The sequence below is a fragment of the uncultured Roseobacter sp. genome (assembly GCF_947488185.1).
Lineage (GTDB): Bacteria > Pseudomonadota > Alphaproteobacteria > Rhodobacterales > Rhodobacteraceae > Roseobacter.
This window is the reverse complement of the sequence record NZ_CANKYM010000007.1, coordinates 1-57671: the sequence shown is the minus strand read 5'-3', so window position 1 is coordinate 57671 and position 57671 is coordinate 1. Positions and strand designations below refer to the sequence as shown.

The 57671-nt window shown below is 56.7% G+C and carries 57 protein-coding genes (1 of these 57 running past the window's edge); 12 read left to right on the top strand and 45 right to left on the bottom strand.

Annotated elements, in window-relative coordinates; all coding sequences use genetic code 11:
* From Q1A52_RS21315 to Q1A52_RS21295, 5 genes are all read left to right on the top strand, one after another.
* Positions 1-1026: the 3' portion of a type IV secretory system conjugative DNA transfer family protein gene (locus tag Q1A52_RS21315; protein WP_300019785.1), read on the top strand. It extends 891 nt beyond the left edge of the window; the window shows 1026 of its 1917 coding nt (coding positions 892-1917); its start codon lies beyond the left edge, outside the window; its stop codon occupies positions 1024-1026.
* 172 nt (positions 1027-1198) lie between these two features.
* Entirely contained in the window at positions 1199-2953 is a 1755-nt protein-coding gene (locus tag Q1A52_RS21310; RefSeq protein ID WP_300019784.1) for an ATP-dependent endonuclease, read from the top strand.
* Positions 2946-4400: a UvrD-helicase domain-containing protein gene (locus Q1A52_RS21305; protein WP_300019783.1), complete on the top strand. Its 1455-nt coding sequence runs from the start codon at positions 2946-2948 to the stop codon at positions 4398-4400. The genes Q1A52_RS21310 and Q1A52_RS21305 overlap by 8 nt, the downstream gene beginning before the upstream one ends.
* A gap of 181 nt (positions 4401-4581) precedes the next feature.
* A complete protein-coding gene (locus Q1A52_RS21300) occupies positions 4582-6132 on the top strand; it encodes a hypothetical protein (RefSeq protein WP_300019782.1) in 1551 nt (516 codons plus the stop codon).
* Between the two features lie 180 nt (positions 6133-6312).
* Positions 6313-7053, top strand: coding sequence for a hypothetical protein (locus tag Q1A52_RS21295; RefSeq protein WP_300019781.1), 741 nt, complete (start codon positions 6313-6315; stop codon positions 7051-7053).
* Between the two features lie 356 nt (positions 7054-7409).
* On the opposite strand, the gene Q1A52_RS22900 is transcribed toward Q1A52_RS21295, so the two are convergent.
* The 17 genes from Q1A52_RS22900 to Q1A52_RS21210 form a co-directional block, all read right to left on the bottom strand.
* Positions 7410-8093: a DUF4157 domain-containing protein gene (locus Q1A52_RS22900; RefSeq protein ID WP_367278083.1), complete on the bottom strand. Its 684-nt coding sequence runs from the start codon at positions 8091-8093 to the stop codon at positions 7410-7412.
* Between the two features lie 777 nt (positions 8094-8870).
* A complete protein-coding gene (locus tag Q1A52_RS21285; protein WP_300019779.1) occupies positions 8871-9890 on the bottom strand; it encodes an IS110 family transposase in 1020 nt (339 codons plus the stop codon).
* 359 nt (positions 9891-10249) lie between these two features.
* Positions 10250-11443, bottom strand: coding sequence for a pentapeptide repeat-containing protein (locus Q1A52_RS21280; RefSeq protein ID WP_300019778.1), 1194 nt, complete (start codon positions 11441-11443; stop codon positions 10250-10252).
* A 232-nt stretch (positions 11444-11675) separates the two neighbouring features.
* Positions 11676-12662: an ATPase, T2SS/T4P/T4SS family gene (locus Q1A52_RS21275; RefSeq protein WP_300019777.1), complete on the bottom strand. Its 987-nt coding sequence runs from the start codon at positions 12660-12662 to the stop codon at positions 11676-11678.
* A complete protein-coding gene (locus tag Q1A52_RS21270; protein ID WP_300019776.1) occupies positions 12659-14080 on the bottom strand; it encodes a TrbI/VirB10 family protein in 1422 nt (473 codons plus the stop codon). Before Q1A52_RS21270 ends, Q1A52_RS21275 begins: the two co-directional genes overlap by 4 nt.
* Positions 14081-14083: 3 nt before the next feature.
* Positions 14084-14815, bottom strand: coding sequence for a TrbG/VirB9 family P-type conjugative transfer protein (locus tag Q1A52_RS21265; protein ID WP_300019775.1), 732 nt, complete (start codon positions 14813-14815; stop codon positions 14084-14086).
* A gap of 3 nt (positions 14816-14818) precedes the next feature.
* On the bottom strand, positions 14819-15484 hold the full coding sequence (locus tag Q1A52_RS21260) for a virB8 family protein (protein WP_300019774.1): 666 nt from the start codon (positions 15482-15484) through the stop codon (positions 14819-14821).
* Entirely contained in the window at positions 15481-16494 is a 1014-nt protein-coding gene (locus tag Q1A52_RS21255) for a type IV secretion system protein (RefSeq protein ID WP_227364354.1), read from the bottom strand. The genes Q1A52_RS21260 and Q1A52_RS21255 overlap by 4 nt, the downstream gene beginning before the upstream one ends.
* Entirely contained in the window at positions 16495-16842 is a 348-nt protein-coding gene (locus Q1A52_RS21250; protein WP_300019773.1) for a hypothetical protein, read from the bottom strand. It lies immediately after the preceding gene.
* A gap of 44 nt (positions 16843-16886) precedes the next feature.
* A complete protein-coding gene (locus tag Q1A52_RS21245; RefSeq protein WP_300019772.1) occupies positions 16887-17660 on the bottom strand; it encodes a type IV secretion system protein in 774 nt (257 codons plus the stop codon).
* Entirely contained in the window at positions 17657-18763 is a 1107-nt protein-coding gene (locus tag Q1A52_RS21240; protein WP_300019771.1) for a lytic transglycosylase domain-containing protein, read from the bottom strand. The genes Q1A52_RS21245 and Q1A52_RS21240 overlap by 4 nt, the downstream gene beginning before the upstream one ends.
* A complete protein-coding gene (locus Q1A52_RS21235) occupies positions 18760-18945 on the bottom strand; it encodes a hypothetical protein (protein WP_300019770.1) in 186 nt (61 codons plus the stop codon). Before Q1A52_RS21235 ends, Q1A52_RS21240 begins: the two co-directional genes overlap by 4 nt.
* Complete coding sequence (locus Q1A52_RS21230; RefSeq protein WP_300019769.1) at positions 18936-21317, bottom strand: type IV secretion system protein B4; 2382 nt, start codon at positions 21315-21317, stop codon at positions 18936-18938. The genes Q1A52_RS21235 and Q1A52_RS21230 overlap by 10 nt, the downstream gene beginning before the upstream one ends.
* Complete coding sequence (locus Q1A52_RS21225) at positions 21307-21585, bottom strand: VirB3 family type IV secretion system protein (RefSeq protein WP_013959852.1); 279 nt, start codon at positions 21583-21585, stop codon at positions 21307-21309. Before Q1A52_RS21225 ends, Q1A52_RS21230 begins: the two co-directional genes overlap by 11 nt.
* A complete protein-coding gene (locus tag Q1A52_RS21220; RefSeq protein WP_013959853.1) occupies positions 21585-21866 on the bottom strand; it encodes a TrbC/VirB2 family protein in 282 nt (93 codons plus the stop codon). Before Q1A52_RS21220 ends, Q1A52_RS21225 begins: the two co-directional genes overlap by 1 nt.
* A gap of 21 nt (positions 21867-21887) precedes the next feature.
* Positions 21888-22508, bottom strand: a complete 621-nt coding sequence (locus Q1A52_RS21215) for a lytic transglycosylase domain-containing protein (RefSeq protein ID WP_300019768.1) — start codon at positions 22506-22508, stop codon at positions 21888-21890.
* Positions 22453-22809 (bottom strand): hypothetical protein, encoded by a 357-nt coding sequence (locus Q1A52_RS21210; RefSeq protein ID WP_318527446.1) that lies wholly within the window; start codon positions 22807-22809, stop codon positions 22453-22455. The genes Q1A52_RS21215 and Q1A52_RS21210 overlap by 56 nt, the downstream gene beginning before the upstream one ends.
* Positions 22810-22937: 128 nt before the next feature.
* Here Q1A52_RS21210 and Q1A52_RS21205 point away from each other — a divergent pair, with 128 nt between their 5' ends.
* The gene (locus tag Q1A52_RS21205) at positions 22938-23516 is read left to right on the top strand and encodes a hypothetical protein (protein WP_300019767.1); all 579 of its coding nucleotides are present in this window, start codon (positions 22938-22940) and stop codon (positions 23514-23516) included.
* A 15-nt stretch (positions 23517-23531) separates the two neighbouring features.
* On the opposite strand, the gene Q1A52_RS21200 is transcribed toward Q1A52_RS21205, so the two are convergent.
* Both Q1A52_RS21200 and Q1A52_RS21195 read right to left on the bottom strand, forming a co-directional pair.
* Positions 23532-24110 (bottom strand): putative toxin-antitoxin system toxin component, PIN family, encoded by a 579-nt coding sequence (locus Q1A52_RS21200; RefSeq protein ID WP_300019766.1) that lies wholly within the window; start codon positions 24108-24110, stop codon positions 23532-23534.
* Positions 24107-24571: a helix-turn-helix domain-containing protein gene (locus tag Q1A52_RS21195; protein WP_300019765.1), complete on the bottom strand. Its 465-nt coding sequence runs from the start codon at positions 24569-24571 to the stop codon at positions 24107-24109. The genes Q1A52_RS21200 and Q1A52_RS21195 overlap by 4 nt, the downstream gene beginning before the upstream one ends.
* Before the next feature lie 158 nt (positions 24572-24729).
* Between Q1A52_RS21195 and Q1A52_RS21190 the strand changes: the two genes are divergently transcribed.
* Positions 24730-24978: a hypothetical protein gene (locus Q1A52_RS21190; RefSeq protein ID WP_044025800.1), complete on the top strand. Its 249-nt coding sequence runs from the start codon at positions 24730-24732 to the stop codon at positions 24976-24978.
* 1 nt (position 24979) lies between these two features.
* Here Q1A52_RS21190 and Q1A52_RS21185 read toward each other — a convergent pair whose 3' ends face one another.
* Both Q1A52_RS21185 and Q1A52_RS21180 read right to left on the bottom strand, forming a co-directional pair.
* Positions 24980-25177: a hypothetical protein gene (locus tag Q1A52_RS21185; protein WP_148264524.1), complete on the bottom strand. Its 198-nt coding sequence runs from the start codon at positions 25175-25177 to the stop codon at positions 24980-24982.
* Between the two features lie 33 nt (positions 25178-25210).
* Entirely contained in the window at positions 25211-25423 is a 213-nt protein-coding gene (locus Q1A52_RS21180) for a helix-turn-helix domain-containing protein (RefSeq protein WP_044025801.1), read from the bottom strand.
* Between the two features lie 312 nt (positions 25424-25735).
* Between Q1A52_RS21180 and Q1A52_RS21175 the strand changes: the two genes are divergently transcribed.
* Positions 25736-26377, top strand: coding sequence for a hypothetical protein (locus Q1A52_RS21175; protein WP_300019764.1), 642 nt, complete (start codon positions 25736-25738; stop codon positions 26375-26377).
* On the opposite strand, the gene Q1A52_RS21170 is transcribed toward Q1A52_RS21175, so the two are convergent.
* The 4 genes from Q1A52_RS21170 to Q1A52_RS21155 all read right to left on the bottom strand — a co-directional run bounded on the left by Q1A52_RS21170 (position 26374) and on the right by Q1A52_RS21155 (position 32968).
* Positions 26374-26889, bottom strand: coding sequence for a disulfide bond formation protein B (locus Q1A52_RS21170; RefSeq protein ID WP_300019763.1), 516 nt, complete (start codon positions 26887-26889; stop codon positions 26374-26376). The two genes, Q1A52_RS21175 and Q1A52_RS21170, sit on opposite strands and share 4 nt — an antisense overlap.
* Before the next feature lie 101 nt (positions 26890-26990).
* The gene (locus Q1A52_RS21165; protein WP_227364362.1) at positions 26991-27332 is read right to left on the bottom strand and encodes a copper-binding protein; all 342 of its coding nucleotides are present in this window, start codon (positions 27330-27332) and stop codon (positions 26991-26993) included.
* 33 nt (positions 27333-27365) lie between these two features.
* Positions 27366-30548, bottom strand: a complete 3183-nt coding sequence (locus tag Q1A52_RS21160) for an efflux RND transporter permease subunit (RefSeq protein ID WP_300019762.1) — start codon at positions 30546-30548, stop codon at positions 27366-27368.
* A complete protein-coding gene (locus Q1A52_RS21155) occupies positions 30545-32968 on the bottom strand; it encodes an efflux RND transporter periplasmic adaptor subunit (RefSeq protein ID WP_300019761.1) in 2424 nt (807 codons plus the stop codon). Before Q1A52_RS21155 ends, Q1A52_RS21160 begins: the two co-directional genes overlap by 4 nt.
* A 182-nt stretch (positions 32969-33150) precedes the next feature.
* Here Q1A52_RS21155 and Q1A52_RS21150 point away from each other — a divergent pair, with 182 nt between their 5' ends.
* From Q1A52_RS21150 to Q1A52_RS21135, 4 genes are all read left to right on the top strand, one after another.
* On the top strand, positions 33151-33489 hold the full coding sequence (locus tag Q1A52_RS21150) for a hypothetical protein (protein ID WP_300019760.1): 339 nt from the start codon (positions 33151-33153) through the stop codon (positions 33487-33489).
* 84 nt (positions 33490-33573) lie between these two features.
* Positions 33574-34356: a DsbA family protein gene (locus Q1A52_RS21145; RefSeq protein WP_300019759.1), complete on the top strand. Its 783-nt coding sequence runs from the start codon at positions 33574-33576 to the stop codon at positions 34354-34356.
* A gap of 59 nt (positions 34357-34415) precedes the next feature.
* Complete coding sequence (locus tag Q1A52_RS21140; RefSeq protein ID WP_300019758.1) at positions 34416-34871, top strand: rhodanese-like domain-containing protein; 456 nt, start codon at positions 34416-34418, stop codon at positions 34869-34871.
* A gap of 16 nt (positions 34872-34887) precedes the next feature.
* On the top strand, positions 34888-37002 hold the full coding sequence (locus tag Q1A52_RS21135) for a protein-disulfide reductase DsbD (RefSeq protein WP_300019757.1): 2115 nt from the start codon (positions 34888-34890) through the stop codon (positions 37000-37002).
* A 110-nt stretch (positions 37003-37112) separates the two neighbouring features.
* On the opposite strand, the gene Q1A52_RS21130 is transcribed toward Q1A52_RS21135, so the two are convergent.
* The 20 genes from Q1A52_RS21130 to Q1A52_RS21035 all read right to left on the bottom strand — a co-directional run.
* Positions 37113-38438: an APC family permease gene (locus Q1A52_RS21130; protein ID WP_300019756.1), complete on the bottom strand. Its 1326-nt coding sequence runs from the start codon at positions 38436-38438 to the stop codon at positions 37113-37115.
* A gap of 198 nt (positions 38439-38636) precedes the next feature.
* Positions 38637-39302 carry an isoprenylcysteine carboxylmethyltransferase family protein gene (locus Q1A52_RS21125; protein ID WP_367278082.1) on the bottom strand — a complete coding sequence of 222 codons (666 nt, stop codon included), beginning with the start codon at positions 39300-39302 and terminating at the stop codon, positions 38637-38639.
* Complete coding sequence (locus Q1A52_RS21120) at positions 39302-39565, bottom strand: DUF2933 domain-containing protein (RefSeq protein WP_013959890.1); 264 nt, start codon at positions 39563-39565, stop codon at positions 39302-39304. Before Q1A52_RS21120 ends, Q1A52_RS21125 begins: the two co-directional genes overlap by 1 nt.
* Before the next feature lie 16 nt (positions 39566-39581).
* On the bottom strand, positions 39582-41966 hold the full coding sequence (locus tag Q1A52_RS21115; protein WP_300019754.1) for a copper-translocating P-type ATPase: 2385 nt from the start codon (positions 41964-41966) through the stop codon (positions 39582-39584).
* Between the two features lie 292 nt (positions 41967-42258).
* Entirely contained in the window at positions 42259-42624 is a 366-nt protein-coding gene (locus Q1A52_RS21110; RefSeq protein WP_013959892.1) for a DUF5676 family membrane protein, read from the bottom strand.
* 84 nt (positions 42625-42708) lie between these two features.
* Positions 42709-43260, bottom strand: coding sequence for an EF-hand domain-containing protein (locus tag Q1A52_RS21105; protein WP_245538197.1), 552 nt, complete (start codon positions 43258-43260; stop codon positions 42709-42711).
* Positions 43261-43866: 606 nt separating this feature from the next.
* Complete coding sequence (locus tag Q1A52_RS21100; RefSeq protein ID WP_300019753.1) at positions 43867-44562, bottom strand: CBS domain-containing protein; 696 nt, start codon at positions 44560-44562, stop codon at positions 43867-43869.
* 112 nt (positions 44563-44674) lie between these two features.
* A complete protein-coding gene (locus Q1A52_RS21095; protein WP_013959896.1) occupies positions 44675-44854 on the bottom strand; it encodes a hypothetical protein in 180 nt (59 codons plus the stop codon).
* A 6-nt stretch (positions 44855-44860) separates the two neighbouring features.
* Complete coding sequence (locus tag Q1A52_RS21090) at positions 44861-46624, bottom strand: DUF3141 domain-containing protein (protein ID WP_300019752.1); 1764 nt, start codon at positions 46622-46624, stop codon at positions 44861-44863.
* On the bottom strand, positions 46617-46820 hold the full coding sequence (locus tag Q1A52_RS21085) for a hypothetical protein (RefSeq protein ID WP_300019751.1): 204 nt from the start codon (positions 46818-46820) through the stop codon (positions 46617-46619). Before Q1A52_RS21085 ends, Q1A52_RS21090 begins: the two co-directional genes overlap by 8 nt.
* A 221-nt stretch (positions 46821-47041) precedes the next feature.
* Positions 47042-47668: a sigma-70 family RNA polymerase sigma factor gene (locus Q1A52_RS21080; protein WP_300019750.1), complete on the bottom strand. Its 627-nt coding sequence runs from the start codon at positions 47666-47668 to the stop codon at positions 47042-47044.
* A 226-nt stretch (positions 47669-47894) separates the two neighbouring features.
* Entirely contained in the window at positions 47895-48791 is an 897-nt protein-coding gene (locus Q1A52_RS21075; RefSeq protein ID WP_300019749.1) for a DMT family transporter, read from the bottom strand.
* A 304-nt stretch (positions 48792-49095) separates the two neighbouring features.
* Positions 49096-50334: an ABC transporter transmembrane domain-containing protein gene (locus Q1A52_RS21070; RefSeq protein WP_300019748.1), complete on the bottom strand. Its 1239-nt coding sequence runs from the start codon at positions 50332-50334 to the stop codon at positions 49096-49098.
* Between the two features lie 17 nt (positions 50335-50351).
* Positions 50352-50996 (bottom strand): plastocyanin/azurin family copper-binding protein, encoded by a 645-nt coding sequence (locus Q1A52_RS21065; RefSeq protein ID WP_300019747.1) that lies wholly within the window; start codon positions 50994-50996, stop codon positions 50352-50354.
* On the bottom strand, positions 50993-51706 hold the full coding sequence (locus Q1A52_RS21060; protein ID WP_013959903.1) for a copper-binding protein: 714 nt from the start codon (positions 51704-51706) through the stop codon (positions 50993-50995). Before Q1A52_RS21060 ends, Q1A52_RS21065 begins: the two co-directional genes overlap by 4 nt.
* A gap of 44 nt (positions 51707-51750) precedes the next feature.
* Positions 51751-53109, bottom strand: a complete 1359-nt coding sequence (locus tag Q1A52_RS21055; RefSeq protein ID WP_300019746.1) for a copper oxidase — start codon at positions 53107-53109, stop codon at positions 51751-51753.
* Between the two features lie 13 nt (positions 53110-53122).
* Complete coding sequence (locus Q1A52_RS21050) at positions 53123-54583, bottom strand: TolC family protein (RefSeq protein WP_300019745.1); 1461 nt, start codon at positions 54581-54583, stop codon at positions 53123-53125.
* Between the two features lie 813 nt (positions 54584-55396).
* Positions 55397-56158, bottom strand: coding sequence for a glutaredoxin (locus Q1A52_RS21045; protein ID WP_300019744.1), 762 nt, complete (start codon positions 56156-56158; stop codon positions 55397-55399).
* Positions 56159-56174: 16 nt separating this feature from the next.
* Positions 56175-57110, bottom strand: coding sequence for a DUF305 domain-containing protein (locus tag Q1A52_RS21040; protein ID WP_300019743.1), 936 nt, complete (start codon positions 57108-57110; stop codon positions 56175-56177).
* Positions 57111-57169: 59 nt separating this feature from the next.
* Positions 57170-57671, bottom strand: a 502-nt coding sequence (locus Q1A52_RS21035; RefSeq protein ID WP_300019742.1) for a potassium channel family protein, incomplete at its 5' end; no start/stop codon positions are given.

The window sequence follows — 57671 nt, the reverse complement described above, 5'->3', positions numbered from 1 at the left end:
AACGCGGCCAGCGCGTCATCGCGGCTGCTGACGTCCAACATACAGGCTTTGATGACGGCCGGTCTGAAGCAGTGGGACAACCCGGCGGTTCGGACGGCAACCGATGCAAGCGACTTCGAGTTCGCGAACTTCAGGAAAAAACCGCATGCGCTCTACATCGTGGTGTCGGAAGATCACATCGCGACGCTGGCACCGCTCCTGCGGCTCATGTTCGCGGATCTCATTGCCAGTTTGCGGCAGAACGAGCCGGGTCCCGACGAGCCCTGGCCGGTCATGATGATGATCGACGAGTTCCAGCAAATGGGCGCGATGCCTTATCTCGAGCGGGCGATCCATTCGCTCGCCGCCTATGGCGGGCGTGTCGCGATGATTGCGCAGTCACTGGCCTCGCTCGATCGCATCTACGGACCCGAAGGGCGCGAAAGCCTTGAGAACGGGGCGGGGCTCAAGCTCTACATAACCCCCCGCGACCAGCGTACTGTGCGCGAGGTCTCGGCGGCCGTCGGCAGTACCACGCGGGAGGCGGTGACCCGCATGTATGGTCGCAACAAGGGCATTTTGGGCGCGACCTCAACGACTTCACGTCTGGAGGAACGTCCACTCCTCTCCGAGACCGAGGCGCGCACCATGGATCCTGATGAGGTGATCATCCTAGCCTCACCGCAGCACCCGATCCGCGCACAGCGCATCAAATACTTCGAGGATTCCTTTTTCATCAATCAGGCGGATCGCCAGGCGGGACGCGACTTCCCCTATCCCCCACGTGTTGATGGCGTAGGGCCCTGGTTCGAAGAACCGAAACCCGCTCCTCCGACATCGCATCCTGCCTCTGTCGAATCCACTGCAACAAGCGAGCGTGCACGCCGACGGCAATCGCGATCCATGCAGACGCAAATGAATGAAACCACTGCAGGAGAGCTGCGTCCGGAAATCTTGGATCGGGAGGACCCGGTCCCAGAAAAGTGGGAGCAAGTCTTCCGCGAGCAAGGTGACTTCATCGACGCGCTGCTTGGGGATGGGCAATAGGGCGGAAACCGGTCATTCGCTGCAACTGCAGAGCAATTTTACCAACGGCATAGAAGCGGACGTTTGCTACCCGAGATCGCCTGCATCAGTAGCTTGCAGATTGCGATGGTGCTAGCTTTTCTCTCATGCCACGACCTACAATATTCGCACTGTTTATCAGGGCTCTATCATTATGCGACTTGCACACATTTCAATTTCAGATTTTCGAGGCATCAAATCACTTGAATGGTCGCCGTCACCAAATGTGAATTGTCTGATTGGTCCGGGTGACTCCTGCAAGACAACGGTCTTGGACGCCATCGAGATCGGCCTAAACCCACGCTTTGGCTACACCGGAAGTGATCCTGATCTATTTGGTTGCGATCCAACAAGCAAACCTGAGATTTGCTTGACGCTTGTTGATCTTCCGGAGGAGTTAATCGTGGATCACAAATACGGGCTTTTTTTGCGCGGTTGGAGTGAGGCAGACAAAAAAATTAACGATGAAAAAGCAGAAGGAGATCTTGCGGCGTTGACAGTGAAAGCGTTGCTTGATCCCGAATCCCTTGAATGGAGATGGGAGGTTTTCAACGAACGTCTTGAAGGTGAGCCGCCGCGTTTTGGCTTCAAGGACGCGAAGTTGATCGCACCTAACCGGCTTGGGGAATACGCGGACCGCCATTTGACATGGGGTAGAAACTCCGTGCTCGCCAGGCTTGAGAAAGGGCCGAACGCGTCTGAGTTGCTGGCCAGTTCAGTAAGGCAGGCAAAGGCATCATTCGCTGCCGGAGATCGTAGTTCGTTCGATGATGTTGTTAAGCTGACAGAGAAGGTTAGTGCGGATTTTCTGGTTCCCAAGACCCAAGGTTACGAAGCCCAATTGGATATCCATTCAGGTATGCTGGCTTCAGGCGCAGTTTCTCTGCATGACGGCAGCATGCCGCTGAGGACCCTCGGTAGCGGATCGTCGCGCCTCATGGTGGCTGGTGTCCAAAATTCAGGCCCAACTCAAAATATCACTCTCGTGGATGAGCTCGAACTCGGGCTGGAACCTCATCGCATAATGCGCTTGTTGCGTCATCTGCGCTCTGGATTTCCACAGGAAGGCGAAGCGCCGCCTATCGTGCACCAAACATTCCTGACAACCCATTCACCAGTTGTTGTTTGCGAATTGGATGTTGCAGAACTGTTTTGCGTTCGTAGCAACTCAGGCAGTGTTACCGTCAAGTGCACGCGGCCGACGGAGGGAAAAGCGGATACGGCACAACGGCACGTTCGGTCTAATCCCCATGCGTTCCTAGCTCCACGCTTGTTGATTGGTGAGGGGAGAACTGAGGTCGGATTTTGGCGCGGCCTTGACGACCATTGGTGCGCCGGTGACAAGGAGTCCTTCGCTTACCAAGGTGTCGTTGCGATTGACGGTGGCGGGAACGACAATGCCGTAAAGCTTTGTCTGCACATGCAAAGGCTTGGCTACCGCTGCTTCATTTTGCTTGACTCGGATGTTGAGGTTTCAGCAGCGACCAAACAGGAGATCAAGCACGCTGGGGGCCAAGTCGCTGAATGGTTGGATGACTGTGATATCGAACGCAGGGTCTTTCTCGACGTTCCATGGGCAACTGTACAGGCGATAGTTGATTATGCGCTCGAAGTCGTCGGCGAAGGTAGGGTTCTGAAAAACCTTTGCTTGGCTGCCCCGGAGGGGCCAGGCATTGATCGTCCGGCCTTAGACATACTCGCTGACTCAGAAGCAAATCGCAATTGGTTGGCGGCAGCCGCCACTCTCAAAGTCGAAACAAAACCAGGCGTCAAGGAAGACCGATCATGGTTCAAAGACATGACGCGCGGCGAGCAAATGGGAAAGATTGTCTTCGGTTGTCTCAATGACATTCCGGAGACCCCACTTGCCAAAACGATAAATGAAGTGAGGCAGTGGGTTGATGCCTGAGCTTTCCCAAGAGGAAGTCACGGCCATCATTCGTGCGACCAAAGCTGGCAGCGTGATCGCGGCTGCCGGATGTGGGAAAACTGAGCAAATCGTGCGGACTGTGAAAGCTATTAGCGGTGATCCGGAGATTTCGAAACGTTGCCTCATTCTTACCCATACATTTGCAGGCGTGGACGTATTGCGTAAGCGGTTACGCAAGCTAAGTGTTCCCGCGTCTTCTTATAGGCTCGATACCATCGCTAGTTGGAGCTTGCGGTTTGCGAAAAGCTATCCAAAGACCTCTGGGATCAAAACTACCAATCCAGAGAGCAACAAGGACTGGTCAGCGGTCTATCCTGCGGCGGTAAAGCTTCTCGGTTCGCACGGTATCGATGACGTGATCCTTGCCACCTACGCTTGTGTCTTCGTTGATGAGTATCAGGATTGTAGTGCAAGCCAGCATGAATTGTTCGTAGAACTCAAGCGGCTCGTGCCTGTTTGCATTTTTGGGGACCCTTTACAGTCTATCTTTGAATTTGATGGCGTCGTGGATTGGTACGAGGTAGTCGAACAGGACTTTCCCAATATCGCGAAGCTGACCACGCCCTGGCGTTGGAAGAAGGAAAATGCGAATGCAGAGCTTGGCGAGAAACTGATTGAGTTAAGATCGCAGATTGAAGCCGGAGGGCCCTTGGATTTTCGTGCTAACGAAAAAGGTGTTCAGCGCCACTGGCTACCTAATCTTCCTGGACCAAAGTCAGGGAAGGTCTCACGTATTTGCCTTGATACAATGGATTTGGAAGGCACCTTGGTGGTTGTGGCGCAATCTGCATCTGAGGCCTCGCGGGCGAAGATTGCCGAGAAACAAGCAAAGCAGATGTTTGCCGTCGTCGAACCTGTTTCGTGCAAGCCCCTCGCAAAGCATGCAAAGGCGATTGAGGAGGCAGTCGACGCTCAAAGGTTGGCCGCAGTTCTTGAGTTCGTGAAGCTATGCGTTGTTGGCCTTCGGGCCGACTTCGCAAAATCTGTTGAGGCTCACCAAAAAGGCAAACGTGCCGGTCGGAATAAGTTCGGTGATCTCATTGATATTGGTGATAGCGTTTGCCAGCCAGATGGATTGGTTCATGTGCCTGACCTTATTGAACGGCTGTTGGCCCGAGGCGACGTTTTTCCATATCGCCGCGAACTTCTCAGAATGATGCTTTCGGCGCTTCGTACATCAAGGACAACAGGAACACCTCTTTCAGAAGCAGCAGCGGATGTCGAGGCTAGGGCACGTCACTTGGGGCGCCATATCGCCCGTAGGAGTGTAGGTAGTACACTCCTTTTGAAAGGCCTGGAATTCGAGCATGTCATAATCGTTGAGTACGATGGGATGACTAAAGAGGATTGGTATGTCGCACTTACACGGGCGACGAAGTCAGTGACTGTATTGTCATCTCTACCCCAAGTCTCTTGGGGAAAATAACGATGTTTGAAGCAGTCAGTCTTGTGTCGTACAAGATCTAGTGTGACAAGGTGCGTGACAGGTGTTTTGAGAGTCTCCCGCTAAGCCATTGTAAACAAATGAGCCCTTCGCTGTAAAAAACAACACGGCTGCTTAATGTAGTTCTCTTATAAATAGCGCAGTGTGACACTATATAGCCTTCATGACGGCAGACATATCAAAATACCTTTTAGAAGGGGGCCCAAAACTTACTTCGGATATCCTTCGACACCTCGAGGAATCGGGTCTCTCACCCGAGACCGCTCGTCAAAGGCTTAGGCGCAGACCCTCTTCGATCAAGACACTTTCGGGACTGAGCTTCCCAAAAAACGCGCGGTTCTACTTTCATGAGACGCACTTCGGCACCCACCGATACTGGGACGGGCTTTACAAAGCCCTGACCGAAGGCAGCCCAACCTACGGGCCAGCAATTGCCGCTATGATCGCGAAGGGAGGAATCATTCCAAAAGACTTCTTCCCGATCATATCTGGCGCGCCACTTAAGCAAAAAAAGAAGACGGGCAGCGATGCGGTCCTTTCGCGCCTAAAGGGCATTGGGTTTCTGACCGAGCTCACGATCGGCGAGACACCTGTTGTCGCCTTCCACCACCATTCGAGCTTTCCAGTCGACTTTGACGGTTATGCCGCGCAGCTCACAGTCCAGCGCGTCCTCTTGGACGTGGTTGCCGACTGGGCTCGTAAGCTCGGAATGGTGAGCTACAACAAAGTTGCCATTCGAGAGCGCGGCCAAATGCTCCCTCAGTTTGGTACCCACGCTTTTGACCTAGTTGCGCCCAGCTACCTGACACCCATGGTGCGATACGCCGATGGCAAACCGAAGCCGGGCTTCCTCGTGGCGGATGTCTATACAGGTGAACTGAACAAAGCGACCGCCCAAGCGTTTTTGCGCAAGTGCGAAAGCTCGCGTGCCATGCGGCGGTTGCCGCCGTTCCTTCCGGTCATAATCGCCGACGGTTTCCACCCTGATGCCTTTCACGAACTGCGCGCCAACGGCATCATCGCAACAAAACCATCGGCTCTCTTTGGCCGCGACGTCGCGCGCGGTCTGGCAGGCCTGTTGGAAACCCTTCGTCACGCCAGCGCAATTGCAGCCAAAAACCCGGAAGTCATCGAGACCCTCTTCAATCAGTTGGGTCACATTGAAGGGGCAGCAAGCAATCTGCGCGGTGCGCTGTTCGAACTGATCGTTGGACATATCGCAACACTGCAAGGCTGCGGCTCAATCGATATCGGGAAAAAGGTCTTCATCGACACTGATGAGCGGTACGAAGTTGATGTGTTCTGTGTTTCTGCAGAAACTGTCCGGCTCATTGAATGCAAAGGCTACGCGCCGACGCATCAGGTGGATGCCGAAGAGCTGGAGGCTTGGGTCCGAACCAAGGCACGTCGCCTTAACAGACATTTTCGCATGCAGGAGACGCTGCAGAACCGGGCGTTCACCGTTGAGTTTTGGACATCAGGCGGTTTTACCAAGGAGGCGCTACAACTTGCCGAGGCCGTATCCAACGAGACTAAGCGCTACAGTGTCAAACTGGTGGCAGGACCGGATGTCCGCGCGCTTATCACAAAGGTGAATGCCAAGGGTTTGGGGAAAGTCTATGACGAGCACTATGCCAAACACCCGATCACCAAAGCGGAACGCAAATTCGAAGCCTTGGAAGACTTCGGTTCGGTTTTTGAAGACGAGATGTGACGCTCCATCAGCATTACACCCGGTACGTTTATGGCGTCTGGCGCGCAACGGTCATTGTGCGGGAGAAGTGAACCTTGCTGGGCGGAGCGGCGGAAGTCAGGTTTGACGGGTTGCAACGAGGCGACGAGGTCCGCGTCTGGACGGCAAGTTTGGGCCGCGTATTGTGAAAAGGAGAAACAAGTGGCGTTTAGTGACAGGTTCCTTTCGGCTGTGGGTCGATGGCAAAAAGGATGGCGAGAGGAGGCCAACCTGCGTTTGGAGATTGCCGGCGAACTAGAGTCCGCGATCGCCGAAACTGGTCTATCCGAGGATTTCCAGACCGTTAGCGAAACATGCTACCGAAAGAGGTTCTTAATCCCAAACAACCCCCAAAATGGCGGGGATTTAGGACCCTTGTTCCTAAATGGTTTCCTTTCAGAAGGCGTGGCCAGTTGGACCTCCGAGAAAAAGTTCGCACAAGAGTTTAAGGACCCAACACGCGAAGGTACGATTGCCGCCATATTCTCTCACGTCCCAGGCCCAAACGAGGTTTTGCTGAACATACGCGCCCTTTGGGAAGACCCCTCGTTTCGAACCGCTGCTAACCACTTCCTTGATCGAAAGGGAGAAAACTCTGACGCGCTTTTCCATTTCAAGTTTCGCCAAAGTGAAGTGATACTTCGTGCTGATCTAAAGTACGATGAACTCATTCATATCTGCGGTCGTAGTAGCCCTTTTGATTCGCTTTGCGAGTTGCTCGGATTGCAGTCCGATGGAGAACGAGATCGCCTTTGGAAGGAGTTTGTGGAAGCTGACATCTTTCCTAAAGAAGCATTCACTCTAACTACCGAGGGAACCCGGGCAGCAATGGATCGCGCCAAAGCGAGTTTTCTTGAGAAACATGGATCAACGATAGAGTCCGTGTTAGCTCAGCGTGGTTGAATCATTAAGGTCCGCTTTTACGGATCGCGGCGTAGCATCAGCAGCCCTTGACCAACGGAAGCAGTGGGCCGTCTTCATCGCCAAGCGATGCCCTTTGTCCTAAAAAGCCGGGTTCGCTAATACGACGACTCCGATCCTTGCGGCCAACAAACAGGAAGCTGATCGCTACCAAATGATCGTCAATCAATTCCGACCCCCTTCGCTCGCTAAATAGTGGAGGCGCGGCTCTCGAACCGAATTTTTGCCTCGGCTTTGAAATGGACCTCGTTATCAGACCTGACGATCGGAAAGATCTTTACGGTAAGTGATCCATATGACGGAGCACTCCCCAGACCGGTTTAAAAACTTTGTCATATCTATTGCGCGACACCATAAGCAGTTGAAAACCCGTTGCTACACCAGCATTGAGAACCTCTAACCATTGGCGGTCCAAACATAAGCGGACATGAACCAAATGGCGTCGAACAGATTCTTGCTGCTTGAGGCCTTTGCGTGAAATTTTGGCGGGCGTTGGATTGTCCGCCCTGTGGTCCAGCATTTCGGCTAGGCGACTGGGAGGCAAAGTTGCCCCGATTTGATGCCCTCGCGGGCTCCCCGGTAAGAGCTTCAAAGACTCGTTCACCCTTCACGATTGCCGCTCTCTCAATGTCAATGTAGTCGTGGACATTAAAATTCCGCCTCTCCAAAACTTTCCCGGGTGCTTTCATCACATATTCGCTCAGGAACTTCTGTTCCCCGCCACGTCGCTCGTATTGGACCGTGTGCTCAAGCTCATGCAGCATCCATTCCAGATCAGCCGCTCGGCGGAGGTCAATGCGTCGCGGGAAGAAGATGTTATAGTGCCATGTGATGGCCTGACCATGCAGGGTATCAATGTTTTCAGCGTAGGAAACATTGGCAAGATCAATCTCGGGGTAGTATCGTTGGGCGTCGCGGACAAGGTCAGATGGCAGCCGCTTCCACCTGCCGTCTGCGCTGTTGTAAAGATGGTTTTTGTATCTTTCTATGATTGGCCAGATTGAAGCGTACGGAATTCGCATAATCTGGTCTTCCGTGCATTGCACCACATCTTCCACGCATCGTTGGAGACTACCTGGAAGGTTAGAGAGCTCGTTCGCTCCGTGCTCCAAGTGCTCGTGCAGTGGCCTACCTGTCAAATCTTTAATTGGGTCCCAAGCATTAGATGGCGCAGCAAAAATCAAAAGTGTGAAGAAACTTAGCAGTAAGACTTTGGGCATCTGACGATTCTCCCAATCTATAAAGTTCCATGGTACAACAATCGTAGGATGATTTGAACCTGTGCCGAGGGGACTAGAGTTGCTCTGACCGAGGGAAAAACTGGTTCACCCCGTTCTTCATCTCATTTTCCAGAACATTGCCCATTCTGATCCGGCCACGTTTTTCGTCGCGAACGAGATGCAAAGGCGACAAGGGCGCGTTCACTTCCTCTTCCCTGATCGCCCGTCGCCAATGAAAGTATCGATGGGCACTCTGCGTTTCGGTTGGCAAGCAGGTCAGCGGTCTGTGAACTCGACCTGTCCTAGTCGCCGTACTTGCGGCGAAAGTCCTGTGTGGATGTCTCCTGCATAGCAAGACATTTTTTGAGCTGATACGAGCGTCTGTCAGATGCAGTCGTGTGTCCGGCCTGTTTGCGCAGCACACATGGCTGCTGGCCCTGATGGTTTCCGCTGACCAAGTCCCAAACCGCAATACGGACAACCTCGTGTCCCTGACATTCGACGGGGTGTCTTGGTTGGCGGGCTGACATGGCTCCATCATCTCAATGGTCTTGCGTCTCTTATGTTCCTTTTGTCCGTTTATGCTGCGTGGCTTTGGTAGCGTTCTTTTCGTGTCAGGACGGCCCAAACGATCCGAGCGGTTTTGTTGGCCATGGCCACGGTTGCTAACCTTGGAGCCTTTCGCTCCAACAGGGCGATTGCCCATGGATCGGCGAGGTCCGGATTATCCTTCATGTGTCTCAGTCGTGCCGTCATGCCTGCCACCAATAGGCGTCTGACGTATCTGTCTCCCATTTTTGAGATGCGCCCGAGGCGTTCCTTGCCGCCGCTGGATCTGTTGATAGGCGTCAGTCCCAGCCAAGCAGCAAACTCTCGTCCATTGCGGAACTGATGCCCGTTGCCCGCGGTCGCGACAATCGCCGAGGCGGTTACGGGGCCAACACCGGGAATGGTTCGCAATAGCATGACCTGGCGGTCTCTTCGACCTTCAAGGAGGATGCGTTTGTCGTACCAGAGAATACGCAAGTGCAGAGCAACCATCTGGTTGCACAGGTTCGTCAACACATCGATGGCGACATCGGGAATGCTCGGGAGGTCGCCGTCCAGCACCGCCTTTGCAAACTTCACGGCTCGACCAATTCCCTGAGCAATCACAATCCCGAATTCGGCTAACAGCCCGCGCAACATGTTGCTGAGCTGGGTCCGCTGCCGCACAACCATGTCTCGGGCGCGGTGGAGGAACAGGACACCTTGCTGTTCCTCAGTCTTGATCGCGACAAAGCGCATCGTAGGGCGCGTGACGGCTTCACAGATCGCCTCTGCATCGATCGCGTCAGACTTTCCACGTTTGACATAGGCCTTCACATACATGGCAGGCATCAGCCGGACTTCATGGCCCAGCTTCTGGAATTGCCGCGCCCAGTGGTGGCTCGATCCACAGGCTTCTATACCAATGAGGCACGGCTCAAGGTTCTTGAAGAAGTCCAACAGCTGTGCGCGCCTGAGTGATTTATTGAACGCGACGGTTCCGTCCGCTGAGATCCCGTGTACCTGAAAGATGTTCTTGGCCAAATCTAGGCCGACTGTTGTAACCTGCATTGGGTGGCTCCTTTCCTAGCAGTGATAGACAACTGCAGTATGGCGCATTACGACGCCGGGGGAGCAGGAGCCATCCACCCCATCCGCAATGCGGACTGCGGTCGCAGCATCAAAGTTGAGTTTTCAACGTCTCCTATGGGCCGCATCTTTCCAGTTCGTAGACTTAAAAATTTTGCTCTCGCCGCGAATGGCCGGTAAGCGGGCTGCGTCCGCAGCATTCGAACACCGAGCTCAAGGTCTGGAATGGGCCGTCCCTATCAGTACACCGGCTAGGGGGACCAGTTCTATATGCCGGCTCGGGCAATTGTAGTGGCGCCCTTCTTACGGCGTAGGCTCCTAAAAGAAGCTGGGCACCGTAATTAATCAACGGTCTCCTGTACGGCGCGTTCTTCTTCGCCCCGTTCCCAAAGGTCCGACAGAGCCCCTTCTTCCGATATCGCACCGTTGGATAGAGCCCACTCCATGAAGCCCTCAGGTGCGTTTCGAATGCCAAAGATATTTGTTTCCTCAATGCCGGCAATGTTTCTCCAGTCTTCTATGCCCTGTAAGTCAGCACCAGATAAGTTTACTCGGTAGAATGAGGTTTCTGACAAATTGACACCGCTCAAGTCAGCACCGGTGAGATCGCTTTGATTGAACATGGCATTGCTCAGATTAGCACCAGCCAGTACTGCTTTTGATAGATCAGAAAACGCGAAATTGGCTCCGGTAAGATCAGAACTTAGAAACGCCGCCCCACGCAGGCGGTTGAACATGAAAACCGCGTCACTGAGCCTTGTGAGACTGAAATTGGTTCTGTCGAGCGTGCTACCGCGCCAGCTTACTTTTTCCAGGTCTGCATTCTCTAGCCAAGCCCGCGACAAATCCGCATCATGAAGATTGATATAGCCAGTGACTAAGGAGTTCTCGTCTGTAGCTGCGCGCAGACGTTCAACAGTGAGGAGCGAGCGAAGGGCTTCAGCTTTTACGCGAGGGTTCCCCGCAAATTCTGAGCCATAAATTCTACGGATAGCTTCACTTCTTATCGTCTGATTTGATATCGCCTGTTGAAGCTCCAGCTGCCTTTGCTGTTGTGCGATCTGTTCCTGAAAAAAAGAGTTTTGCCTTGTAATCAGGTCGTTCTGTTGTTTCAGAAGTGCTGAACCGACCAATGTACCAAACCCGATCAACAGACCTGTAGCGGCTGCTAGAATCCAACGCCTCGTCTGAACCCATGTGTAATGAGTAACTATACCACGAAAAAAAATCTCAAGCTGCGCCTTGCCCGCTGCGCTATCTCCTTGGGCATAGTTATCGAGCGCCGAGCTGGCCGGCTCGCTAAGATCGGCGGCGAAGCGTGCTGGCTTTTGTAACAGATAAGCGAAGATCTGATCTTTATAGCGCGCGACCATCAGACCGAATGCTGCCACGATCACAAGGGCAAGCAGAACACCGGCCGCGATAAGCTGGACACTTTCGGCAAAATAGTAGACGGCAAAGAGCGCTACCGGCACGCCAATGACCAGTGTGAGCGCCGCGACTATAAAAAATACGTCTGCCCTATCATTCCTCATTTTGCTGCTCTCCAGTGCATTGTCGTGTGTTTCTCTTAAACTAAGAACCACGAGGTTTCATCTAGGAGCCGCAAAAGGCGCTGCTGTGCAGCCCACATTCAGGGGTGGGGATTTCTCGTAAACCATGCCAGACAAAGTGTGAGTTCGACCCACCTCACGTTTCGCCTTTGCAGTGAATGTCTGCTATGCGGGCGCGATCGCAGCGATGACACAGCGTGTCGGCTGTGGGCCGTCAGCGTGTCCCAACAACCAGGACCTCTGAGACGCCGCGTTTACCGCTGTCGCGTCCCAGCTGAACAATGACATCTATCGACCGTCGGATGTAGCTCTGTACCTCGGCGAAGGTCAAAGGTGTCCCGGCCTGCAAGACCATGATCGCCAACCGATCTATCGCCAGCTCAGCGGTTTCGGCGTGGATTGTCGTCACCGATCCGCCGTGACCCGTGTTTATGGCTTCCAGATATGTAAGCGCTTCAGCACCGCGCAACTCGCCCACAACGATGCGGTCCGGGCGCATGCGCAAACTCGCCTGTAGCAGAGCATTTGTTGAACGCTGAGATGTCGGAACCCGCTCAGACAACAGGCAAACGGTGTTTGGCTGACCAGGGAAAAGCTCGAAGGCGTCTTCTATGGTGATAAGCCTCTCGTCGTCCGGAACCGATTTCAGCAGATGCCTTGCGAATGTGGTTTTGCCGGTGGACGTCCCACCGCTGACCAAAAGATTCAAACGATGGCGGACGAGCGACGACAAGGCTCTGGAGAGGTCGCTCTTTGCAATTTCCTCGACTTCTGAGAGTCTCGATTGCCGCCGATCATCGAGCGAGACCGGTTTCCCGAACAGATACACAGGATCGAAGGTTGTCTGGCCACCAACGCCAAATAGTCGAATGGAGATCGCTGCGCCGTGTTCTACCGCGGGTGGCACAACAACCTGGATGCGTAGCGGGCGCTCAAGGTAGTCGATCTTACCTGAAACCAATGGCGACTTCTGCGACACTCGCGCGCGCGCATCACCAACCAATGTGGCAGCCAGATTTGCTGCTGCGGCCACCTCGACAGTGCGGTCAATTCTCTCCATGGCGTGGGCACCTTGGCGTTCGATCCAGACATTACCATCCGGGTTGATCGCCAACTCAATGATGTCGTCCTTCAGGATCAAATCGCGATAGGGTTCTAGGTATTGCTCGAGATACGAGGAGGGGAGGGACGCTTCGCTCAATAGATCACGATGTCCCTATCGACCAGTACGGTTACCATGGCCCCCTGATCGACGTAGATGGTTGGCGAGATCGAGACCTGATCGGCGATCACCGAACTTGTCGCGTCTTCGAGATCATTGCCGACCTCCTCCAGAACCTCGCGGGTCACTTCGTCTTCCGTGGAATTGGCGGCGACTGCGGGGGCCGCGCCGATAATCGATATCAGAGCAGCTCCTCCAAAGCGTTCGTCGAACTTCGTATCCACCAAACCGGTCAGGCCGGAGCGTCCGAGTCGATCACCCCCGACTGAGGCGATCTGCATGGATGTACCGTCCGGCGTGAGGACGCGCGTCCATAGAATGAGGATGCGCTTCTGGTTCACTTCCACACCAGATCGATATTGCCCGAACAACCGCGAGCCTCGCGGGATCAGTACTGCGTCGCCGGAGAACGCGTAGACAGGTTCCGCGACGACCGCGACTACGTTTCCGGGCAGATCACTGTTGATGGCCGTTTGCAGTGCCGCCTGTATGACGGACCCTTGCGCGAGAGTGCGTTCGGGTCGCTCCATCTGCGCCGCCTCATCGATTTCAAGCGGCCGCGCCGCGCCTCTGAGATAGGCTTCGTTTTCATTCAGTGGGATATCTGCGCCTGACGCGCCGTTCTGCAGGCCGCTGGCGTTTGGTGCCGAGACCGATGATCCTGTCGAATAGACCACGGCAGGAGACTGGATCTGGGCCCTCAATAGTTGTTCGGCCTGCTGTTCGGCTTCGCGGCGCTTTTGCTCCTCTTCCTGTCTGCGACGTTCCTCGAGAAGCTGTTGGTCGCGGATCAGGGCGTCATTGGCGCGTTCCGCTGCAAGGGCTTCGCGTTGCGCGCGTTCTGCCTCCAGAAGACTCTGAAGAGAGTTCAGCCGGGTCTCGCTGTCGCGTTCCAGGGCCGCGAGTTGTTCATCTCGCTCCGCGACAGCGGCTTCGAGGGCTTGTGCTTGATCTGCGAAGGCACTGCGCAGTTCGGTAACGGCTGACTGAATCTCGGCGTTTCGCTCGGCTTGAGTAACGGCTAGTGCTTCGCGAAGCTCAGCCAGTTCGGCGAGGATATCTACGCTTGGCTCAGCCGCGGGCGGGATCGGCTCGGGGGCCTCAAGGGCTTCTTCCACAGCGATAAGGGCATCATTCACGCGCTGGTCCGCTTCATCGGCAGGAAATTCCAGCCGACCACCATTTGAGAGACCGTCATTCTGAAACGGCTCGACATCCGAAGTCTCTAGTTGGTCTGGATCCGCTTGCCAGTCAGTCGCCAGGAAATACGCAACGCCCGCACCGCCGAGGCCGAGAGCGAGCGCCAGGGCAGAGACACCGAATCCCGATCTGGGTTTGGAGCGTTTTGCCTTGCTGAATGTATCCAGCCGATTCTTCAGGTTGGGATCATCCGACATGGCTCAGTTGCTCACGTATTTCGCGGAGGTGTCTCGGTAGATGCAGAGCGCTTCTTCACCGAGCCGCAGTGTCCAGAAGTCGTTGACACCGGAGACGCGGACGGTGTTGCCGTTCTGGGTCCAATTGACCGTGCGCTCGCGACCGCGGTTGTCAGCCTTGAAGATCGCGGGTTGCCGTCCGCTTTCGGGAAAACTGAAGTAGGTGAACCGACCGTCGTCATAGACCGTGGCCGGGCGAAAGTCGCCTTCGCCGGCGATCTTGTAGTTGTAGTTGCGCGGCGCTTTGAGCCCTTTGGGCTGTGCGTTCGTCAGTGTGGCAAGGCGCTCTTCGCCCGGGTAGCGAAACCGCACTTCGAAGAACATGCCCGTGCGACCTGGAATCGAGCCTTCCCGGAGATGGAATGCATAGCTACGACGGTTGGTGATCACGGTCATGTTGGTCGAAGCATTTTGGACATGCGGCTTGATCGTCAGCACATTGCCAAGCTCGGGAATTGGATCGACCTGAAAGCTTTCGGTGTCTCCCACGATTACAGCCTCGAACCGCTCCCCGTCGCCAAACTGGATCGTGGTCGAGTGCCGCAGATCCGTCTCGATACGGAACACCTGCTGCTCGTCGTAGACCGCATATCGTATGCGGATATCTTTCGGCCCACCCTGAGGCGTGGCTTCCGAAAGCACTTGGGAAGGTGCCAGAGCCAAAAGCAAACAGGGCAGGGCGGTGCGCAGCTTCATCACTCAGTTCTCCAACGTTTCGGCGTCGACACGATAAGACGTGACGACAAACCCGAGCGGGTTGGCCCAGACCTGCTGCAACCGCTGACGGGTTTCCGGGCGAAACTCGTAGCGCAGCGTAGCGACGTAGGGCCGTGTCACAGTCCTGTTGTCACGCGGTTTTCGAAGTGTCTTCGTGAACCGCACCTGCGCCACCCCGGGTTCGACCTGGTTCACAGACCGAATGACCACGTCGATCTTCGCGTCCCGTCCATAGACCGAGATCGGATAGTCAGGATTGGTCGAAGACCAAAGATCGCGAAGGGTGCGCGCGGCGTCTTCGTCAGATCTTTGCAAGACCGAATTAATCCGCTCTTCGCCGTCGGTCAGATCGTAGGTTTCACGATCATCTACGTAGGCGACCAGGTTGGCCTGAATGATCGCATCGCTCTCATCGAGGCTTAGCGCCTCGACAGCGGCAACACGGTCCATTTCGCCAGTTTCCTTGTCGACGACGACCACGAAGGTCTCGACCGTCTTGAGCGGGAACAAAGCAACGGCTCCCATGAAACCGACCACGCCGACGATCACACCAGCGGCGGCGACAAAATAGGCAAAACGCTCGCGCCTGCGTGGACCAAAGATGAAGTCGGCCTCGAAGGCGTCCTGATCGAACTCCGCGCGGGTCATGTCTTGCGAAAGGATTTTGTCAGAGCGAGCGCGGCGGCAGGCGTACGTCGGATCAATTCGTTGCTCTTCGTGGCCGCACCGCTGACATCGCGCCGGAGTTCGTAGGGTGTCCTGCCGGTCAAGATGCGTCCGGCACCACCCGCGCCATACTCTCCAGCGTTGACCACGCCGCGTCGCGCCAATCCCGTCAGACCGATCGCATTCGAGGCGATGCCCATGACACCTGTGAGGTTGGATGCGATGAAAGGGACGGCGGCCATCACGCCAGCTGACAGGAGCAAGATCACGAGGAACGGCAAGATAAGGCTAACCGTTTCGACGTTGTCCGGGTCGGCGGAGGCGTCGCCAATAGACTCAGCAATGGCGACGATGATCCCGGCGGCTCCGGCAGCGGCCACTGGCATCAAGGCATAGCCGATGGTGGCACGGGTCCAGGCTTCGAAAAGCGATTGGGTCGGTTTGAAGAGCGACGTCAGGATCATGAAGGGCGCGATAACGATCATCAGTGTGAAAACGATACGCGCGTAGGCGATGATCCCGGCGGTGACGGCTGCGAAGATGGCGGACAGAACGAAGAAAATCGCTCCGAGCACTGCGCCAAACACCCAGCCTGCACGGTCGCCGATGGCGTCACCATAGGCGGTGATCCGGTTCACCATGCTGTCGAGGCTTTCGTAGACTCCGGTTTCATCACCGGTGGCTGTCAAGGCAAGAATACGAGATCCGATTGCCTCTGGGACGTCCGAAACGATCCGGTAGATAACTTCAAAGTTTTCCCAACTCTGAGCGAAGATTCCAATCAACGATATTTTCAATCCGAATGCGAATGCGCTGCCAAAAGTCATAGGGCGCAACTGCGTGACAACGCTGATGCCAAGAATGATGAGAAGGAGCACAGAGCCAACGCCAAGCACGTCTCCAACTTGCCCGGCAGCCTCCACAAAACCGGCTTCGGCGACGGAATCGATTGCGTCATCGACCTGCTCAAGGATGTCTGTGATGATTCCCATTCAGTTACCGCAAATGTCGAGGAACTCCGCTTCCAGGCCATCGGCCTGGCTTCGTAGGTCGATCACATCGAAAGGCAGCTTTGGATTGTCTGAGGTCACATATTGTTTGGAAATGCCGACGACGAGTGACCAATCAATTTCGTTGAAGGGGCATCCACAGACATCAGATTGAATTGCTGTCTGGTATGCGTCGATGCGCAAGATCTCGCGATACCCATTCCTGACATAGGCAAACGAATCCAATTCTTTTGGCGGTCGCGGGGCCTTGCATTCTGTTTGGTCTTCGGTGGGTTGCGCCATGGTTTCGAACCCGCCTTGGGAGGTTTGAGCGCTCAGCGTCAGAGGCAAGCAGACCAGCGCAAGCGCGGTCAGGGAAATGGGAGCCACTCGGATCATTGCGGCACCTCCATGGAGCGGAATTTTCGCTCCTCGGCGAGGGTCGCGGCATCAACGACACCCAACTGCCCGCCATTGACGCCGGCGGCCGCTTCCAGACGCCAGATCTGCGTGAGGATGATGCCGAGTTCGGCGGTTATGCGCGTGTTGAGATCGACCGCGGCTTTCAGACCGCCTTGGTCATCGATCAATCCCACCATGGTCTCCAGACGGCCCAGGCTGTCTCCAGCCTCGGCATGACTCTCCTGAGCGGCAACGGACAGCATCGCGCTGGACCCGGCTTGCGTCGCGATCCGATTGTCTGCGGGTTCCTCGCTGGTCGCCAGGGATGTCAGGCGCTCTTGTGTGAACCCGCTTCCGGACAGAACCCGTTCAACGGCAGCATCCAGCTCTGCCCCCGGTCGAAAGCCGCTCAGAAAGTCGCCGCTCGAAATGGCTTCAGCTGTCGCGAGTGGTGCTGTCAGCTTGCCACGGACCCGCTCGAACTCCTCGACGGTCGCAAAGAGTTGGCCCAATTCATTGCCATCAATGAGAGAGGCCAGTTGGCCCTCGAGGTTCAAAAGCTGGCTCAATTGCGTTTCCAACTCCTGCCGCATCGTCGCGAGCTGTTGCAGCTGGACATTCAGATCCTCCGCCATGTGTTCGAGCTGCAAGACCAATTGCCGAAGGTTTGAGTTGTCGAATGTCGGGACACCCTGAGCATCGGCTTGATCTGCGGGCGTGACGGCGAGAAGCGTGGCGAAGGCGGTGCCGAAGGCTTTTCCTTTCATCGGATGACTCCCATGCGCATGAAGTCGCGCTCAGAGAGCCGGTCCGCGGCCAGATGTTGGCCATGGGCTGCCTCGCGCTGACGGTTGGCAGCCATCAGACGAACGCGAAGGTTGAGGATGCGGCCGATTTCGGCCTTGGCGTAGGTGTTGAGCTCGAACGCGCGCTTGGTATCCGGCGTCTCGTCGATCTGCCGGATGATCGCGGCAAGCCTATTGATGACTTGCTCGGTCGTGGCGTGGCTATCGGCGGCGTAGTAAACACTGGCTTCTGAGATGCTGCTGTACTCCGCAAGCGCCATGTCCGGCGGTGAAAGCGTGCCGAGCGCATCCGCCCCACCGACAACGGCGAGGTATTCGTTGTAGAACCGCGAGATATTCCGAACATAGCCCTGGGTTTCGGCGAAGGGTGGCACGCCGCCATACTCATGGACCCGGCCAGGTCCGGCGTTATAGGCGGCAAGTGCATGCGGGATGTTTCCGAAGGTGTTCAGCTGTGTCGTGATGTACCGCGCGCCGCCGCGGAGGTTGTCCATAACATCGTATCGATCAACGCCCATGTCAGACGCTGTTCCCGGCATGAGCTGCGTCAGGCCATAGGCGCCCACGGGGCTTTGCGCGGTGACGCTGAACCGGCTTTCCTGTTTGATCAGCGCCTGGAAAAGGCAGCGCCACTGGGTGGCCGAAAGACCGGCCCGCCGCACTCCGGCCGCTCCGGCATATTCATTGGCCACCCGCACAATCATCATCTCGACGGTCTCGCGTCCCTCCCCGAAGAGGCGGCTGTCCATGGGATGATCGGCGGTAACGGTGTAGACATCGCCCGCAGGGAAGTCCGCATTTCCTTCCAGCGCGCGAATGTCGAGCCCAGGGCCGGTGAGTGCGGCTGACATCGCCTCCAGCACCCGAAGCTGATCGGATTGAACCGATGAGAGCGTTTCGCCCGTGTTTAGTTGGTCGCGCTGCGCCTCCATATCGTCCCCCAGTTTTGAGAGGATTGTGAAAAGCTGCCCAAGGCCTGCGTTGTCTTGCGTCGGCACACCTTGCGCATGGGCCAGGGGCGTCGAGCAGACCAGAATGGCAATGAGAGAGGCCGCTGGTTTCATGGGCTGCGCCCGATCGCTTCGAAGTCGCAGTCCTTGGTGCCTTGCGCCGCAAAGGAGAAAACTTCTGTACTGGCTCTGCTCACGGCAGGCGCGCCGTCGCGGTCAAAGCACGGAGAGGTGGCATCCGTGTAGCGTTCACAGGCGGTGAGTATGGTTGCCAGAAGGATCAGTGCTAATCGCATAGCTGCCTCCAGAATTCAGGAGAGCTGCGCCAGTTGTTGCCAAGCCGCGCCTCAGCGGATCGACCTCCCCCCAAAATGGTGAGAAGTGGTCCAAGCGCGGAGAGATCCGCATCGACAAAGACGCTGTCGCCCGCGGATCGCACCAGCGCGATGCGCTGACCTGCTGTGGGTCTTGTCAGCAGCTCGGCTTCCTTTTCGTTCACGCGCAGGAAGTCGTAGTCGGAGGGCGTCGCCCGTTCGTTGGGGAAGAGTATCTGCGTGGGTACCGTCTCGATGATGGTCTTGCCGACCCGAGCCTCTCGCAATTGACTGGGGTATTGGGTCATCATCACGACGACGCAGTTCATCTTGCGGAGGGTGACGAGCCAGTTTTCGAGCCTCGCCGCGAAATAGGGATCGTCGAGAAGCTTCCAGGCTTCATCGAGAACGATCACTGTCGGTCGGCGATCTTCCACGATCCGCTCGATCCGACGCAGGATATAGGACAATACGGCCATACGTTCGGTCGACATGTCGAGGATCTCGGTCATGTCGAAACCGACAATATCGCCGTCCATGTGCAGGGCATCGTTGTCCTGCGGCATATCGAAGACCCAGCCATAGCGACCGCCCGGTGCCCATTCCCCAACACGCGCCTGCAACTCACCATCATCGTCTAGCGATTGGAACAAGGTCTGGAACGAGACAAACCGTTGCAGCAAGGGGCCGGCATCCGCATTCTGCGACACCGCGCTCTGAACGTGCCGAGACTGCTCTCCGGACAGATCGCCCGCCCGCGCCAGAAGCGTCGCCAGCCAGTCGGACAGCCAGGCCCGTCCGCGTTCATCCGTTTCTGTCTGCAGCGGATTGAGGCCGGTTGGGATACCGGCAAGAATCGTATTGTAGTGACCGCCCAGGGCGCGCACCGCCATCTCGAGCCCGCGATCCTTGTCGAAGAAAAACAGCCGCGCGCCGACCCGCTGTGCTTGGGCGACGAGAAAGGCGGTCGTGAGGGTTTTACCGCTGCCCGTGCGACCCAGAACAAGCGTATGGCCAACGGTCGGTTCGCGCTCGGGCGACCCGGGTTCGTGGAAATTAAAGCCGTAGGCAGAGGTGCCCGTCGTCGGGAAGACTGTCACGCGCGATCCCCACGGCGTCTCTCGATCCGAACGTCCTTCGACGCATCCATGCAGCGCCGAGAAATCCGCGAAGTTGATTGTGGAGATCGGTGTCTTTCGGGCACGGTAGCCGTAATTGCCGGGAGCCTGCCCAAAATAGGTCGCCTTGAGAGCCATGTTCTCTCGCACGATCACGGCCATGATTTCCTGCCCCAGACGTTTGATCTCGGCTGCGGCCTGTTCGAGCGTCGGTTGATCGGGCGCGTGGACGGCGATGGACAGGTGATGATCGCCGAACGCAATGCGCCCGGCTTCCTGGTCATCGGCCGCTTCCATGAGTTGATCCCGCAAGGAGACTGCCGCATCATCGGCCGCACGCATCTGCCGAACGATCCGTTGAATCCGTTCCGCCATGATATTGGTGGGGATCGGCGTGAAGGAATTCGTCAGCACGACATCAAGCGGAAGGTCGAGACCGTCAAACAGAGAGACATCGGTGAGTGCAGGATAGCTCTTGATGCTGAAGAGGGCCCCATACCGTGTCTCGCCCGTCGTGCCACATGTGATCCGAGCCGTATCTGCGTCAAAAGTCGCTCGGCAGGACCCAAGCGCGTAGGCCAGGGGCAGGGGGGCGTTTGGTCGGGCAATCGGGGCGTATTGGCCGGCGAGCAGCGTCGCAAGAAACCCGAGCCATTCGCCGGTTGTGTTGTCGAGGCGAACAGGTTTTGCAGGCCCAAGCGCAGTCTCAAAAAACCCTGCCACTTCATCGAGTTCCCGCGCGCGGGCCGCGCGGTCTTTCATCCAGGTTCGCTTGGCAAAGGCGTTGAGCAGCGGGACCCGTGCCCCGATCTCCGGACGTCGCAAGATGCTCAGATAAAGCTGCGGTTTCTTGGGCGCGAGTTGCGCGATGTGAGCTTGCCAGCGTCGGTCGATCTCGGCTGCAAAGCCGTCACCTTGTACAGGAGGCCGCGTGAGGTTCTGCGGAACAAATATGCGGTGGACATAGAAGCCGTAGAGATTGCCTGTTTGCGCGATAACCGCCGCGACCGCGCGTTTCATGGCATCTAGATCGACGTCCGGCGTTGTCGGTGCTGATAGACCCTCAAGACGGAGGGTGGCCATCAGATCGCCCTCCCGCAAGACCATGACGTCGCGTTTGGCGAAGGCGACGTAGGGCAAATGCTCGGCGAGATGGCTTTCGCGTGCCAAGGCTGTGCCGCTGGTTTCAATGACCGCCGGGGTGGGCTTTGCGTATCTTGCCCCGTCAAGCGCCATAGCTGTCTCCGCCGTGAAGCGCTCGATTGCGCGTGCCGCGCACCGTGCCGTAGGAGACGCGCAGAACTTCGAAGAAATGCGGTTCCTTGTCGGCAACAAACCAGAGGACAGGATAGGCGAGCGCGCCGACCAGAAAGAAGACCGGTGACTTCGTCCAGATAAAGGGCAGGACCACGCCAAGCGTGAGCACGACGAGATATCCGACCGGCAACCCGAGATATTTCGGTGGGCGGGCCAACCCGAGAAAGAGAGGGGATCGCATGGCCATCAGGTAAACCCGTCAACGATGGTGCCCGCGGAGAAGATCAGGACGATCCCGATCACCACGGAGGCGAACCATCCCCAGTTGAGCCGCCCCATCATGCACATGAAGCCAGTGCCGATGACGGCGAGCGTCGCGACCGCGATGCCGATTGGGCCGGTGAGCGCGGCTTCGATTGTCTCGAGCATTGTCTGGATGGGCGAGAGGTCTTGGGCGAGGGCAGGGGAGGCCCATAAGGCCAGAAGGCCAATGATTGGAGGCAGGTATCCTGGGGGCAATCTTCGCATCGGTTTCCCTCGTTTCAGGTCTTACTTCAGGTCGAGCACGACGACGGGACGCGTGGCGTCGCGCATCGTCGGTCCGGTCAGGTCTTGCGTGGTTTCGCCGGAAAGGCGCGCGCGGATGCGATGCACCCGGGCGATGTAGTCGCGTGTTTCCGTGAAGGGTGGCACGCCCCCGTATTCTACGACGCGATGCGGCCCGGCGTTGTAGGCGGCCAGCGCCAGATTGACATCGTTGAAGGATTCTAGCTGCGCCAAAAGGTACCGTGCTGACCCGTCGAGGTTCTGCGCGATATCGGTTCTGTCTACGCCAAGGTCGCGTGCGGTGGCGGCCATGAGTTGGCCGAGACCATAAGCGCCTTTGTCACTGATGGCGTCAGGGCGATAAGCGCTTTCAGCTTCGATCAAGGCGCGGAATAGAGCCAGCCAGTCATCGGAGCTGATCTCGAGTGCTCGTAGGGCTCGGTTGCGTTCATGTCTTGAAGCTGTCGCATGAATGGCCGCCAGCACATCCGACCGGGCCGTGGTCGCAAAGTTCTGAGAGTGTGTGGGCGGGGGGTTCTTGTCTACCTGGCCGTGAACCGTCCAGCCGTCAGTTGTTCTGACGCTTCCGTCCGCTCCGAAGATCATCGCCTCCGCCGGGAGCATCGAAGGGGATAGAGTAGTCGCTGTCAAAACACAGAGTGCGACCATCGCCGAACTCGTGGTGATGTTTGAAGAGGCCGGGCCAGATGTTGAAGAGGCGGGGTTCTGGTCCGTAAGGTCCGAACCGTGTCGAGACCAGGATCGCCTCGGGCTCTCCTTCGCGCAGGTAGACACACTGATAGCGGGGCTTCCCATCGTCCGTGAACTCGACAAGCTCGTACCGACAGCGGAAGTCGACTCCCGACCCGATGAGGTCCTTCACCCCATCAATAGTAATCAAGATTTGGTCTCTTGCGATCGGCACCGGACTCCCCCACTGGGAGTCCTTCTACAATCGGCAGCATTCCGCAGAAAGCCATCACTCTGCAATATATAATATTGCGCAATACGTATTTTGAGCGAGAATTGGCCTAATCACTCCAGGAGGCCGATATGAGACACACCCGCCTTGCGTCACTGGTTCTGGCAGCCGGGCTGACGGTCGATGCCCAGAAAGCCCGTGCCTACGATATGGATTGCGCCATCATGCTGTGTATGGCCGGGGGGTTTCCGTCGAGTGCTGTGTGTTCAGCCGCCTATGCCGAAATGATCCGGCGGATTACGCCCTGGCCGAGCCGGCCACCCTTTGGGGTCTGCACCTATGCTGCCGTTCCGGTTGCTTTGGGCGGACCGGGTGGAGAGGATGCTCTCGATATTTCGACACCGGACTACGAATGGCTACGCCGAACGCGCGTGCTTTGGTGGCGCGGTCGATCTTATGAACCGCGCGATGAACCACGTCAGTGGGACTGGTCCATCAGATCCTGCGATCATGAAAACAAGAACTGTCATTACATCGTGCGCGTCTACGGCTCACATTCGCCTTGGCCGGCTTCGTTCGCGTCGGAAAACGGTCAGGACATCCCGACACCTGGCTTGGGTGGGCTTTGGACCTTCTATAGCCGCGCCGTCATGATGGAGTATGGCGATTACGACGGCGCCATGGATTACACCGATTGGGTCAGATACTGAGGCGTCGTTCGGCAACTAAAGGTATTCGATATCGGCACGGGCCTGCGCCGCCAGTTTCGACAGGCCATGCCGGGTCAGGTCGAGCAGGAACTCGGACGGTGTCATCGGCGGGTTTTCATACCTTTTTCTCACGCGGCGGAGTGCACGGGCGCCGCCGGATGGATACAGGTCGTAGGTATTGGCGAGCATGTCATCCGCGCCGAGCGTTTCGACGCCATAATCGTCGAGAACTTCGCTTGGGAAGTCTCGATGGTTTTCTGTCACAATAACCTGTGCCGAGCATCGGATCGCTGCCGCAAGAACGTGTCTGTCGTCCGGGTCCGGCAGGTCCAGACCAGCAATCAAGGGCTGGTATCCGGTCACGAAACATTCTTCGAAGGTCTCTCTGATCGCGGCTTCCTGCTGGCGAACGCTCTCTTCGAGATGTGGTTTGAGCGCGATCAGATTGCGTGTCCATTCGTCGAGGATTTCGTCGGTGACCCTGGCCCGAAACAGGCCTTCTTGTGTGAACGTCAAGAGGACGTCCCGAACCCGGAACGGAAACAGGACGTTGGCATCGAGGACAACCACGAAGGGGTTGGCCACAAAGCTCATGCGTTGTCGAACTCCTGACCCAATCGCGCAAGGTCGCGCATCGCTTGCTCCTGGCGCCGCTCTTTCTCGTCCCGGTATTGCATGAGCGCCGTCAGAGGCACGCGCCGGTGCTTGCCCACCTCTTCAAATCGGATCTTCCCCTCCTTGAGCAACTTCGTGAGATGAGGGCGGGACACGTTCAGCATGTCGGCGGCTTGTTGGGTTGTGAGCATGGTGCCGACCGGAACCAGCGTGACCATATTCCCGTTGCTCACGTGGCCGAGCAGTTCGATAATCAGTTTTCCAACCTCTGGCGCGATGGAGACCGGATCACCGTTTTCTCCCGAGACTTTCAAGCCTCCGTCCAGCTCCATAGCCACGGCGATGGCCGTTGCGGCATGCGCGGCACTATCGATTTCTTCCGGGGTCGGCGGGCGCTCCATGAGCCCGCTCTGGGCTGGTCTTTCCGCGGTATCGGCCATGGTTTTTCTCCTCGGTTCACCCCTTAGATGTACCCAGGGAGTCACGCATGCAAGAGAAATAAACGGAATAAGTGAAATAAGTGTAACGATTCTGATAGACGGGTCGCGCCATCGCGTGTAAACAAAACAGGAACAGAATCGCCTTACGGAGCAGTATCATGGGCAAGAACACGAAACGCACCTCGCGCAAAGTCGCATCGCAGGCAGCGGCCACGCTAAGCGACCCGAACGCCTCCGCAACCGCCAAGAGCCTGGCGGCATCGGCGCTGGCGCAGTCCGGGACTGGTAAACAGACGGGCGCGGCGATGGAGGACAAAGCCTCCAAGGTGCTGCAAAGCGACAAGTACAGCAGTGACACGAAATCGTTGGCAGGAACGGTTCTGTCGCAATCGAACAAGGCGCGCTAGACTAGGCGGGTCCGGATCTATCGAGATCGATATCTCGTTCGATGATATTGACTACGCAAATCTCCTCGGGCCTTACGAGCCAGACCCGCGTGCGGTCGCCGGTGTTCCAGAGATGCTCTTGCCAGACGACAAGTTCTGACCCGTTCACGATTGCCACGCCTTCGCGCACGGGCACGCCTTTGAGCGGACGATCATCCACCCGCCATCCCGGAGCAGGGTGTCGTCCGGCCTCCTAGCTGCGGGGTTTGAGAAGTTCCGAAGGATCTATGTTCAGAGCTTGGGCGATCTTTTCGAGCGTTGTCAGCGAAGCGGAATACTTGGCGTTTTCGATCTTGCCGACATAGCCGCGATTCACACTTGCACGATGCGCCAATTCCTCCTGGCTGATGCCCTTGGCGCGCCGGGCATCTTGAAGATTCAGACCTACTCGTTCCTTCAGATTCATGACCGAAGCTCGGCCATGATGTGGTGTATTTAACCACGCAATATACTATACATTCGACGATGAAGCGGCTGATACTGTGTGATTTTCGGTTTCTAAAGGTGTCGATCAAGCTCGCCATTTGGTTGAATAAGATAGCATGGTGACTTCATGCAGCGAGGCGGAGTGGTCCTATTGGGCAAAGTTTTGCCCATCGTCGCGGCTGAGGCAGGGGTGCGCCTAGCGGGTATTTGAGTCTGATAAGGTTTATTATGTAAATAAATGAGGGTTGCAGGGAAAGTCGACTGCTGTCTCTCCATATGCCAACCTGCTCACATGCAACGGTTCTTCTCAACCAAGATGCCGGGCGTGACATTTGTAATGAACGTCTTGGTCTTCAGTCTGATCGGGCTCCTACCGGTCTTGCTCGTTTATGTCATGCGTGCGCCTGGATTTGCTTCTGCGTTGATGGACAGTGGACCGGCGTTATCACGATTTCTCAGACAGGTTCTGACGAATGGGCTACCGGTCATCTTTATCGTCAACTACGTCGGCTTCTTCCTGTTTGCGGTGTTGAATGCGAAAGACACCAATAGCCGTGATCCGGCGGTATTCATTCTCTTCGATGTGATAACTCGCGTCGCTCTTTTTCTCGTTCTCCACGCCTTCATTTACGTGCTTTCCGCCAGTTGGTTCGGCTCTTTTGGAGGCAGTCGGGCGACGGCTCTTTCAGTGGTTGCGCCCACACTGGCGCGGTCAGCACTCTTTGAAAACATATCCGGAGTCTACCTGTACGCCACTTTGGTAAGTGCACTGCCGCTCTATGTTACGGCAGCCGGAAAGTCGGCAATCCTGAGACCATTCGTTGATCTCTTCCCAAGAAACATGGGCGCGGTTTCGGTTGCTCTCCTCGCTTTTTTGTCGGCCGCTGTGTGTCTGACGGCTATTGCCGCCGTCATCCTGCGTCTTCAGAGCTAGATTGCCGTCGCGCTCTCACGTGAGCGCGACGCGCGCCATGCTTTGGCAAAGGCCAGAACCCAGAGCCCTGCAAGAAGGAAACTCCAAAGCGCGTTCCAACTCGCCATAGACAGGCTGAGGAACTCCCAGGCGACTTGGTCGCACATGACCAAGGCTGACGGCGCGGATGATGCAGAGGGCAGAAGGTCCGCACCGGACAAGTTCGACATATCAAGACCAGAGCCGGTGCACGCCGTCGGACCTTCCCACCAACCCCGTTCGACGCCGGTGTGGAACATCCCGATGCCTGCTGTCGTGAACGCTGCGGCAGCGCCTGCCATCAGTAGTAGTAAGATGGGCAAACCAACCATGAGGAGCGCGCCAATTGCGATGGCGATCGCGTGAGGGTATCGCTGCCAAATGCACATCGCGCATGGTGCGTAGCCCGCTGCCTGAAACAAGAAGGCAGCCAGCAAAAGAACGGCCGATCCGCCGGCAGCGATCAAACCAAGTTGTTTCGAAGACAGCGGCATTCACTTTCCTTTCGCCTACACGCAGCTCGGCGGTCGAACTCGGTGTAACTCTCCAAGTACGCGCCGCAGTTGCCGATTTCTCGGCAACTGCGCATTCGTGATCAGTTCGGCATTATGGCCCCGATTGCGTACATGCCATCCTCGCCCTTGACGAGCATCAGGGTCACCTCGTCACCATCGGTCACCTCTCCCATCATCTGCGCGTTTTCCAGAACCGTCATATCCATCGTCATTGCAGGCCAGCCGATCTCGGGAATCGGGTCATGGCTCACATTTGCAGTGCCGTCGCCGATGGAATTGATCACGGCCTTCGCGTGAACTGCGCCCTCCATTTGTTCAGCGGACATCGGCATGTTCGAATGATCCATATTGTGGTTCATTTGCGCGATAGCCCCTGTCGCAGACAGGGTCAGAAGTGCGAGACTTGCAGTCAGTATCTTCATGAGAAGCTCCATTCTTGAGGTTTGTGCGTTCGATTATTCGGCAGGCAGTGCTGCATCGACGGGCTGCTGAATTGGGGACGTGATTTCGCGGTTTACGCGTTTCAGCGCGAGCCGTTTCCAAATCACGAATATGGAAGGAATGACAAAAAGCGTCAGCAGGGTCGCTGACACCATACCGCCGATCATCGGTGCAGCGATGCGTTGCATGATCTCCGAGCCGGTGCCGGTGCCATACATGATCGGTATCAGCGCCGCGAAGATGGTGGCCACGGTCATGACTTTGGGTCTCACCCGAAGAACAGCTCCCTCAAAGACGGCCTCCTCGATATCGTCTTGTGTCAGCTTGCGGCCTTCGGATTGACCGAGTTTGCGTCGCTTTTCCCAAGCGAGATTGAGATAAAGCAGCATGACGATGGCCGTCTCGACGGCCACGCCGGCCAGGGCAATGAAGCCGACAAGGACGGCGATCGAAATGTCGAAGCTGAGATACCACAGAAACCAGACACCGCCTGCCAATGCGACAGGAAGCGCGGCGAGAATGATGCCAACTTCGATCACCCTATTGAACGCCATGAACAACATCAGCGTGATGATCATAAGCGTGGCGGGGGCGACGATCGCCAGCCGGTCCTGCATCCGCTCGATGTACTCATACTGCCCGGACCATGTCAGAGAAAATCCGGGCGGCAGGCGCACCTGATCGGCCACGACCCTCTGCGCCTCGGCGACATATCCGCCGAGGTCTCGTCCTGCGATATCGATAAACACGAACCCCGTGCGCCGCGCGTTCTCTGATCGGATCATGCCCGGACCATCGACAATTCGGACATCGGCCAAGGCGGTCAACGGCACATGAGCCCCTGATGGGGTGACAACGGGCAAGTTTTCGAGGCGTTCGGGGCTATCGCGCCACGCCTGCGGATAGCGCAGGTTAATCGGAAAGCGCTCCAGCCCTTCAACGGATTCCGATACCTGCATCCCACCGATGGCGGTTTGGACCACATCCTGAACATCCCGCACGCTCATCATGTATCGCGCTGCGGCGTCGCGTTTGACGTCGATTTCGATAAAACGCCCGCCTACCGGGCGCTCCGCATAGGCGGAGGCAGTGCCCTCGATATCCGACACGGCCCGTTCCACTTCGATCCCGATGTCTGTGATGACGTTCAGATCAGCACCCGAGATCTTGACACCAACCGGCGTTCGTATCCCGGTGGCAAGCATGTCGATCCGGTTCTTGATCGGCTGGATCCAGACATTGGTCACGCCAGGGATCTGCACAGTCCGATCAAGCTCATCGCGAATGTTTTCCATGGTCATGCCAGGGCGCCACTCAGCTTCTGGTTTGAGTTGGATCGTGGTTTCCACCATCGTGAGTGGTGCAGGATCGGTCGCTGTCTCTGCGCGCCCCACTTTGCCGTGCACAGTTTCAACCTCTGGGATTGTAGCGATCAGGCGATTGGTCTGCTGCAGGACCTCGCGCGCCTTACCGATCGACACGCCCGGGTAGAAGCTTGGCATATAGAGGAAGTCGCCCTCATTCAGCTCGGGCATGAACTCGGACCCGAGCCGTTGGTACGGATACCACATTGAAGCCACGAGGGCGCCGGCAAGCAAGGTTGTCGCCCACGGCCAAGCGATGGCTGCATCCAGAAAGGGACGATACAGGAAGACCACTAATCGGTTCAGTGGGTTTTTGCGCTCGGGCAAAATCCGGCCCCGGACAAAGTATCCCATCAAGACCGGAACCAGTGTGATCGATAGGATCGCGGCGGCGGCCATCGCGTAGGTCTTTGTATAGGCCAGCGGGGCAAAAAGCCTGCCCTCCTGATTTTCCAGCACAAAGACAGGCAGAAAGCTGACCGTGATGATTGCCAAGGAGTAAAAGAGGGCCGGACCGACCTCAGAGGCGCATTCCTGCACGATCCTCCACCTGTTTTCTGCGGTCAGCTTTTCCTTCTCCAGCCGCCTGTGCATCGCCTCGATCATCACGATCGACGCATCGACCATGGCTCCAATGGCAATGGCGATGCCACCAAGCGACATGATGTTCGCATTCACGCCCTGCGCTTTCATCAGAATGAATGCAGCGAAGATGCCGAGGGGCAACGACAGCAGGATCACCAGTGATGAGCGCAGATGCAGCAGAAAGGCGGCACAGACGAGAACGACGACAATGAATTCCTGCGTCAGCTTCTTCTTGAGATTGTCGATTGCGCGTTCGATCACGCCGGAACGGTCATAGGTCGTGATAATCTCGACACCTTCCGGCAGGTTCGGCCGCAACTCTTCGATGCGGGCCTCCACCGCTTTGATGGTCGCAAGGGCATTGCCACCCCATCGCATGATGACCACGCCGCCAACGGCATCGCCCTGCCCGTCAAACTCTCCGACGCCGCGGCGCAATTCCGGTCCTAGGCGAATGTCAGCAACGTCGCCGAGGGTCAGAGCAGCTCCACGCTCGTTGATCATTAGGGGGGCGCTGGAAAGATCAGAAAGCTCATCGATGTATCCGGACGAGCGGATCATGAATTCTGCTTCGCCCATCTCGATCACGCTTCCGCCGGTCTCTCGATTGGCCGCCTGAATCGCGTTCCTGAGTTGTGTCAGCGTGATATCGTAGGCCCGCAATTTGTTCGGATCGACGACGACCTGATACTGTTTGACCATGCCGCCAATCGTTGCGACTTCAGACACACCGTCGACAGCCTGCAGTTCGTATTTCAGAAACCAGTCCTGCAGCGTTCTCAGTTGCGCGAGATCGTGTGTGCCGGTTCTGTCGATCAACGCATATTGGTAGATCCATCCGACCCCGGTGGCATCCGGGCCAAGCTGAGGGGACACTCCGTCCGGCAGGCTCCCGGTGATCTGCCCAAGATATTCGAGGACGCGGGATCTTGCCCAATACAGGTCCGTGCCATCTTCGAAAACGACATAGACAAAACTGTCACCAAAGAAGGAAAAGCCGCGTACATCCTGTGCGCCAGGTACCGCCAGCAACGATGTGGCGAGTGGATAGGTGATCTGGTTTTCGACCACTTGCGGCGCCTGCCCCGGATAAGGGGTGCGGACGATCACCTGCACATCGGACAGGTCCGGTATCGCATCGACCGGTGTCTCGCGGATGGCCCAGATGCCTGCGACACCCATCATGACGGCAAGGACCAGAATAACAAACCTATTGGCCAACGAGGCGCGGATGATCGCCGGGATCACTGGGTAACCCTCCCGTCACGGACAACATCGATCAATGTCATCGAGAAATCCGGGTTGCGCCGCAGGATGAGCGTGACGTCCGTTCCCACTGTGAGTTGGGAAATCTCGAGCTCCTCAGCCAAGGGAAAATCCATCGTCATTCCGGGCATGCCGATATCGGTCATCGGCCCATGGGTGATGTTCGCCGTCCGTGATTGAGCATCGATGGAGTTGATTTGGCCTGAAACCTGCATGGGCGGTGCCACAGGTTCGGCCGCCGCCAGCACCATATTCATGCCGTCCGGGCGCGCGAAAGTGAGCACCATCTCCACATCTGTCATCAAAGCGGCAGCGTCGAGTGACGGATCAATATCAAAGGCCATGGTCATGCCAGGCATGCCGATATCGGTCATCGGTCCATGGGTGATCGTGGCCTTTGAGGCGTTTGTATCGACACTATCGATCGTGCCTGAGACCACGATGGGCGGTGCCGCAGCTGCCTCAAGCTCGACATCAGACAAGATCATGTTCAAGCCATCCGGCCGTGCAAATGTGAGGGTCATTTGGACGCCGGTTTTCAGCGATGCCATGTCCAAGCCCGGATCGATGGGGAAATCCATGGTCATGCCTGGCATTCCGATCTCAGCCATGGGCCCGTGGGTGATCGTTGCGGTTCCGGAATGCAGATCGAGGTCGTCGATGGTGCCGGACACCATGATCGGCGCCGCGGCATTTGTTTCAGCCGCTTCCACCTCTTCGGGATCGGCGCCCTCGGCGCGGACCGCGACTACGGAGAAAAGGCCGCCATCACCTGCCGTGAGATCGAATTCGATCGGCGCATCGAGGGGCACGGTCTCAAGATCAACCCCCAACACCGGCAGGTCCATCGTCATTGCGGGCCAGCCAAGCTCTGGGATCGGGCCATGCTCCAGCGTTAGCTTGCCATCCGACGTCACCGCGCGTGCAATCCCAGTGCCGGTACCGGCAATTCCATCATCTGGCGCAAGTTCGGTGAGGCTCAGGAGTCCATCGGCGCCACGGGCCACGAGAAACGCGACTGCCTCCCCCTCCTTTAGCCGATCCAGGGGAACATCGGCTCTCACCGGGAAGTCGGATGTCATCGCCGGCCAGTCCAGGCTTTCCAGGGCGTCATGCTGCACGGTTGCCACCCGACTCTCAGGATCGAGAGCAACGAGAACACCGCTGCCCCGCGCCGGGTCGGCATCCGTTGGCGCCATGCGCGTGAAGCCTGCGCTCAAAGCGCTTTCGCTGTCGATCAGGAACTGTGCGGAGGCAACGACCTCTTCACCCGGACCCAGGCCCTGAAGAATTTCTGTCCGCCCTCCTTCTCCGAAACTGTCCCGGAGACCGGCAGTCACCAATCTCGGTCGGAAGGTCCCCTCCCCTGTTTTCAGGATGACGCGCTCAGCCGACCCTGTCCGTATTACGGCCTCAGATGGCACTGTCAGGACCGTCCGGCTTTCGTTGGGCGTGAGACTGACACTTCCGAACATTCCGGGGCGGAGCACGCCATCGGAATTGTCAAACCTCAGTCGAACAGGAAGCGTTCGTGTTTGGGGATCGAGTTCAGGATAGATGTAGTCGATGTCGCCTTCAAACACGCGCCCTGGCAAGTGTTCGAACCGAGCGATGGCCCGCATATCCTCAGACAGCCGGGCAATATCACGTTCAAAGACATCTACAATGAGCCAGACCTTCGACAAGTCAGCGACGGAGAAGGCAAGCGTTCCAGGTTGCAAATACATGCCATCGGCCGCATTCAGGGCGATGACCACGCCGTTCTGTGGTGCTTCGATCTCGATGTTGCGAACCAATTCGCCGCCCGCCTCGATCTCCGCAACCTGGCGGGCGGACATACCGTGGCTCATCAGCTTGTTGCGCGCCGCTTCCAGAATGCGGGGGTCACCGGCCTCGACTGCGCGCACAAGATCACCCGTCGCGGCTGCGATGAGTGGAGAAAAGAGCTCGAAAAGAACCTGCTCCCCAGAAACGCGGTCTCCGACCGCCCGGACCTCAAGCCGTTCGACCCAACCTTCTACCCGCGTATGCACGTGACTGGTCAGATGCTCGTCATAGCCCACGAAACCCACAGTCTCGATCCGAGGTCGCACCTCGGTCATGCGGGCGACCGCCGTGCGCACGCCGATTGCGTTGATTTCGGCCGCGTTCAGTGTGACCTCGGCGGGATCACCAGATGGCTCCTGTCCGTCATAGACGGGAATAAGATCCATCCCCATGGGCGACTTGCCCGGTCCTGGTTGACGGAAATTAGGGTCCATGGGCGCAACCCAATAGAGAATTTCGGGGCCATCAGATCCGCCTTGCACCGCTGGATTCAGGTACAACCGCTCAACGTAAACCCCGCCGCCAAGGCCAGCTGCCAAGGCAAGAAATGAAAGTGCCGCGTATCTTCCACGCATAAACATCGTCTCCTGACGGCTGCATTGGATGCAGCGACCGATTGGTCAAACAGCCCGCAAATGCGGGCACCGAGATGTCAGGAGTGTCGGGGCGGGCGATCGGGCACGAGGGGCTTGTGCGATACATGAGCCCTGGAGAATGCGGCCCGTGTTGGCGACGCAAAAGCGATGTCTTCAGACCGATGATCCAGATGTTGCTGGTAGTCCATGACACAGCAAAGACCGGTGTGGCACCCGTCGCCGTGTCCTGCGTGAGCGTCCGTGTGCAGCGCGGCGTTGTTTCCGGGAGGGTGCGCGTGAATGTGGTTGGACACTTCTCCCGCAGAAGCGACAGCGGCGATGTGCAGGCCACGCTCCACGCCGCTGATCTCTCCATCAAACGGCATTGCCTGCGTTCCGACGACGGTGATCGTCAGACACACACAAGCAAGACATGCCGATCGCAGAAAAAAGAACGCATTCCAAACCATAAGCGCGGAATTAGCGCTCTTCAAAAGTTGCGGCAATTGGAGCGGGGCTGAAAGATTGTATCATTTTGTAAAGTTGACCTTTTCCAAGTTGTGGCAGTACGACACCTAAGGTGGCATAGTCAGATCAGGCGTCAGATGGATTCCAAGAAACGATCAACACTTTTGACGATCGGTGCGGTCATTGCGGGCTATACGGCGCTTCGAACCGTGCCGTCTTTGCTGCCGGAAAAACTTGAACTTGAAGCACTCGATCGTCCGAAAGGCTTCCGGAGATTTATCGCCGGTGAGACATCCGGAACGTTTGACGCGTTCGTCGGCTTGGACAGTCCGGACAGTATGGGTGTGGCAGCACGGAAGGCTGCGGCTATCGAGCGAGTCTCAGCAGATATTTGCGGCGCTCTCTACGGAGACCTCGACATGAGCAGTGCACGTATCCCTTTGGCGTCATTTTCTGACTATTATTGTCCTTTTTGCAGAGTACAAACCAAGAGCTTCGCCGATATGACAAGTAAAATGCCAGATCAGGTTGCAATAGCATGGCACGAGCTTCCTCTGCTGGGCGACAGCTCTAATCTGGCAGCAAAGGCGGCCTTGGCCGCCAAGCGTCAAGGTGCCTATGTCGCATTCCAGGAACGTTTGATGACCTCGCCATTTCAAGCCACACCGGAATACCTTGCCCGTCTCTCTGAAGATCTGGGCGTTGATGGCGAACAATTGGTCGCCGACATGGAGAGCCCCGAAGTGGCGCGCGAGCTGGAAAATAGCGCGGCTCTCGCGCAGGTTTTTGCCTTTGTTGGCACGCCTGCCCTCGTCATCGGTCGTACAGTTGTCCAAGGTCAGGTCAGCGACAGAATGATACGAAGGATCATTGACCTTGAGCGCGAGGAGGGCTGGGACGTTGCCTGTGTGTCGGCCTGACAAACCTATGCTGTCTGCTGTTCTCTCCGCCTTACTCTTCTATCGAAATTGGAGACGGAATGGATAGACGGCACTTCATCCTACTAGCTTCTGCGTTGGTCATGGTCCCCTATTCTGTGACGGCCACCACGCGCAAAGTCTGGTCAGCCGTCGAAGCCTCGGCCGCGTTGGCGCAGGGCGAGATTTCCCTGATTGATATTCGTTCACGCGTTGAGTGGAGGGACACAGCCGTGGCGAAAGACGCCTGGCCGATCAGCATGCATGAACCGAGGTTTGAGCAGAGGTTGTTCGCTGCACGCGATCTGTCCGGCGAAAAACCAATTGCCTTGATCTGTGCCACCGGAGGGCGGAGTGGCCGTCTCTTGAGCGCTCTAAATCGAGCGGGATACCCGGGCTTTATCGATGTCTCAGAAGGTATGTTGGGATCACCGAAAGGGCCAGGCTGGATCGCACGCGGTTTGCCTGTGATGGATCTGGAGGCGGCCTTGGCCAATCTGCCGGACGTTCTCCGTTGATCGTGGGTCCGCGTCCATGAAGGGAGCGGTTTCTCAAATCTGGGCTGGGTTGCTGTCGATTGTTTTGGGTTGCGTAAGCATCCTCGTCTTCGATGGTGCCCATGCCGCGGAATCCGAGACTTTTTCAAATCCTGCGGTCACGGCGCGTCTGATCTCGGCCGAAGACGGGATTGCGCCGGATGCCGCCTCCGTTTCCCTTGGATTGGCCTTGGAGTACGGCGAGGGCTGGAAAGGATACTGGCGTACGCCCGGCGAGGTTGGCTTGGCACCCGAGATCAACTGGTCGGGTTCAACCAATCTGAAATCCGCCGAGCTCCTCTGGCCCGCGCCGGAACGGTTCGAGGCCTTCGGGATCGAGAACTTCGGCTATTCAGGTCAGGTTGTCTTGCCGATCCGCGCGAGACTTGAGGACGCCGGCCAGCCTCTGGAACTGCGTGCCCGCGTGTCCTTGCTGACATGTTCGACTGTCTGTGTGCCCCATGACTTCGAACTGTCACTCGCCCTGCCACAAGGCGTCGGGATCGATCCAAACTCGGCTCGCCAGATTGCTACTTACGCCGATCGCGTTCCCGCAGTACCCGAGAACAGCGATATCAGGATCTCGGTCACGGCCCTCGATTCGCGCGACTCGGCTCTCATCGTTTTGGCAACGAGCGACGCACCGTTCGATGAGGTCGACGTGTTCCCGGAATTCGGACCCCTTGTGACTTTTGGCAAACCAGATATCCGATTGGATCGAGATAGAACGGAACTCTGGGCAAAAATACCGATCAACGCCTGGACCGAAGAGTACGCAGAGCCTTCGGTGACGATCACAGACACCGCACGTGCAATCACGGCGCCGATCACTCTTACCTCAGATCCCCCTGCCCCACCGTTTTCAAGCGCGAACCCTCGATCGAGTGTGCTGAAGGTCGTGGCGGTGGCCGCCATCGCCTTCCTCGGTGGTCTGATCCTGAATGTCATGCCCTGCGTGTTACCCGTTCTATCGATCAAGCTCACATCCGTTTTGAAGGCAACCGGTCAAACCCGGCAGATGACGCGCAACGGATTCCTGTTTTCAGCTTTGGGGGTACTGACATTTGTCTGGGCGCTTGCGGCTGCCTTAGTGTTTCTTCAATGGATCGGAGTATCCGTCGGCTGGGGTATACAATTCCAGAATCCGGTCTTCGTGACGCTGATGTTCATGGTCATCGCCGTCTTTGCCGCCAATCTCTTCGGTGCATTCGAGATAACCCTGCCCGCGGCCCTTCAAGACCGCCTGGGTGCAAGCAATGCCAAAGCCGGGTACATCTCAGACTTTGGCACCGGACTGCTTGCGGCCATCCTCGCTACGCCGTGTTCCGCCCCGTTCCTCGGCACCGCGGTCACCTTTGCGCTCGCGGGTACACCACTGGACGTGATAGTGATATTCACGGCGCTCGGTCTTGGACTGGCCCTCCCCTACCTCGTCATTGCCGCACGTCCCGAGTTGGTCACGCGACTGCCCCGGCCCGGGCGATGGATGCTTCTGGTCAGGATCCTTCTTGGCGGTCTGTTGCTGGCAACAGCCGCATGGCTTTTGTTCGTTCTTGTCGGTGTGGCAGGTGGGCGGGCAGCTGCCTTCATCTCGGCACTCACAGCTGTGTTCATCGTCGCCGCATCAATCCCACAGGCAAACCAGTGGGTACGACGTGCGGTTCTTATTGGTTGTGTTCTTCTGGCAGTTTTCGGGTCGGGTTTCATCTCATCGCCTGTCCGCACGACTGCGTCGGTTGATGCGATGTCCCATTGGCAGGATTTCGAACCCCTCGGCATCGCGCGCCGCGTCTCTGAAGGCGAGACGGTGTTCGTCGATGTGACCGCGGATTGGTGTCTGACCTGCAAAGCCAACAAGTCTCTCGTGCTTGACAGGGATCCAGTGCGTGCGCGGTTGCGCGGCGGTTCCGTGATCGCCATGCAGGCGGATTGGACCCGCCCGGATGACAACATAGCGCGGTTTCTCGAGCGATATGACCGCTACGGCATTCCGTTCAATATCGTCTTCGGGCCAGGGTCGCCTTCCGGCATCGCTCTCCCGGAGATTCTAACGCCACAGGCAGTGCTCGACGCGCTCGACACCGCTTCTGTGCGCAGTCTCGTGTCAGAGTGATATGCCAACTTGCGCGTGTTTGATCGAGTTGACTACTTCCACATATGATTTCCCCGTTGTCTGATACCTTTGCGTCGTATCCCATGCGAAAGTCCGAATAAACTCTAGCATCAGTTTTCGTGAGCACCCTGCGGTGCGAGCCAGCGCGATAGATACAGTCGTTCAAGTATAAAGACCGCGGTAATTCCGACGGCGGCATAAAGCACGATGGCCGGGTCACTTTGCAGTTTCATCGCAGTGAAGGCTGCCAGCACAAGCGCATCGAATGCGAGTGCCAAGAGCAACACAGAAGCCGCCGCTCCGATCTCCTTCCGGCGGAAGCGGAAGACGCCCCAATGCACGACCATATCCATGATGAGATAGAAAAACGCGCCCAATGAGGCGATCCGGCCCAGATCGAAGAACACAGCCAGTGTCGAGGCGATCACCACCGTATAGATAAGCATGTGGCGCTGGATCCTGCCTGACATGCCAAAGTGGCTGTGCGGGATCATTTTCATGTCCGTCAGCATTGCGAGCATTCGTGACACGGCGAACACACTGGCCAGAACGCCTGATGCAGTAGCCACGGCGGCCAGCAAGACGGTTAGATAGAACCCGACCTGCCCAAGCGCGGGGGCCGCCGCTTCTGCCAGAGAATAATCACGTGCGGCAATGATCTCGTCGAGTGTCAGGCTGGCGCCGACGCCGAACGCCACAAGCAGGTAGACAACCACGCAAATCGCGATGGAGATCATGATCGTGCGGCCCACGTTGCGATGGGGATCGGTGATCTCTCCGCCGCTGTTGGTAATGGTCGTGAAACCCTTGAACGCAAGGATGGCCAGTGCGACAGAGGCAATGAACCCCACGATCCCTGATGGCTCGGCCGTCTGCGATGCGGCGGCGAACTGAAATCCGCTCGACCACAGAGCGGCAATACCAAAGAGAGCGATGCCGCCGATCTTGATTGCCGCCATGATCAGCGAAAACAGCCCGACGGAGCGGTTGCCTGCAATATTGACAAGAAACGCGAAAACGATCACTGCAACCGCCAGAATGGGGACGAGCGGCCCGCCGGTGATGTCGAAGGGGCGCAGGACGTAGGTGGCAAATGTCCTTGCCACGAGGCTTTCTGCAATCACCATGCTCAGCGCCATCAGAAGCGCTGCTCCCGCCGCGACTGCGCCTGATCCATAGCATTTCTGGAGGATCATCGCGATCCCACCCGCCGAGGGCCAGGCGTTCGACATCTTGATATAGCTGTAGGCGCTGAAGCTGGTGACGATGGCACCGGCGATGAAGGCCAGCGGGAAAAGTGGTCCGGCCAGTTGGGCGATCTGCCCGGTCAGCGCAAAGATGCCCGCCCCGATCATAACGCCCGTGCCCATGGCTACGGCACCGCCGAGGCTTATTGATCCTTCGTTATAATCGCTGCTTCTCTGGTTATGCTGCATACTGGTTCTTGCCTGCTTTCAGATTTCTCGTTTCATTTGGCGCATCGCTGTTCTGGCCAGAACCTATTTCTGCAGTTCCATTATCGCACCCGATCGAACCCTACTGGCCTTCAGCTCTCGCTGGCAAAAGGCCCGAAAATGCAGTCAACGATGGGGACAACTAGCAATGCTAGGTACGGGCCTCATTTCCACATATTCTCAGACTTCGCGGCTGTCGTGTTTATTGCCCGCCCCCGCAAACCTTGGAATAAACGCTGGCACTGATTGCGCGTATTGCTCATAGACCTGTCCGAAACGGGCGCTGGTGTCGGCCTCCTCGCTGCGTGCCAATCGGACGTACATCCAGACCAGTACCGGGAACATCGCCAGTGTCAGAATGGTCGGCCATTGAACGAGAAATCCGAGCATGACCAGAATGAATCCCACGTATTGGGGATGTCTGATCCTCGCATAGGGCCCGGTGACGGCCAACCGGCCCTGCCGCTGTGCATTCCACAGTTGGTGCCATGCCACCGAGATCAGCCAGAACCCTCCTCCGATCAGGGCGAAGCTCAACAGGTGGAACGGTCCGAAATGCGGGTTCGACTTCCAGCCGAACATCATTTCGGGCAGATGTCCGCTATCGTGGGCTAGCCAGTCGATGTCCGGCCAAGTGGATTGCAACCAGCCGGACAACACAAAGATCGTCAACGGGAACCCGTACATTTCGGTGAACAGTGCCAAGATAAAGGCGCTGAATGCACCGAAGCTACGCCAGTCTCGGGACGTTTGCGGCTTGAAGAAGCTGAAAGCAAAAATGATGAAGACAGCCGAGTTGATGAAGACCAGAAGCCAAAGGCCATATGATGCGCCTGCATCAGTCATCATTGATCATCTCCCTTGCCATATCCGCCGTGGCCTCCATGCCCGCCATGCATGAAGAAGTGCATGCCAACACAGAGCAGCAACGGCAGCCAGATCAGCAACCCGCTGCCCAGAATGTGCACCCGATGCTCGTAACCCAGCAGAAGTCCGCCAAGGACAAGCGCGAAGATAAGGTAGATGCCAGACCGTGACTTCCAGAACGAGGGCGGCGTCGGCGGATTGTCCTGCGGTTCTTGATTGTCGTGCGTCGAAGGGTTTTCCATATCACTCGTCCTTTTGTCAGATTTTCGCGCCGCGCAGCCGCAAAGCGTTCAGAACCACAGAGATGGACGAGGCGCTCATCGCGAAGGCGGCGAACATCGGGCTGATCAGGATGCCAAGGAAGGGAAACAGTACGCCCGCAGCAACCGGCACGCCCGAAGCATTGTAGATCAGTGCAAAGAACAGGTTCTGTCGGATGTTGCGCATCGTAGCGCGCGATAGACGCCGAGCGCGCACGATCCCGTCAAGGTTGCCTTTGATCAGCGTGAAGCCCGCGCTTTCGATAGCGACATCCGCACCGGTGCCCATGGCGATGCCGACATCCGCCTGCGCTAACGCGGGCGCATCGTTGACGCCGTCGCCCGCCATGGCGACCTTGCGACCGGCTTCCTGCAACTCGCGGATGATCCGTGCCTTGTCCTCAGGCAGAACATCGGCGCGGATCTCGTCGATTCCCAGCCGTGCGCCAATGGCCTTTGCGGTGCGTTCGTTGTCACCTGTGGCCATGATGATCCGAAAGCCCAGATCATGCAGCGCCTTTAGCGCAGCTGGCGTCGTTTCCTTCACCGGGTCGGCGACGCTGACCAGCCCGGCAATCGTGCCTTCCAGTACGACAAACATCACCGTTTCGCCTTCGTCACGCCGCGCGTTAGCCTTTGCGGTCAGCGCACCGGCCTCTAGACCCATATCCGAAATCAATGCGAGATTTCCCAGAGCCACCGCGTGGCCGTCGACCACACCCTTGACGCCCTTGCCGGTCACCGCCTCGAAATCGCTGGCGTTCGCCATATCCACGCCGCGGTCTTCAGCACCACGCACGATGGCTTCGGCCAGCGGATGTTCCGATCCGCGTTCCAGCGAAGCGGCCAGTCGCAGCACCTCGGCCTCGTCATGCCCCGGTTCGGGCAGGACTGCGATCAGCCGGGGCTTGCCTTCTGTGAGAGTGCCGGTCTTGTCTACGATTAGAGTGTCTACCTTCTCGAACCGCTCCAGCGCCTCGGCGTTCTTGATCAGAACGCCCGCCTGGGCACCGCGCCCTGTGGCCGTCATGATCGACATTGGCGTCGCCAGACCCAGCGCGCAGGGACAGGCGATGATGAGGACCGCCACTGCAGAGATGAGGGCATAAGAAAGGGCGGGCGCTGGTCCCCAGATCGCCCACGCGATGAACGACAAGATGGCGACCACAATCACTACAGGCACGAAGAACCCCGCGACTTTGTCGGCGTATTTCTGGATCGGCGCGCGCGACCGCTGGGCATTCGCCACCATTTCGACAATCTGCGCCAGCATCGTGTCGGCTCCTACTCTCGTCGCCTCCATCACCAGGCTGCCGGTGCCGTTGATCGTAGCCCCCGTCAGCACGTCACCTTCGGTTTTCTCGACCGGAACCGGCTCCCCCGAAATCATGCTTTCATCCACCGAAGAGCGTCCATCGACCACGGTGCCATCGACCGGTACCTTATCACCGGGACGAACACGTAGATGGTCACCGACTTCCACCTCTTCCAGCGGAATTTCCTCTTCGCTCCCGTCTTCGCGGATCACGCGCGCAGTCTTGGCTGCCATGTCCAGCAGCGCGCGGATCGCTTTGCCGGTGCCTTCACGGGCGCGCAATTCCATCACCTGCCCTAGCAGGACAAGGGTAACGATCACCGCCGCAGCTTCAAAATAGACGCCAACATGGCCTTCGGGATCGCGGAAGCCATCGGGAAAGATGTCAGGTGCAAGAACGGCCACGATGCTGAAAAGCCAGGCCGCCATCACGCCCATGCTTATGAGCGAAAACATATTGAGGTTCATCGTCCGGAATGAATTCCAGCCGCGCACCATGAACGGCCAGCCGCTCCAGAGGACGACGGGTGTGCCCAGTACAAGTTCGATCCACAAGGTCGTGCGTTCGCCGAATATGTCGCGGACGCCCCCAAAACCTAGATAAGGGCCCATCGTCAGAACCAGTAGCGGCAGGGTCAGCACTGCGCCGACCCAAAACCGGCGCGTAAAATCCACCAGCTCGTGGTTCGGTCCGTCCTCGACCATCGTGGCGCTTTCGAGCTCCAGCCCCATGCCGCAGATTGGACAGGATCCCGGATCGGTCTTGCGGACTTCGGCATGCATTGGACAGGTGTAGACTGCGCCTTGGTAACCGGCGGGCACGGTGTCGTATCTGCCTCCCTTTTCACCAGTCGTGGTGGCGGAATGCCCATGGGCGTGGTGGCCGTGCCCGTCCGCGGCACCGTGTCCGGCGTGATCATGTTGTGGAGCCGCAACCTCGCCTTCAGGCACAAGATGCATGCCGCATTTCGGGCAATCTCCAGGTTCGGTCTTGCGCACTTCGTGATGCATCGGACAAGTATAGATCACACTCTCTTGCGTCGGGTCAGGATTGGGTCTTTGGTTCATATGTCCGCCTCAAACGTATTCGGGTTTCTCAAGTCGTTGTGGGTGTCAGGACAGCGTGTCGAGCCTAGGTCGGCGGCCGACTACGCAGGGTCCGCACCGCATGGGTCGCTAGACACCGCGTTCGATTCCTTGCTCATCGGCAAAATCCCGATGTTTCGATACATATTGCTGTACTTCGTCCAGTAGCTGGAAGGTCAACACCTCTTATCACCATGGGGCAGATTTCGGCGACGACGGGTGATGTGTCGATATCATTCGACACGCGTGCCACTGATCGGTTGGGGAGTTGGCGTCATAACTTTACCCCCTTATTGGCCATGGCGTTGAAGAGCCCGCCGAAGATCAGCGCTGCATACCAGCCATAAAGAAAGCTTTCGGCCAGACCGATAATGAAGCTCATCGGGGTCAGCCAGACGAACCCAGGCAGCAGGCCAGCCCAGGTTTCATACATCGCGTAGTCGGGGAAAATCATGTCGAACGCGACGCAGACAACGAATGTCACTGCCAAAAACAGGCTTAGTGCCCAGCCCAGCGGAATAAGCGGCAAACCTGCACGCCCTGCCCCAGTATTTGCGCCCATGACACAGGCCCCGCAGGTCATGCGCAAGGCCAGAAAAAGGATCGCCGCTATCGCAGTGAAATAGATAATTGGCAGCATGGTTCGCTCCTTTTTTGTCGGTCAGATTGAGAACGAAGAGATCCCGCAAAATGCCGGGCAAGCTGGCTTACCCGGCATTATATCCTAGTTGTCGGAATTATCCGTCGACATAGCGCCCATCCTCTCGCGCATGCTCATCCGACCGGCCGGAGCAACCATCTCCGAGGGGCTCACTGTGCCATCTCCGTCGGCATCCAGATGCTGGAACCGGTCAACCATGGACTCGCGGATCATTGCGCTGTGCAGGGTTTCAAATTCGCTCAGGGACAGGCTGCCATCGCCATCCGCGTCAAACTCGCTCAACCGCGCTTGCATCGCCGCGGTAGCCTCCTCGACCGAGGGTACTCCCATCATTCCAGGGCCCATCATCATCTGCATCATGCCCCGATCCATCATAGCCATGCCCGGTCTGTCGCCATGATCCATCATCCGGGCGTGCATGCCCATCATCATGGGCATCATCTTTTGCATCATGTCGGTCTGATCACCAGTCATGGGACCAGACTCGCTATCGCTTGTTCCCGTGGCCACACCAGGCTGCTGAGCACCATGACCGTGACCGGCCTGGGCAAAAACCACACCCGTAGCAGCCAGCAACAGCGTGGCGGAGGTCGCGAGTATCTTAAGAGTTTGCATTATGTATTTCTTTCTTGTTTCAGTTGATCATGTTTAGCAGAAACGGCCTTGCGACCGTCTGAATCAGAGACGCCAGTGCGTCAGTTGCTGCTGCAACAGCAGCCTCCTTTGCCCGCCTTTTCCGGCTTGCTGTCTTCCGTTGGTCGCGATTCTGTCTCGGCAACGGCCTCGGTTTGAGTCACGCTTCCGCAGCATTCTTTCGACGACCCAGTGTTAATGTCTTGGGCCGGGGTATCGGAACGATTGTCCATCTGAACCTCCTCGGGTTTTTGCGTTCATTCAGTAGACGCTCACCGTCGAAAAACGTTACAGAAAAAGAAAAGTATCATGATTTTGGGGATGAGATCCGGCAGCCGCGTTGATAAAAAACGACCGGATATTAATGCCTTGGCAATCGTTTTCTGGAATAGCGACACACGGGTCCATAGACCCCCTTGAAAGTGGTCCTGCTTGTCCTCTCACTCGTTGGTCAGTTCGAATTGGACCCGACAAATCGTGTCCGTCGATATTTTTTGGAGCTCTGTCTCCGCTCCCGCGATGGTCGATCATCCCCACGCAAATGCTGTGCCGACTTCCAATCGCCGGTATCTGTTTGGGCATGCGCTCTCAAATGCCGTAGGCCCATGCCGCCAGTCGGCCCATGTGGATGTCAACACTATGGACACCGGACACGTTTTCCACGGCGACCCGAATGGCGTTCTCTTCGAAATCGCTGTCTGCAACGCCCCAGATCGCGACATTGCCCTTGTCCACGGTGTAGTTGATCAAATTGACTGTCGCACCGGGAACCTCTTTCAGGGCTTCATCTATCTTCGAGCGCAGCACCCTATCATCTTCCGATGGTTCCCCCAGTGCCCCGTCCGGGAGTGCCGACAAAGCATGGAGCAGGTTCGCACGACTGACAATTCCAACGACGGGCCCCTCTCGCAGCACCGGCACCCGTTTGATCCGGTGCTTTTCCAGAAGGCGCGCGATCTCGGCAACCGGTGCGTCTTCCTCGACCGAAACGACATCGCGGGTCATCACGTCCGCGATATGGTGGCTGTTGAGCTTGACGAATTCCTTTGCAGAATTGCCCGACCCGCTCAGCAGTTCGAGCCACCAGGATCGGCGCGGGCCGTCGGTGTCGCGGACGCGCCGCATCAGGTCTCCTTCGCTGACCAGTCCCTTCAGGGCGCCGTCCACGTCTACGACGGGTAGCGCGCTGACGTGATGGTCGAGCATCAGTCGCACGGCGTCCTCGATTTTTCCGTCCTGCGGGACGGAGATCACGGACGTCGTCATGATATCCTTGGCTTGCATGTCGTTGTCTCCTTCTCAAATACTGTGTTGACGCGTCGATCAGTTGCCTATGACCAGGCCCTTGCGACCGGACAGGTCCAAGAGTTCCATGGGATCGCAGCATTCGGGGAAGTCAGGCATCTTCCGGTTGAACCCGGGTATCGGCGGGTGCGTCTAGCACCTTCTTCTGTGCAGTTTGACGCTTCGCGGTCTTGCCGTGCTTATGCCCGCCGTGTCCATGCCCGAAGAGATGCATCACAGCCATTCCGCCGATCACGAGGACCAGAATCCAGTTTTCGATAATCCATTCCATGATTGTTCACTCCTTGTTTGATGTGTCGGGCGGCTGGCCCGTTTGCGTGGTGGTGGCGAAAGGAAAACTGCCGTACATCGCGCCGAAGACATGTGTGAGCCATGCGTCGCGCGCTTTGCGCAATGACGCCAGGCTTTCGCCGGTACGCGCCAACAGCGCGCGTTCGGCAAGGATGGCAGGATGGTCTTTCGGCAGGGGATCGCGCGTCTCGCGCACGGAGTCGGCTGTGGATTTCACCAGCGCCATCCATGGGTTCACACGTTCGGAAAACATCGTTCTGGTCCATCGCATCGGATGCAGGGCGCGCAGCATCTCGGCACTGGCCGGGGACGTCGCGGCCTTGATCCAAGGGCTGACGAATGTCGAATAAGCCGCCTCGTTGATCCGTGATATCTGCGCGACCTGCGCCAGCGCTCCATGGTCTGACCCAAAACCGAGATCTTCGACGTCGCGCTTCACAAAACGCACGTCGTAGTCGCTGGTTTTGCGCTTTGCGCCGCCCGAAGGAATATCGAATACCATCTCATAAAGCCCGGGCGCCAGCGCCTCGACCGCCTCCAGGCTTTCCAGGATCGTCCGATGCTGAAGCCGCGCGACAGACCCGGAGACGAAGATACCCAGATGCCCGACAGTCTCGTGCGTCATGTAGACGATGCGCTGTCCTGCGGCCTTGAGCGCTTCGGTGTCAGGATACAACTTGGCAATCCAGCCCAACGCCTGCTGCGGTGGGGTGATGTTGTCGCCCTCCGAGGCAAAGACGATGATCGGGTTGCGGATCCGTTTCAGATCGATGGTGCAATGCGCGTCCAGTTGCATTTCGCCCTGCTCCAGCCGATTGCCGATAAAAAGGTTCTGCGTGATGCCGAGAATTTCCTCGCGGCTCAGCGTATAGTAGCCATTCCACCAGCGTTCGAAGTCGAGGAACCGTTCACGTTCGGTATCGGTATGGGAAAAGAGGTTGACGTATTTCTCCCAGATCGCCTTTTCGGGTTGCAGTGTTTCGAAGTTTTGCGCCAGCCACGCGCCGTCGAACCGCCCGTCGCCCAGATCGGCAACCATGTGCGCCGCCCACGACCCGCCCGAGAGCGCGCCGAGCATCCGCATCGGGCTGCTGGCCGCCTCGCCCGACCAGTAGCTGAGCGGCGAGCCATTCAGGACGATGGGTCCGGTTAGACCGTCGCAATCGGCAGCCAGCAGCGCGGCGGCCCAACCAGCCTGGCAATTTCCGTAGAGTACAGGTGCTTTGTCCGGGTGACGGCGGGCAACTTCGGTGACGAAGTCACGCAGGGCATAGTGTACGTCGGCCAGCGTCTGTCCTGGCACCGGCTCTAGAAAGAAGATCACGAAATAGACCGGATGGCCCTCGTGCATAGCCATGCCGACCTCGCTGTCGTGCTTGAAGCCGCCGATGCCCGGCCCATGACCCGCGCGCGGATCAATGACGATGACTGGCGGTTTCGCCTCGTCCACGCAATCCTCCCAGCAATCGTCTCCGACTCGCGTGATCCTGAGCAGCGCATAATTGGCGGGCCGGTCGAAAGTGCGGGCATCCATCAAGAGCTCGTAATCGAAATCCAGAAGCGGCGGCATGCCCTGCCGTTCATGCGCTATCATGTTGTCGGCGCGTTCCCGCAAGGTATCGAGGAACAGCAGCCAGCGTTCGAAGGCGTCCTGGGCGTAGGGGACATGGGCGTCAGCCGAGGGCTGTTGAGACTCGGGTTCCGTAGTTTGCTCCGTTGTCACAGTTGCAAGGCGCAAGCTTTTATTCATCATCAGTTCCCTTCTGATCATTGATTTCTCTGGATGGCCGACCTGCAAGAAGCGCAAGTGCGAGTTCCTTGGCGACCTCCTTGCGCAGACCGGTCAGCAGGTAGGCCGCATCACCGGGATTTAGGCCCAGTGCGCGCGCCGCTAGTTCCGGGGGGTGCGTTGAGATTTCCACGCGCTGGAACAACGCCAGAGCCATCGGAGCGTCTGAATGCGCGGGAGACTCTGCACAGGCACAGATCATCCCAGACAAGAAGACCGGAACGTCGGAATCGCGTGACCACGACTCCGTTACGTCGGAAGGACAATTCGTCCTGGCCCGTGGCATGTTCCGGTTCCTCCTGCTGTGCTGCTATAAGGCGCAGTCACAGAAGAAGACGTCGGTGGACGGAAAACGTTACAGAACCGACCGCGTTTCGATCAGGAACTCTGCTGCTCTGCTTCGCAATCAGTTTCGTACTCGGCGTTCTTGCAACCCTCAGGCCGACAATAGCAATCGTCACGGTCATCCTGGCAGCAAGCGCCGCAATGATTTGTCAGCGCCTCGCGCAGAGCCGTGCGCGCCCGGTGTAGCCGAACGCCAAGGGCGTTGCGGGTCAGTCCAAGGTCGCGCGCCACGTGCTCGCGGTCCTCTTCGCCGAAGTCGATGCGCCGGAGTAGTTCCGAATCCGCCGGGCGCAGTTCGGAGATTAGTCCACGATGACAGGTGCACAACCGCGCCATCTGAGTCGGCGCATCGGCGATCCATTCCTCCGGTTCGCGCGCCACTGCCGCATCCAATCGACCACGCCGCATGCCCTTGCGGTAGAAGTCATTCAAAGTGGACCTCAGGATCGCATAGAGCCAGGCATCCATCCGTTCGACGTCTCTGAGCTGATCCTTGCGTCCCAGCACGCGAATGCAGAAGTCTTGCAGGACATCCTCTGCATCCGCCCGATTTCCAAGCCGTTTGAACAGAAACCCCAGAAACGCGGTCCGTCCATCCAGCAACGCACGTTCCGGCGAGGTGTCCGGCACCTTCGCTTTTCCGGTATCTTGCAGTGCCATAACGTTCCTGTCCTTTCCAAGTTTTCAGAGATTTAAGCGATCAACAACGAGATCATCGCCTTTTTTCACATTCAATGCTTGGAGACGCTAACATGAACTATCCATCCTCCTTTCGTTTCACCGCGCCGAATTCCATGAAGACTCTTCCGTTTTGCTGAGAAGTCATTCGACGACGACAACCACGATAACCGGAGCGCCTTAACTCATTGAATTGATTTTTTCCTTTCTAGATTTTGCTAAGCTGATCCTGCAGCCTACCCTTAAGATTGACGAACGAAATGCCCACAATGACCAATAAGATGCCGAAGAGTTGGACAGCTGAAAGACGCTCGCCAAAGAACAGTGCACCAATTGTGAGGCCGAAAATCGGCACTAAGAAGCTGAACACGATCGCCCGGTTTAGTTCCACGACCTCCAGCACAGAAAACCAGAGCCAGTAAACCAATGCAGAGCCAAACAAGGCCAGACCCAACAGTGACACTACGAAAACCGATGTCCATTGGATGGCAGATTGATCTTCAAGGAGTAGTGCCGCCACGGCAAGAGGCACGCTACCGATCAGCATCTGAAATCCCATTGCAAACAGACCATCAACCTCACCTGCGATAGATTTGATAGCCACGTTGCTGATGGTCACTCCAACGGCTGCTAGAACGATGTACGCAAAGCCGATGGCCGTTCCATCCTGCACTTCGTTTGCCAATTGCGGCAGTGCGATCACAAGTATCCCAGCGAAACCTATCAAGAGCCCGCCCCACCCGACCTTCGCCAGTCGCTCGCCAAGCCATGCGACACCGAGCATCGCGGCAAGTAGCGGCTGAGCATTGGCGACAACTGTAGCGAGCCCGGGAGATACGAATTCTGCCGCATGAAACATTCCCACGAAACCCAGACTTGTCGCGCCAACGCCAACAACACAGAGCGTCAGCCATGTGCGACGGCCATGCGGAATCGGCCGACGCAAAAATATTGCAATAAGCACCAACGCGACACCGGCCAGAACCGCACGCAGTGTCGCAAACGCCAGATGTGGCGAATACTGCAGTCCCGCCGTGATCAGCGGAAAGCACAGGGCCCACAAAAGCATGGCCATAACGATCTTGGTTGTTGTCGTCAGCGACACTGGATTTCCTTTTTCATGTCAACAGCAGCGGAAATTTCCGGAAATCATCCGGTTGGTACTTGTCGATCGAGGGCAATACCAAAATTGCACACGTAATGGATTCAAAACGCAGCCCTGGCGACAATCCAATTGATCATACAAGACGCCTACCAAACATACCAAACACCTGCCGCCAACGCGACTAAGGCAAAGAATAGGGCCGCCAATCTCATTATTGTTATTCCTTCGATGTTTGGTCGGTTTAGGTATCGCCGACACACTTCGGCAGACTTCTCATAATCACCCGCCGGAAGAAGAACAAAAGTCACGCATGTACTACCTCCAAAGCAAAATCATGCCTTGGCACTTCCTTTCGGTTTGCCTCAACCTTTGAGAAGAATGTGGTTATCTCGTGATATCTAATCCGGGTGTCTTCCAGAGTCTGATAATAGCGAAACAGTTCTTTCAGAGGCGCTGAAAAATCTTTGTGTGCCGCCAGCACAGCAACTAGCGCACCAAGGCTGATGCGTCCTTCGATAACGAAGTACCCTCCTAGGGAGTAGAACAGGAATGGCGTCAGCGCGGTCAAAAAGTTGTTCAGGGACTTGATAAAGAATTTCAAATGGAAAATGCGACGTCTTACTTGCTCAAGCTCACGAAAGCTGGTGCTTGTCCGTAAAAGAGGCTGGGACCCGGCTGCCTCTCCTCGTAATTGGTCGCTCAGAAGCCTGCCCAGTTGGCGAACCTCGGAAATTCGCTTTCTAGAAAGGATATTCACCCGTCTTTGCAGTTTTGGAAGCAGGATAAGTTGTATCGGCAAGACAGTCAGCGCAGCGGCACCCAAAACCGGGTCTTGCATGAACATGAACGAGAGAATGGTCGCAAGGGTTCCCCCCTGCATGATGGGTAGCGTAAGCACGTCGGCCGCGAAGCCACCGATTGGCTCAACCTCCTGTGCGAGTATGGGAACAATCTCACTCTGGTTCTTGGAATCCGGATCACTGCGCCACTGACGGAAAACCAATAATCTGAAGCGACGCAGGAACCTCTCGGCAACATAGCCCTTGAAGACGTTCAGGATGTATTTGTTCAGTCCGCTAAGTATGATGGCAAACAAGTAGAGGCCACACAAAACAAGGAGGAACGCCACCTGGTCAAATTCATAGTCCCAAAAACGGACTGGGAACCGATCAGAGTCCAATGCATTGTTCACGATTTGCTTCGGCAACTCGAGTGTCAGATATAAGATGGGCATGGCGATAAGGCTTAACATGATCATCAAAGCCTGTTGTTTTCGCGAATGCCGCAGGACAGCGTTGAATAGGCGAGGGTCCAACCCGCGAATCCAATCTCGCTGCGGCGTTACAACTCTTGGGCGACGCCACTGTTTGAGGATAAATCGAATTGTGAGAAAACCAGTAACAGCAGTGAGAAGTGCTGGCGCAAGCACCAAGATCAGGTGTAAAAATGGGTGAACCCAATCTGGAGTTGACTCGTGATAGTGATATCCAAATGTGGCGGATATTTTGTGAAAGACGTCGTGATAACGATCCAACAGAGACATGCGTTTGATTCTCGAGCTTATGGTCTTGAGCGGAAATGATCATGCACAATGATCACACCGAACATGCCTGCCTCACGGTGACCCGGGATCAGACACACAAACTCCAGATTGGTTATGTTCGAAAACTCCCAATCCAACGTCGCAGTCTTTGCGCTTGGAATTTTAACTGAGTTCTTTTCACTATGCTCCATATCAGGGTGCTTCTGCATCCATTGTTGATGTTTGGCTATCTCATCAAAGGAACCCAAAAAGAACTCATGGTCGATTGAACCTGAGTTATCTACTACGAACCGCACCACCGATCCGTGCTCGATATTGATCACATCCGGTTCAAACAGCATATAGCCGCTCTCAGTTTCCTTTATGTTCACTTCAATTGTTCGGGTGATATCCGCGCCGGCGGCCGGTCTTCCGATTGAGGTATGCTCAGGTTGTTCATATGCATTCTCATGAGGTCGAGCGCCAACCCCGGAATCTGCGCCAGCTATCATTGGCGGCAGGCTGGCTACAATACCAATAGCGATTGCCATAAACAACTGCTTCGGTTTCTTAATCCAACGGCCAAGCTTCAGAAGCGCGAGACAGTTCAGCATTTTCACTCCAATCAAATCCGAGGCGAGGTGAAAGGAGACGATAAAGAATATCGCCTCCTTTATGGTCATTTGAGTTGAGTGACAGTCAACTTGCCTTTTACGCGGTCGGCAACGAATTCGATGTCTTGACCTTCGGACATCTTGGCAATCATCGCCTCGTCGGCGCGAAACACCATTGTCATCGCGGGCATGTCGAGATTGACTAGAGGGCCGTGGATGATCGTCACCTTGCCAGCCTTAGCGTCGATCTTCTTGATCTTGCCGGTCGTGTAGTCCACATCCGCTTGCGCCATCTGGTCCCCAACTGCAACCTTACGGTGCATGCCAGACTCGTAGTGGCCGGGGATCAGGCACGCGGCCTCGAACGTACCGGCATTTGCGAAAGTCCAGACGACCTCACCAGATGCGCCCGCATCGAGGCGGATGCGGTTCGGGTCGTCGTGTTCCATGTCCATCTTGGCCATTTCAATCTTGTGCTCGGCATTGCGCTCAACCGTGTCGAGGACAAATTCGTGCTCCAATTCACCCTCGTTCGTGATCTTGAAGCGTATGGTCTCACCCTGTTTGATGTTCATCTCTTCGCTCTGGATCAGCATTTCGCCGTCATCGTTCTCAAGCAGAATGACATCAATGGTGCGATCAACTTTTTCCGAATGGCCCGGCATGCCGACAATCATTTCCGATGCATCCGTTGTTTCTTTTTTTGCATGGCCGACATCCGCGAAAGCGCCTGATGCGAACATAATGGTGATAGCTGTGCTCAGAAGGAGTTTTTTCATTTGATTTCCTATGGTTTTGGGTGGGTCGAACTTGAAGAGGCTAGTCAGCCCTTCGAGTTTGGTTTTGGTGTGAGAATGGTCTTGGGGCTGTTGTTCGAGGCGAACTCGGGCAACTCGCCGGTCCATTCGTAGGCCATCTCGCCCGGAGGATTTTCGTACCAGCCGGGGTCGGAGTAATCGTCCGCGTCGATGCCGTCCCGCACCTTTACGACCGAAAACATGCCGCCCATCTCGATGGGGCCGTAGGGCCCCCAACCCGTCATCATCGGGATGGTGTTGTCAGGCAGCGGCATTTCCATTTTCGCCATGTCCCCCATGCCGGACATCCCCATGGGCATGTATTCCGGCTGGAATTGACGGATCTTCTGGGTCAGTGGTTTCTTGTTGACCCCGATGAATGTGGGCACGTCGTGTCCCATCGCATTCATGGTGTGGTGCGACTTGTGGCAGTGAATCGCCCAGTCACCCAGATGGTCTGCGACGAACTCATATGCGCGCATCGCGCCCACGGGGATGTCGATGCTGACCTCCGGCCATTGCGCTTCTGGCGACACCCAGCCGCCATCTGTGCAGGTGACCTTGAAGTCATAGCCGTGCATGTGGATCGGATGGTTCGTCATGGTCAGGTTGCCGACCCGAACCCGCACGCGGTCGCCCTTGTTGACGACCAGAGGGTCAATGTCCGGGAAGATCCGGCTGTTCCACGTCCAGAGGTTGAAGTCAGTCATCGTCATGATACGTGGCACGTAGGTGCCGGGATCAATATCGAATGCATTCAACATGATCAGGAAGTCGCGATCCACGGGCATGAATTTCGGGTCCTTGGGGTGGATCACAAACATCCCCATCATTCCCATCGCCATCTGGGTCATCTCATCGCCGTGTGGATGGTACATGAACGTGCCCGACTTCACCAAATCGAACTCGTAAATGAATGTCTTGCCCGGTGGGATACTAGGATGGCTCAGACCTGAAACACCGTCCATGCCCGAGGGCAGGATGAGCCCGTGCCAATGAACTGTCGTTCCTTCGGGTAGCTTGTTGGTGACGTAGATACGTACTCGATCGCCCTCGACCGCCTCGATTGTGGGACCCGTGGACTGGCCATTGTAGCCCCACAAATGCGCGATCATGCCGTCTGCAAGTTCGCGTTCGACGGGTTCGGCAACAAGATGGAATTCCTTGACGCCGTTGTTCATCCGATAAGGCAACGTCCAGCCGTTCAGCGTGACAACAGGGGTATAATCCACGCCGGAAGAGGGGCGCGGCGTCACCTGTGTGGCAGCGGTGTCCATCAGTGCCGCTTCCGGCAGACCCATGTTCAGTGTCTGGCCCCAAGCTTTGGAGGATACCAGCGTCGCACCTGCGGCACCGGCTCCGAGTAGTTGACGTCTATTTAACATATCATCATTCCTTTCAGTGTGGTGCGCCGCCGCCAGCGGCTACTGCTGCGCCCTCGCCACCGCCGCCACCAGCAACTCCACCGCCGTAGATCGCGGCTGTCACGTTGGCCTGAGCGATGTAAAAGTCGCGCTTCGCGTTAGCTGCTTCCAAGGAAGCGGCCAGTTTTTGACGGACGTCCGTCAGCAATTCAAAAGTGTTGGTGATCATCCCGTTGTAGGAGAGAAGACCCTCCTCCTCGACCGTCGTGCGCAACGGGACCAAAACATCCCGATAATGACGGGCGATCTTGTAGGAGGCATGATAGGCCGCTTCGGCACCTCTCGCTTCGGAGCGTACGTCAACAGCTTTTTGCGCTAATACGTTGGCCGATTGCAGATACATAAGTTCGGCTTTGCGCATGCGTGCCTTGCCTGTGTCGTAGATCGGGATCGCGAACTCGATCTCCACTTGTGGAGTGGTTTCGCTTTCGGTCTCGCCGTCCTCCGCCTCTCGTTCGAGTTCAAAGCCGCCGACGATCTCGAGGTCGCTTACGATCCGCGTTTGATCCGTCAGACCAAACGCTTTTGCTTGGGCCTCAAGACCGAGTTTGGCGACCCGCAAGTCGACACGGTTACGAAGCGCTTTAGCCTCCACGCCCGTGACGCGACCGATCGACCTTGGTAAAGCAGGCAGGGCATCTGGCACAAAGTAGTTCACTTCGGTACCCCAAAGTCCCATCAACCTTGTCAGTTCTTCCTTGGCCATCGTCGCATCCAGCCGCGCGCGGGCAAGTTGCCCGGCAAGCTCTGCGTTAAACGCTTGTTCGCGTGCCTGCCCTGCTCGATTCAAAGCACCTGTTTCGCCAAGTCTTCTGGCAAGCTCGGAACCAGCGTCCGAAGTCGCCTTCGCGCGCTTCAGATAGCTGACTGTCTCAAAGGCAGAGACCGCATTGACCCAAGCCTGTCGTGTCTGATTCGCAAGAGCCAGGGTATCGTTGACGGCCTCCAGTTGGGCTTGCCTGAAATTCGCATCTGCAATAGCGCGCCGTTGTTTCCGCGTCGTTGCATCTAGAATGTTCGCTCGGATCAGCCCTTCTATCGCACGGTATGCGCCTAGCTCAGGCGCTCCGATACCCAGAATGCCAAACGAGACCACTGGGTTTTCAGGGGTTGATTGTTGCCATGCTTCAGCGGCGGATAGGCCCACGTTGGCGTAGGAGGCCTGCAGGCCTTTGTTGTTGAGAAGTGCTACCTGGACGGCCGTATCCGCCGAAATGGTCTTGCGATGCACCATCGCATGCACCTGTTTGCGCAACGCTTCGTTTTCGGCCTGTGTTTCGGCGAAGACGGTTCGTTTTCCAATTGCTGGCGAAACTTGGCTTGCAACATTGGCAAAGCCAGCTTTCGGCTCAGTGTAAGCGCCAGGAATGGCAGTGGCACAGGCACCCAAGACCAATGGCAATCCGACGATGAGCGGGAATTTCGATACACGCATCAGTTGCCCTCCGTCTGTTCTTCGTTGACCGAGCGCCAATCGCGTGGGCCGGTCGGTGCGCGATAAGTGTAGCCAGCCAACGGATCCTGATATTGGACCGGTGAAAGAACGGAACTGTTCGCAGCTGCTTGTTGATCTGCAACAATCGGTAGAGGAGTTGGCTCATACGCACACGCCCCGAGCACGAGGGCCAAGGCCCCCGAAAAAACATAGGATTTCATGGATCATACCTGACTTTATTGGACGATGTCGCCGCGCCGCGAGGGCCGGATGACAAACCTCAAAGAAGAGAAATCAGGTCAATACTCGAGGCGGCCGCAGATCGGCAGTCGCACCTGCTGAGGGTTCAAATTCTGCGGCCCGTACAAAAGTCTCGGACGCCTCTACATACACAGCAGCTTCTCGGGGCTGTGGTGGCATGAAGGACATGCAAACGCCATCGCAGCACTCAGCAGAGGCCTGGTGTTCGCCCGCAGACAGTGGCTGTGTCTCACAGATGCCTGATGCGGCATGAAACTCACAATGGTTTGCTTCATTATCAGAGATCAGACTGTGTTCATGGACCACGTTCGAAAAAGCGTGATCAGGCGCATGTGAACCAGCATGTCCGAGTCCGGATGTCGCAACGACCAGCGTAAATACGACGACTAGCTTCAGAAAAGCCAAACGTAACTGAGGTGTCCAAAGGCGTTGCATCATGCCATACATCTGCCGAATGACTGCGAAACTGTCAATGGGAACAGCGCCTTACAATTTGATACATTTCGCGTTGGCGCCCGTTCAAATTTCGAGCATTGGAACTCGGCCCTAAATCTACCCAAGAGCCCGCGCTGGCATCCAGAGACCCATAAAGATCATCATCAGGTTCTCGGTCAACGACACAAAGCCAAGGGGAACGTTCGATCCGCCACCGACGCAAGCGCATTTAAGTTCCTGCTTGTCAATGTAGACGGCTTTGAACACGGATACCGCACCGATGGTCCCAATGACGAGTGCAATCGGCGCGCTGACCCAGAGAAGAGCCCCCGCTACCATAAGAATGCCAGCGATGGCTTCCCCAAATGGATAGACGTAGCCGTACCGTACCCAACGCTGCGCGAGTAAATCGTAGTTCAGGAACATCGTGGAAAATCCTTCGATATCCTGGAGTTTCTGCACGGCGAGGAAACACATTGAGATCGCGATGAACCATTCGAACGCGCGAACGGTGAAAACCGAGCCAAAAAACGCCCAACTAAGACCCAAAGCCATCAAGAAGGCGACAGAGAAAATCGCGATGACGGGCTGGTAGGACGTTTCATCATCGCCGCGGACCTCCTGTCCAAAGTGCTCACGTAAAGCGTCGTATCCACCGATGCGCTCACCACCGATAAATATCTGCGGTGTGGTCTCAACCGAATACTTTTGCTTGAAAGCATCGGTTTCTTCTCGGGAAGTAAGGTGATGGTCCTCCACCGTGTACCCTTCACGCTCCAGAAGATCCTTTGATTTCAATCCGTAAGGACACAGATGGTCCTCCATAACCATCCGATAAAGAATGGCTTTTTGAGCAGGTTGATTGCTATCTTTTGGCATGTCCAGTTCCTTTTCTTCAGCTGTTGCAGGTCCAGTAGCCCATGAAACCAACTGCAAGAGGCGTTTTACCGGTCAGCTTGAATAGAAGGCTGGAGCCTTCACCATTATCGGCGTCGCTTGGCGTCAATGTCACTTGGCCACCGTCGGCTGTCAGGACACCGCCTGACGCGACACTGCCATGCGCACTGAACGTCACCAAAGCGCCAGATACCTTTGCAATGGCGTGTCCGTTGCCATCTGTCGCCAAAATCGGATCAGCATTGACAGCGCGAACAAAAGTGCAAGCCGGTTGGGCTTTCAGACCACGGTCGATCTCTTCCGCCGAGAGGGGAGCGGGACGAATGCCTGCGATGACTGGGGTCGATATCGCCTGCGTCAGGCTCTCCAACGGTGCGGGACCTTCTGACTTGCCAAGCGGCCAATCTAACCCGGCTTCACCATTGGCCGCGATATCAGCCAGCAGGAAGCGCATCTCCGCGATTTCCCGATCTTGAGCCACGACAATTTCTTCAGCGAGGGCTTTGACACGTGGGTCGGTGATCTCGGCTCTCTCACTTGTCATGATGGCGATCGAATGGTGGGGGATCATGGCACTCATCCAGCTTTCATCTTGCACGGTCTCCTGGCTGCGCACGAGCCAGAGCGCGCCAGCGAACATCACTGCAGAGCCCGCAAGAATGACAACATTGGCTGCCATGTTTTTGTACATGCCCCACATGAAAAGAAGCATCACGACTGCCATCGTCGCGCCCATGACAAACGTCATGTAGAAACGTGTCTCGCTCCAATAGATGTGCTCAAGTGAGTAGGAGTTGAGGTACATCAACGCGAACATGATGGCGGTTGACGCACCAACCATTGCGAGAAAGCGGCCATACGATGACTTACCGTGCGCCATATGGTTTTCCGTATTCTCAACTCGAGAGTGTTCTTGATATGTTGAATCCGACATGGGAACTCCTTTCGCTTTCACCCAAAACTACGCTCCAGCGCTGGAGGGTTCCCAACGGTTCAAGATTTTTTTCTGAAAGGGTTCTTTCCAGACATCACCTGCAGCAAATAACCACCCGACGCAGTGATAAGCAGAAAGCCATGAAACGCGCTAATACCAGTCAGGAACCGAAAATGACCTGATGGTTGAAGATCACCCCGGCCAAGCGTCGTGAGGTTCACAAGCGCGAAATAGAAATAATCCATGGGGTACAAGTTCTCTGTGAGATCCTGCGCCAATTGCAAAGAGCCAATGTCAATCTGGTGCACAGCAACCCAGAAGGCCGAGGCGTAGATGGCCGCCTCTATGATGTGCGCTGCGGTGATCAGCGAGACTGAGATGAATAAACATCTTTTGGGGTGCGCTGCCGGATCAACATGAGCGTTGCAAAACGAAGAGCGCTGCAATGAATTGCTGTGCACGCAAGGATGAGAAGCGCCGCAAGAAGCATTGATTGAAGCATTTGTTGATCTCTGTTCGGTTGCTTTGCGCGGCCGTCTCTGGCGTGCGAGAAGAACAGGA

Coding starts and splice junctions, on each gene's coding strand:
- Q1A52_RS21310 (WP_300019784.1), top strand. CDS start 1,199: ATGCGACTTGCACACATTTCAATTTCAGATTTTCGAGGCATCAAATCA.
- Q1A52_RS21305 (WP_300019783.1), top strand. CDS start 2,946: ATGCCTGAGCTTTCCCAAGAGGAAGTCACGGCCATCATTCGTGCGACC.
- Q1A52_RS21300 (WP_300019782.1), top strand. CDS start 4,582: ATGACGGCAGACATATCAAAATACCTTTTAGAAGGGGGCCCAAAACTT.
- Q1A52_RS22900 (WP_367278083.1), bottom strand. CDS start 8,093: ATGCGAATTCCGTACGCTTCAATCTGGCCAATCATAGAAAGATACAAA.
- Q1A52_RS21285 (WP_300019779.1), bottom strand. CDS start 9,890: ATGCAGGTTACAACAGTCGGCCTAGATTTGGCCAAGAACATCTTTCAG.
- Q1A52_RS21280 (WP_300019778.1), bottom strand. CDS start 11,443: ATGAGGAATGATAGGGCAGACGTATTTTTTATAGTCGCGGCGCTCACA.
- Q1A52_RS21270 (WP_300019776.1), bottom strand. CDS start 14,080: ATGTCGGATGATCCCAACCTGAAGAATCGGCTGGATACATTCAGCAAG.
- Q1A52_RS21265 (WP_300019775.1), bottom strand. CDS start 14,815: ATGAAGCTGCGCACCGCCCTGCCCTGTTTGCTTTTGGCTCTGGCACCT.
- Q1A52_RS21260 (WP_300019774.1), bottom strand. CDS start 15,484: ATGACCCGCGCGGAGTTCGATCAGGACGCCTTCGAGGCCGACTTCATC.
- Q1A52_RS21255 (WP_227364354.1), bottom strand. CDS start 16,494: ATGGGAATCATCACAGACATCCTTGAGCAGGTCGATGACGCAATCGAT.
- Q1A52_RS21245 (WP_300019772.1), bottom strand. CDS start 17,660: ATGAAAGGAAAAGCCTTCGGCACCGCCTTCGCCACGCTTCTCGCCGTC.
- Q1A52_RS21240 (WP_300019771.1), bottom strand. CDS start 18,763: ATGAAACCAGCGGCCTCTCTCATTGCCATTCTGGTCTGCTCGACGCCC.
- Q1A52_RS21235 (WP_300019770.1), bottom strand. CDS start 18,945: ATGCGATTAGCACTGATCCTTCTGGCAACCATACTCACCGCCTGTGAA.
- Q1A52_RS21230 (WP_300019769.1), bottom strand. CDS start 21,317: ATGGCGCTTGACGGGGCAAGATACGCAAAGCCCACCCCGGCGGTCATT.
- Q1A52_RS21225 (WP_013959852.1), bottom strand. CDS start 21,585: ATGGCCATGCGATCCCCTCTCTTTCTCGGGTTGGCCCGCCCACCGAAA.
- Q1A52_RS21220 (WP_013959853.1), bottom strand. CDS start 21,866: ATGCGAAGATTGCCCCCAGGATACCTGCCTCCAATCATTGGCCTTCTG.
- Q1A52_RS21215 (WP_300019768.1), bottom strand. CDS start 22,508: ATGCTCCCGGCGGAGGCGATGATCTTCGGAGCGGACGGAAGCGTCAGA.
- Q1A52_RS21205 (WP_300019767.1), top strand. CDS start 22,938: ATGAGACACACCCGCCTTGCGTCACTGGTTCTGGCAGCCGGGCTGACG.
- Q1A52_RS21200 (WP_300019766.1), bottom strand. CDS start 24,110: ATGAGCTTTGTGGCCAACCCCTTCGTGGTTGTCCTCGATGCCAACGTC.
- Q1A52_RS21195 (WP_300019765.1), bottom strand. CDS start 24,571: ATGGCCGATACCGCGGAAAGACCAGCCCAGAGCGGGCTCATGGAGCGC.
- Q1A52_RS21190 (WP_044025800.1), top strand. CDS start 24,730: ATGGGCAAGAACACGAAACGCACCTCGCGCAAAGTCGCATCGCAGGCA.
- Q1A52_RS21180 (WP_044025801.1), bottom strand. CDS start 25,423: ATGAATCTGAAGGAACGAGTAGGTCTGAATCTTCAAGATGCCCGGCGC.
- Q1A52_RS21175 (WP_300019764.1), top strand. CDS start 25,736: ATGCAACGGTTCTTCTCAACCAAGATGCCGGGCGTGACATTTGTAATG.
- Q1A52_RS21170 (WP_300019763.1), bottom strand. CDS start 26,889: ATGCCGCTGTCTTCGAAACAACTTGGTTTGATCGCTGCCGGCGGATCG.
- Q1A52_RS21165 (WP_227364362.1), bottom strand. CDS start 27,332: ATGAAGATACTGACTGCAAGTCTCGCACTTCTGACCCTGTCTGCGACA.
- Q1A52_RS21155 (WP_300019761.1), bottom strand. CDS start 32,968: ATGCGTGGAAGATACGCGGCACTTTCATTTCTTGCCTTGGCAGCTGGC.
- Q1A52_RS21150 (WP_300019760.1), top strand. CDS start 33,151: ATGATCCAGATGTTGCTGGTAGTCCATGACACAGCAAAGACCGGTGTG.
- Q1A52_RS21145 (WP_300019759.1), top strand. CDS start 33,574: ATGGATTCCAAGAAACGATCAACACTTTTGACGATCGGTGCGGTCATT.
- Q1A52_RS21140 (WP_300019758.1), top strand. CDS start 34,416: ATGGATAGACGGCACTTCATCCTACTAGCTTCTGCGTTGGTCATGGTC.
- Q1A52_RS21135 (WP_300019757.1), top strand. CDS start 34,888: ATGAAGGGAGCGGTTTCTCAAATCTGGGCTGGGTTGCTGTCGATTGTT.
- Q1A52_RS21130 (WP_300019756.1), bottom strand. CDS start 38,438: ATGCAGCATAACCAGAGAAGCAGCGATTATAACGAAGGATCAATAAGC.
- Q1A52_RS21125 (WP_367278082.1), bottom strand. CDS start 39,302: ATGACTGATGCAGGCGCATCATATGGCCTTTGGCTTCTGGTCTTCATC.
- Q1A52_RS21120 (WP_013959890.1), bottom strand. CDS start 39,565: ATGGAAAACCCTTCGACGCACGACAATCAAGAACCGCAGGACAATCCG.
- Q1A52_RS21115 (WP_300019754.1), bottom strand. CDS start 41,966: ATGAACCAAAGACCCAATCCTGACCCGACGCAAGAGAGTGTGATCTAT.
- Q1A52_RS21110 (WP_013959892.1), bottom strand. CDS start 42,624: ATGCTGCCAATTATCTATTTCACTGCGATAGCGGCGATCCTTTTTCTG.
- Q1A52_RS21105 (WP_245538197.1), bottom strand. CDS start 43,260: ATGCAAACTCTTAAGATACTCGCGACCTCCGCCACGCTGTTGCTGGCT.
- Q1A52_RS21100 (WP_300019753.1), bottom strand. CDS start 44,562: ATGCAAGCCAAGGATATCATGACGACGTCCGTGATCTCCGTCCCGCAG.
- Q1A52_RS21095 (WP_013959896.1), bottom strand. CDS start 44,854: ATGGAATGGATTATCGAAAACTGGATTCTGGTCCTCGTGATCGGCGGA.
- Q1A52_RS21090 (WP_300019752.1), bottom strand. CDS start 46,624: ATGAATAAAAGCTTGCGCCTTGCAACTGTGACAACGGAGCAAACTACG.
- Q1A52_RS21085 (WP_300019751.1), bottom strand. CDS start 46,820: ATGGCTCTGGCGTTGTTCCAGCGCGTGGAAATCTCAACGCACCCCCCG.
- Q1A52_RS21080 (WP_300019750.1), bottom strand. CDS start 47,668: ATGGCACTGCAAGATACCGGAAAAGCGAAGGTGCCGGACACCTCGCCG.
- Q1A52_RS21070 (WP_300019748.1), bottom strand. CDS start 50,334: ATGTCTCTGTTGGATCGTTATCACGACGTCTTTCACAAAATATCCGCC.
- Q1A52_RS21065 (WP_300019747.1), bottom strand. CDS start 50,996: ATGACCATAAAGGAGGCGATATTCTTTATCGTCTCCTTTCACCTCGCC.
- Q1A52_RS21060 (WP_013959903.1), bottom strand. CDS start 51,706: ATGAAAAAACTCCTTCTGAGCACAGCTATCACCATTATGTTCGCATCA.
- Q1A52_RS21055 (WP_300019746.1), bottom strand. CDS start 53,109: ATGTTAAATAGACGTCAACTACTCGGAGCCGGTGCCGCAGGTGCGACG.
- Q1A52_RS21050 (WP_300019745.1), bottom strand. CDS start 54,583: ATGCGTGTATCGAAATTCCCGCTCATCGTCGGATTGCCATTGGTCTTG.
- Q1A52_RS21045 (WP_300019744.1), bottom strand. CDS start 56,158: ATGCCAAAAGATAGCAATCAACCTGCTCAAAAAGCCATTCTTTATCGG.
- Q1A52_RS21040 (WP_300019743.1), bottom strand. CDS start 57,110: ATGTCGGATTCAACATATCAAGAACACTCTCGAGTTGAGAATACGGAA.